Origin of the sequence: Actinoallomurus spadix, assembly GCF_024055725.1 — a bacterium.
GTDB classification, from domain to species: Bacteria; Actinomycetota; Actinomycetes; order Streptosporangiales; family Streptosporangiaceae; genus Actinoallomurus; species Actinoallomurus spadix.
In genome coordinates, this window is record NZ_JAMXMX010000028.1 from 1 (window position 1) to 56508 (window position 56508).

A 56508-nucleotide genomic window follows, 5' to 3' on the forward strand; every position below is an offset into this window, starting at 1 on the left:
CCCCGTCGCAGGTCATCGCCGCTGCGGCTTGACATGGTCACTGAGATTCCTTTCGAGAGACCGGCGGGCGCGCGGCGTGTTCCGCGGGGGCGCTCGTGACTCGGTCGGTCACGCGGGGCGGCGCGTCACCACTTGGTGGAGACCCGGCCCTTCAGGCCGCCGACGACGGGAGCCTGCGAGCCGGTCGGAGCGGGTGCGGGGGCGGTGGTGGGCGGCGTCACGGGAGGCGTGGTGGGCGCCGAGGGGGTGGGGGTGGGGGTCGTCGGCACGACCTTCTGGAGGAAGCGCCACCCCACCACGCCGATCCGGCCGTTGTCGGCGACGACCACGGCCGCGTGGGGCGGGACGACGAGGCGGACCGCGTGGTGTCCCGCCACGGCGACGACGGTGGTCGGGCGGCGCACGGAGACGGTCGCGCCCCGCACCCGCCGGTCGGTGGCGCGCAGGACGCCGACGACGCGCCACCGGTGCCCGGCCCGGCGCAGGACCGCGACGGAGTGTCCCGCCCGTACGTTCCGGACGGTGTAGCGGGTCGTGAGCGGCACGGTCACGGGTCCGGTCCGCCGCCGGGCGGACGCGGAGGAGCGGGCGGAGGCGGAGGGGCGGGCGGAGGTCGAGGGGCGGGCGGCGGTGCGCTCGGTGTGGTCGGTCTGGTCGGAGGCGGTGTAGGCACGGTTCCGGCCGGCATCCCGGGCCACCGTGGTGGACGGGCCGGTCCCGATCGCGGCGATCGCCACGCCGGCCGTGGTCAGCCCGGCCAGGGTGAGGCCGGTGACCTTCGTCGATGTCTTCACGGGGTCGCTCCTTCGTCCGTCGTCCGCGGTCCCGTACGGGACCGTCTGGCGGGACTGCCGTGCGACGTCGCTCCCCGCCTGACTCGCGAGCGCGCACCGGTAGTGCCGCTGAGGAATGTAGGGAGCGGCCACGGCCCGCAGGGCCCGTCGGCGGCCGTGTTCGAATCTCGTAATAATTCGCGGCCGGCCGGGCCGGCGGCGTCATTCCTACTGTGACCTGGGACGTCGCCGCGTGCGCTCACGCGCCGTACGGCGCCGTGGACAGCGGGAGCCGTACCTCGAACCGGCAGCCGTGGTCGGTGTTGCGCACCTCGACCGCGCCGGAGTGCGCCTCCACGATGCCGCGGACGATCGCCAGCCCCAGGCCCGCCCCGGAGTCGGGTTCGGGGGTACGCGCGGCGGTGCCGCGCCAGGCGACGTCGAAGACGCGGTCCAGGTCGCCGGGCGGGATGCCGCCGCACGCGTCGGACACCGCCAGGACGGCATGCTGGGAACGGCGGCCGGCCTCGACCAGGACCGAACCCGCCGACGGCGTGTGCCGGATCGCGTTGACCACCAGGTTGGTCAGCGCCCGTGACAGTTCCCGCACGTCCGCTCGTACGACGACCGGGTCGCCGACCTCAGCGCCGAGCCGGACGCCCTGCGCCCGGGCGAGCGGGTTGGTCCCGGCGACCGCCTGGTCGACCAGGTCGGCCAGCGTGACCCACTCCAGGGAGAGGGCGAGCGCGCCGGCGTGGATGCGGGAAAGCATGAACAGGTCGTCGACCATGCCGGACAGCCGGTCGACGGCGAGCCGCATCTGCGTGTGGTAGCGGGACGGCTCGGGGGCCACGCCGTCCTCCAGCGCCTCGACCATGGCCCGCAGCCCGGCGAGTGGCGTCCGCAGGTCGTGGGAGACCCAGGCGACCAGTTCCCGGCGGGAGCGTTCGAGGCTGCGCTCCCGTTCCCGCGCCCGGGCGAGCCGCGCGCTGGTGAGGCTCAGCTCCCGGCTGAGCTCGCCCATCTCCGCCGTCGACAGGCTCCCGTCCGCCCCCGGCGCGGCCCCGTGCCCGAGGGCGCGTACGGCGCGGCGGAGCGTACGGCTGTCGGCGACCAGAGCGCGCGCCAGCAGCAGGGCCATCGCCGACGTGACGATCCCGGAGGCGATGCAGACGGTCAGGACGACGCCGAAGTCCTCCGGGGAGATGAACATCTCCTGCGCCGCGACGACCGTGCCCGTCACCATGGCCAGCACGCTGGCGACCGCGAGCACGAACAGCGCGAGCCGCAGGGACCGTCCGCGCAGCGCCCGCATGACCGCCAGGCCGACGAGCCCGACCGCCGCCGCGGAGCCCCCGCCGATCACGACGACGCACAGGTCGTCACTCATGGAACGCCGCCTCGCCCCGGTCGTCGCTCATGGCGCCCCCGCGGTGTCCGGTCCCGGGTCGAAGCGGTAGCCGACGCCCCAGACGGTGACGATGAGGCGGGGCCGGTGCGGGTCGTCCTCGACCTTCTCGCGGAGCCGCCGGACGTGCACGGTGACGGTCGACTCGTCGCCGAACTCCCAGCCCCAGACGTGCTGGAGCAGTTCCGTCCTCGTGAAGACCTGCCCGGGATGGTCGGCGAAGAAGGCGAGCAGGTCGAACTCCCGGCTCGTCAGCGTCAGCGGCTCACCCGCCTTGACGGCGCGGCGGCCCGCGGCGTCGAGCGTCAGGTCGCCGATCGTCCGGGGCGCCGGGGCGGGCGGCGCCTCGGCCGGTTCCACCGGGACCGGGTACGCGCGGCGCAGCACCGACCGGGCGCGGAGCACGAGCTCCCGGGGGCTGAACGGCTTGGTCACGTAGTCGTCCGCGCCGAGCTCGAGCCCGCGTACGCGGTCGCCCTCCGTTCCGCGCGCGGTCAGCATGATGACCGGGACCGGCCCGAGTTCGCGGATCCGGCGGTACACCTCGAAGCCGTCCAGGCCGGGCAGCATCAGGTCCAGCACCACCAGGTCGGGAAGGTGCGCCTCGGCCGACGCCACCGCCGACGGGCCGTCGGCCGCGCGGCGTACCCGCAGGCCGGCGCGGGTGAGGTACGCGGTGACCACTTCGGCCACCATCGGATCGTCGTCGACGACCAGCACCTCGGCGGGGGTGTCCACGGTCGGGAGTGTAAGGACGAACCCCTCGAATGGCGGGCGATTCGCCCGATTCGGTGGCGGACCCCCGGCGTGTGTCCCCTCCCCCGCCGCCGGGATCGATATCTTTCCCGTATGTCATCACTCCGGGCGAAGCTCGCCTGCCTCGTCGCGCTGTCGTCCGCCCTGGCCACCGGATGCGGTGGCGGCGGCGGGTCCGGGAAGAACCCGCCCGGCGCCACGTTGATCCAGCAGGCGGCCACCGCGACGCGGGCCGTGACCAGCCTCGCCTTCGCGCTGCGCACCTCGGGCCATCCCGACGTCCGGGTCGACAGCGCCGACGCGAAGCTGCTGCGCAACGGTAACGCCCAGGGGTCGGCCAAGACGACGCAGCTGGGCCTGTCGATCCAGCTCGACTTCGTCGTCCTCGGCAAGACGGTGTACCTGCGCGGCCTGACCGGAGGATGGCAGCAGCAGCCGCTGTCGAAGGTCGCGGGGATCTACGACCCGTCCGCCGTGCTCGACCCGGACCGCGGGCTCGTACCGCTGCTGTCCACCGCCAAGAACGCCGAGACGAAGGGCCGGCAGAAGGTCGCCGGGCAGGACTGCTACCAGGTCGACGCGACGCTCGCCAAGGAGCCGCTGTCCCGGCTCGTCCCGGGGATCTCGGCCGACACGCCCGCGGTGCTGTCGATCGCCAAGGCGGACCACCGCGTGCTGAAGGCCGACGTGAAGGTGCCCGGCAAGAACGGCGGGAAGCCCGGCACGGCGACGGTCACCTTCACCGACTTCAACAAGCCGTTCTCGATCACGGCCCCGGCCCGGTGACCTCTCCCCGGCCGGGCGGGTCCCGGCGGATCGCCCTCGGCGTCGGCGGCGTGGTCGTCCTGCTCGCCGCCATCGACGCGTACGTCGTCGTGACCGTCCTGGTCACGATGGTCGGCGACCTCGGCGTCCCGGTGAACCACATCGAGCACGCGAGCCTGGTCGTCACCGCCTTCCTGCTCGGGTACGTCGCCGGCATGCCGCTGCTCGGCATGCTGTCCGACCGGTTCGGCCGGCAGGTGATGGTGCAGGCGTGCCTGGCCGGATTCGCCGCGGGCTCGGCCGTGACCGCGCTGGCCGGCTCACTGCCGGTGCTCATCGCCGGGCGCGGGCTCCAGGGGCTCGCCGGCGGGGCGCTGCTGCCGATCACGATGGCGCTGGCGGGCGACCTGTGGGACGAGCGCCGCCGGTCCTCGGTGCTCGGCGCGGTCGGCGCGTTGCAGGAGCTGGGCAGCGTCCTCGGCCCGCTGTACGGGGCCGGGGTGGCCGCGCTGGTCGGCTGGCGCGGCATCTTCTGGATCAACATCCCGATCACGCTGCTGGCCATGGCGGCGGTCTGGTGGGCCGTGCCACGGGGCCGCCCGTCCAGTCCCACGCGCGTCGACGTCGTCGGTGGCCTGCTGCTGGCCGCCGGGCTGGGCCTGCTCGTCGCCGGCCTGTACAACCCGGATCCGCAGCGGTCGGCGCTGCCCTCGTGGGGCGTGCCCTGCGTCGCCGCCGGCCTGGTGGTGATCGCCGCGTTCGCCGGCTGGGAGGCGCGGGCCCGGACCCGGCTGCTCGACCTGCGCGGCGCCCGGCGCGGCGGCCTGTTCGCCGTCCTCGGCGTCAGCCTGCTCTCGGGCGCGGCGCTGATGATCACGCTGGTCGACGTGCAACTGATCGCGCAGACGCTGTTCGGCCGGAACTCCACCGGCGGCGCGTTCCTGCTCGCCCGGTTCCTCATCCCCCTCGCCGTCGCCGCGCTGGCCGGAGGGCTGCTCGCCCGGCGGTGCCCCGAACGCTGGATCATCGCCGGCGGCATGCTGGTCGCCGCCATCGGCTACGCCCGGATCGCAGCCTGGCCCGTACGGGCCGAGGGCCTCCACTACGACGCGGGGTTGTTCGCCGTCTCCCGGGTCGGCGCGGACCTCGCCGTCGCCGGGCTCGGGCTGGGCCTCGTCATCGCGCCGCTGTCGTCGGTCGCGCTGCGCTCCGTCCCCGCCGTACGGCACGGGGTCGCCTCGGCCGCCGTCGTGGTCGCCCGGATGATGGGCATGCTGCTCGGCGTGGCGGGCCTGAGCGCCTGGGGGTTCTTCCGGTTCCACGCGCTGACCGCGCACCTCGTGACGCCGCTGCCGATCGGCGTGTCATCGAAAGAGTTCGCCCACCGCATGGCCGCCTACCTGGCCGCGGTGAAGGCCGCCCTGCACACTGAGTACGCCGACGTGTTCTGGGCGACCGCCGGGGTGTGCGCCGTCGCCGCCGTCCTCGGCCTCGCGGTCGGCGGGTCCGCCCCGGCCCTCGTGGGCGAGGAGTCCGGCGGCGAGAAGCCCGCGGCGGACCCGTCCGTCCCCGTACGCGCCGAGCCGCCGTCCGCCTGACCGCGCGCCGCCCGGGTCACCCGGCGGGCCCGGGTCACCCGGCGGACCCGGGTCACTCGACCGGCCCGGGCACGCTGTCGCCACCCTGGTCGTACACCGCCTCGGGCACGGAGTTCACGTCGGTGGCCTTGACCGCGTGTGCGCGGGCGAACACCGCGTCGAAGTTCGCGGCGTACCCGTCATCCAGCGCGCCGTCCGCCATGGTGATCATCGCCTCGTCGTGGGAGTGGAAGCCCACGTCGGTGTAGTTGGGGCTGCCGGTGAGGACGATCTTCTGCCGGGTCCCCTGGTAGTCGCCGTCGATCAGCAGGTACTTCGAGTGCGCGTAGACGCGCGCGTTCTCCGACAGATAGCGGATCTCGGGGTTGCCGTGGCGGCCGCCCGGCTTCGTCAGGCGGCGCGCGGCCCGCCGGCCGACCTGGTCGAAGACGATCTGCACCCGGCAGCCCTCGTCGTCGAGTTTCCAGAGCCGTTTCGCGATCGGCGCCCACGTGAGGTGACCCACGCTCAGGCGCAGGCGCGTGCCGCCCGCGCAGGACACCTTGTCGAGGGCGTCGCTGATCGGATCGCCCTTCGCCCAGGGGAAGAAGTCGATCCGGTACGGCCCGGCCTGGACGGTGCGGTGGTAGTCACCGGTCCGGTGCTGGGCGGCGAGATCCTGGAAGTAGCGCAGGTAGGCGGCGTACACCCCGGCGTCGTGAATGGTGAGCGCGTCGTTCCACTGGGTGTCGCGCGCGCCGTCCGTGGCGTTGGCGGACGTCTGCAGCACGAGGTTCGCGGTGCCCCGCGTCGAGGAGAAGAGGAAGAACTTGTTGTGGTTGAAGCTCGGCCCGATGCAGCCGCGGTCACGGCCGCAGGTGACGACCCACGAGAGCTTCTGCGTGTCCGCGCCGAGGCCGGCCCGCAGCTTCTTGTACGCCGCGTAGGCCGCCGACTCGTGGTCGAGCACCACCTGGACGTGGACCTTGCGCCGGCTCGCGGCGATCAGCTGCCGGGCGGTGTCCAGGCTCGAGAAGTGGTACATCGCGACGGCGATCGTCCCTCCGGCCGGCGTTCCGGCGATCAGCCGGGCGACGTGACCGGAGATCGCCTCCCGCTTGGCGGAGCCGGCCTGGGGCGCGTTGAAGATCGACTGAACGGCCGAGTTCCCCGTCCCGCCCGCGCCGGGGCGTGCGGCGACCGGCCTGGGATCGCCCGCGGGGGGCCGGCCGGCGGCTGCGAGCGCCGCCGTCCCGGGCGGCAGTGTCCCGGCCGCCAGTCCGCACACGGCGAGCACCGCCAGCCTCGCCGTCCACCGCATCGTCACCAGCGCTCCTGTCTCGGGGGGACCGGGCGACGAAACCGCAGGTCAGCGCCCAAGTGCCGGGAATCGTACAGGAGTGGACATCCAGCAATCGAGGCTCCAAACAGGACAAAAAAGTAAAAACTGTCGGGGATGCTCCTTGGACGGAAAGATCCTTCGGCGACCCGGGAAAGAACTTCTCCGCCACCGTGTCGAGAAGCCTCCGGCGGCTCCGACTCCTCTGTGACCGCGCCGAGGGAGGTGCCGCGGTGCGACTCTGCCGGCCCTCGCGGCGGTCACCCACGAATGCCGTGGACCATGACGGTGCGGGTAACAGTGTTCTGCCCTTGTCCGCGGCGGCCGGGGAGCGCACGCTCGGGGCATGAGACGCGGATGTTCATGTGGCCATGGGTCCAGTTGCTCCTGCTCCAAGGGATGCTCCTGCGGCTGCAACGGCTGACCGGCGGCGTATCCGCCGGCGACCGGCGGCCGCGGTCCCGCGCCGGAGCCACACCGGCGATACGCCCGCTCGCGCGGGAGCGCTGATCGCCGGAAATCGCTGGGCCGGGCGCCCCGTCAGGCGATCCAGCCGTTCACGCGGGCGTGGCGGAGGGCCTGGCGGGCCTCGGCGCTGTCGAGCATCTCCAGGCCCCTGACCGCCCAGAACCGTAGCGACTCGTCGTCACTGTCGAGCTGGCCGGCCAGGACCGCGAGGGCACCGGGAGACCGGGCCTCGGCGACGAGTTCGAGGAGCAGGCAGCGCAGTTCGTCGTCCCGCTCCTCGCCGAACGCGTCGGCGAGGTCGCCGACGTACGCGTCCGCGTGCTCGCGCAGGAAGTCGAAGCCCTGCGCCCGGATCGCCGGATCCGGGCTGCGCATCGACTCCAGGGCCCGTGCAACGCGCTGGTTGGCCATCAGTCATCCTCGGCACCGGGTGGTCATGGACGCATCGCATCGTAGAGGCACCCTCTGACGATCATCGTCTCCCCGGCGGTTCGGGCAGGGGCGGCCATCGAGGATGATGGATGAGTGACTGGGGCGGCGAAGCGAGGCGGCCTGTCCGCCGACGGGCAGGGCGGAACGGTGCTTCTCGGAGCGGATGCCACGTTCGACACGGCCTTCGCGATGCTGGTCGACCTGGTCGCCGACGGTGACGTCGTGGTGCTGAGCGGAGCCGGCCTGTCCACCGAGTCCGGCATCCCGGATTACCGCGGCGAGACCGGACGCCGCCGGCCGGCCGATCCGATGACGTACCAGACCTTCGTCGGCAGCGAGGCGGCCCGCCGCCGCTACTGGGCGCGCAGCCACCTCGGGTGGCGGCACGTCGCGCGGGCCGCACCGAACTCCGGCCACCGGGCAGTGGCCGAGCTGCAGCGCCGTGGTGTCGTCGCCGGGATCATCACCCAGAACGTCGACGGCCTGCACCAGGCCGCCGGCGCCCGCGACGTGATCGAACTGCACGGCAGTCTCGACCGAGTCCTCTGCCTCGGATGCGGCCGGCGTACGTCCCGTGAGACGCTCGACGAGCGGCTGCACGCGGCCAACCCCGGCTGGGAGGCCGAGGCCACCGTGATCAATCCGGACGGTGACGCGGCCCTCGACGACGACCGGATCGACTCCTTCACCACCGTTCCCTGTCTGGACTGCGGCGGCGTGCTGAAACCGGACGTCATCTTCTTCGGTGAGAACGTCCCGCGCCCGCGCGTCGACGACTGCTACGCCCTCACCGAGCGCGCCGGGACGCTGCTCGTCCTCGGGTCCTCGCTGACGGTCATGTCGGGATACCGGTTCGTCCGCCGCGCCGCGGAGCGCTCGATCCCCGTCGCGATCGTCAACCACGGCCCCACCCGGGGCGACGCCGAGGCGCTGCTGACCCTGGACGCCCCGCTGGGCGCGACCCTCACCGCCCTCCTGCGCGAACTCGGCCCGCACTGAGGCCGTCGCACCGTATCCGCGAACCCGGGGCGTCCGCGCCGCGTCCTACTCAGGGGGATCGGCGACCCGGGAGGGCCGGATGGACCGAAGGTTCGACATCGTGTGGCGCGGTTACGACCGCCGCCAGGTCGACGCATATCTGCGGCGCCTGGCGCAGGAGCCCGCCGGCAGCCCGGATCCTCCCGTCTTCGACGTGGTGCTCCGCGGTTACGACCACCGCCAGGTGGAGCGGTATCTCGCGGAGTACGCGGCCCCGGCGAATCGCCCGGACGACGACGGCCGGGGGCTCCTCGACGAGTTCTTCGGCTCCTGAGCCGGTCCGGCGCGCGGCTCCCGGCTAGCTCACGCCCGGAGCGGAACCGTCCGCCGCGGAGGTGTGGTCCGCGCCGCCGAGGATGTTCTCGCGGCCCCACGCGCCGAGGGGGGCCAGCGCGGCGTTGAGCGACACGCCCAGACCGGTCAGCGAGTACTCCACCCGAGGCGGCACCTCGTCGTACGCCTCGCGGTGCACGATGCCGTCCTCTTCGAGCTCACGAAGGTGAGAGGCGAGGACCTTCTCGGTGACGCCGGGCAGGTGCCGGCGCAGCTCGCCGAACCGGCAGGGACGCTCTTTGAGCGCCCACAGGATCAGCACCTTCCACTTCCCGCCGATGACGTCCATCGCGGCGTCGATGCCGCAGACGTACGCCCCGGGCCGTCGCGCGGTCGTCAACCGCACTCCTCTCACCTGGTCGCTTACCACGAGGTGACCACCCACTTCGAAGTGCGTACTTGATCACCTTCTGCTGTCCGCACCAGCCTAACCAGCATGAACTCGAACAAGACCTCTCTCACCCTTCTCGGCCTGGGCGCGATGGGCACCGCGCTCGCCCACTCCTGGCTCGCCGCCGGACATCCGCTGACCGTCTGGAACCGGACCGCGGCCCGCGCCGAGCCGCTCGCCGCCAAGGGCGCGACGGTCACCGCGACCGCGGCCGAGGCCGTCGCCGCGAACGGCCTCGTCGTCGTCTGCCTGCTCGACGACGCGTCGACCGCCGAGGTCCTGGCCGGTACGGACCTGGCGGGCCGGGACCTGGTCGACCTCACCACCGGGACGCCTGCCGAGGCCCGCACGCGGGCCGAGTGGGCGCGGTCGCGCGGCGCGCGCTTCCTGAGCGGCGGGATCATGGCCGTCCCGCCGATGATCGGAGCACCCGGCGCCGGAGCCTACGTCCTCTACAGCGGCTCCAGTGCGCTCTTCGACGCGCACCACGACACGCTGGCCGTGCCGGCCGGCACCGAGTACGTCGGAGCGGACCCCGGATCGGCGGCCCTGCACGACGTCGCGCTGCTGAGCGCGATGTACGGGATGTTGGCGGGCGCCGCGCACGCGTTCGCGCTGATCCGGGGGGAGGATGTCGAGCCGAAGAGGTTCGCGGGCCTGCTCGCGGGCTGGCTCACCGCCATGACGGCCTCGGTGCACGGCACGGCCGAACGCCTGGTGAGCGGCGACTACACGGGCAACGTCGTCTCCAACCTCGCCATGCAGGTGGCGGGCACGGCGACGCTGCTGCGCACGGCCGAGGAACAGGGAGTCAGTCCCGAACTGCTCCTTCCGTACGTCGGCCTCATGAAGCGCCGCCTCGCCGACGGGCACGGCGACGAGGACACCACGGGCGTCATCGATCTGCTCACCTCCCGCCGCCCGTCCGCCGGCTGACGCCCACCGGGCGAGGAACCGCCGCCGATTGTCGGCGGGCGCCGATAGGTTCGAGCATGTGATCGAACGGGTGGGGCGGGACCGCACGGACGACGCGCCCGGCCTCCGCACCGCCGGAGACGACCCGCCGGCGACCGCGACGGCGGCGCGGCGCGAGCGGCGGGTCGCCGCCGGGGTCGAAGAGCTCGACCGGTGGCTGTGCGACCAGGTCGCCCAGGGTCTCGCGCACACCCACCACGCGCCACCCTCCATGTGGGAGGACGTCGCCCGCCGTCTCGTCGACGCGCAGGCCGGCGCGCTGGCGTCGCGGGTGCGGGAGCTCGGCTCGCTGCCCGCCGACGGCCGGCCCGAGCGGCTGCTGGAGGAGTACGCCCTGCTACGGCTCCTCGTCACGGCGTTCCGGCGCCTCGACGAGCTGCCCGCGCCGCTGCGGGCCACCGTCCGGTCCCGTGTCGGCTTCACGGTGAGCCAGGAGGAGGTCCTGGCGGGTGACACGGTGCAAGACCACTGGTACGTCGCGGGATGCCGTGACGTGGAGCAGGACCGGCTCATCACCCGCCGTGTCTGGTTGCGCGGACGGGAGACCGGGCGGTCCGCGCTCGTCCTGTCCTTCGCCGCTCCGCGGCGGACGCCGAGGCAGGCGCGGGGCGCACCGGGCCGGACGCCGGTTCCACCGGGCCGGGAACCGGGCGCGCCGGGCCGGGAACCGGGCGCGCCGGAGGGGCCGGGGCGGGCGCTGGACTCGTCGCTCGTCGTAGGGGACACGGTCGACGCCGAGCTGGCCTTCTACCCCGGGGCGCTGCCGCTGCGCGCGCTCGTGGCCGCCCGCCACGCCGCGCCCGTACGCCGGCCGCCGCGCGGCACGACCGTGCCGGGGCTGCTCCGCGAGTACGCCGACGCGCTCGCCCTCGACCCCTGGCTGGAGCGGTGGCCGGCCGTGCTGTCCGGTGTCCGGCCCGCACGGGACGAGGCCGGCCGCCCCTGCCTGGTCGACGCGGACGGCGCCGCGCTGCCGCTCCGCGCGTCCGACGTCTGGCGGCTGTGGGCCGTCTCCGGCGGCCGGCCGCTGACCGTCTCCGGCGAGTGGTCGCCGCGCGGGCTGGTGCCGCTGTCCGCCTGGCAGGCCGAGGAGGGGGCCGTGGCACTGTGAGCGCGTGGGGAGAGCACGTCACCGCCGCCCTACTGGGGACGCGGCGGCGGCCGGTGCCGCCGCTCGAGGAGATCCCGGACGGCCCGGCCGATCCGGCGGCCCGCCTGCTCGACCAGGCCGCGCTGCTGACGGTGCGCAGGCGGGCCGGATGGCGGCCGGTGGGCGCGGAGCCGACCGCCCCCGCGCCGGCGGAGACCGCGCCCCTCGTTCCGGACGCGGCGGCCGAGCGCCTGCGCCGGATCCTCGCGGGTGAGCACGCCCGCGTGCTGCCCGAGTGGCTGGAGGCGGCGGCCCGGAGCGGCCGCCGGGTTCCGCCGCACCTGCTCCCGGACCTGCTGCACAAGGGACGCGCGGACCGGGCGCTGCGTCCGTCGATCGCGCGGGCCGCCGGGCGGCGGGGCGTCTGGCTGGCCATGCAGCACGTCGACTGGGCGTATCTCGTCGTCACCGGCGGCGGTGCGGAGGTCGAGGATCCCGGGGTGTGGTCGACCGGCACCCGGGCCGAGCGTGAGGCGCACCTGCGGTGGTCACGGGCGGCCGACCCGGCCGCGGCCCGGGCGACGCTGTCGTCGACGTGGCCACGCGAGCCGGCGCCGGAGCGGGCACGGTTCCTCACGGCGTTCGAGCGCGGGCTCTCCCTCGCGGACGAGGAGTTCCTCGAGACGGCCCTGGACGACCGCGGCCTGGAGGTCCGGCGCATCGCGGCCGACCTGCTCGCCCGGCTGCCCGGCACGGCGTACGCCCGGCGCATGACCGAACGGGCGCGCGCCTGCCTGCGCGCCGAGACCGGCCCGGCGGGCGGCCCGGAGCGGCTCGTCGCCGCGCCGCCGGAGCGGCACGACGAGGGCATGCTGCGCGACGGCATCCCGTACCACGCGGCCGAGCGCGTCGGGAACCACGCCGGCTGGCTACGGGAGATCCTCGCCCGTACGCCGCTGTCCACCTGGACGGAACGATTCGGCCTGCCACCGGAGCACGTCGTCGCGCTGCCGGTCGGCACCGGCGCCCGGCTCGCGCCGGACGAGCACGCCAGGCGGGACGTCCACCTCGGCTGGGCGCGTGCCGCGGCGCGGCAGCGGGACGCCGCCTGGGCGCGGGCGCTGCTGGCCGGCGACGTCGTCCCCGGCGACGTCAGGACCCTCGCCGACCTCCTGGACGTCCTCCCCGGCGCGGAGCGCGAGGATCAGGCGGCCGAGGCGGTACGCCGAATCGAGGACCCCACCGGCCGGCTCACCGTGCTCGATCGCGTCCCCGGGCCCTGGTCCGGCGCGCTGGCCGACGTCACGATCACGACCCTGGCGGATACCGCCGCCGGGCGGTTCCCCGCCGACCTGTGCCGCCTCGCCGGTGAGCGCCTCGCCCCGGCCACCGCGTCACGCCTGGACGAGCTCGCCCGGCGGCACCCCGGCCACCGGCCGCTCACCGAGCTCGCCGACGTCCTGCGGTTCCGGCACGACATGCTCGAAGAGCTGCGGTGACACCGCCCGCGTGGCGAGCGCGGCCCGGGACGGACGGCGCGTCAGACCGATCGAACGACCCCCGACGAAGGAGCCCTTCCGATGACCGAGGCCGTGCTGCGCCCGCACGCCGAGCACCAGTTCGCCGATGAGCTGGCCCTCCTCGCCGAACGGGACGACCGGCCGCGCCCGCCCGGCTGGCGGCTGTCGCCGTGGGCCGTCACCGTTTACCTCCTGGGCGGGACGCTGCCCGACGGCACGGTCGTCACGCCGAAGTACGTCGGCCCGCGCCGCCTGATCGAGGTGGCCGTCGCCACGCTCGCCACGGACCGGGCGCTGCTGCTCCTCGGCGTGCCCGGCACCGCCAAGACCTGGGTGTCCGAGCACCTGGCGGCCGCGGTCAGCGGTGACTCGACGCTGCTGGTCCAGGGCACGGCCGGCACGGCGGAGGACACCATCCGGTACGGCTGGAACTACGCGCGGCTGCTCGCCGAAGGGCCGTCGGAGCAGGCCCTGGTGCCGAGCCCGGTGATGCGGGCGATGCGGTCCGGGGCCGTCGCCCGGATCGAAGAGCTCACCCGGATGCCGTCCGACGTCCAGGACTCCCTCATCACGATCCTCTCGGAGAAGGCCCTGCCCGTCCCGGAGCTGGGCACCGAGGTGCAGGCGCGCAAGGGCTTCACGGTCATCGCGACCGCCAACGACCGGGACCGCGGCGTGAACGACCTGTCCAGCGCACTGCGCCGGCGGTTCAACACCATCGTGCTGCCGCTGCCCGCGACGACCGAGGAGGAGGTCGACATCGTCGCCCGCAGGGTCGCCCAGATCGGCACGTCGCTGGAGCTGCCGGAGACCGTCGCCGGGATCGAGGAGATCCGCCGGGTCGTGACCGTCTTCCGCGAGCTGCGCTCCGGCCGCACCGCCGACGGCCGTACGCGCCTGAAGTCGCCCACCGGCACGCTGAGCACCGCGGAGGCGATCTCGGTGATCACGAGCGGCCGTGTCCTCGCGACCCACTTCGGCGACGGCGTGCTGCGCCCGGCGGACGTGGCGGGCGGCATCGTCGGCGCGGTCGTGCAGGACCCGGTGTCGGACCGCGTGGTGTGGCAGGAGTACCTCGAGACCGTCGTGCGCGAACGCCCCGAGTGGAGCGACTTCTACCGCGCCTGCCGCGAGGTCCTCTGATCGTGGCCGCCCCCGCCCACGAGCGCGTCCGGATCTTCGGCATCCGGCACCACGGCCCGGGTTCGGCGCGGTCGCTCGTCCGCGCACTTGAGGACCTGCGGCCCGACGTCGTCCTGGTCGAGGGACCACCCGAGGCCGACGCCATCGTCGGCCTCGCCGCCGACCCGGGCATGGTTCCGCCGGTGGCGCTGCTGGCCCACGTGGTGGACGGCGGGGAGGGACGGTCCGCCGCGTTCTGGCCGTTCGCGGAGTTCAGCCCCGAATGGCAGGCGATCCGCCACGCTCTGCGGGCGGGGGTGCCCGTGCGCTTCTGCGACCTGCCCGCCGCCCACCACCTCGCCGAAGCGCCGGACCACGACTCGGTCGCGGAGCCGGACACCGGACCCGCCCCAGAGCCGGACGCAGAACCGGACGACCGGCCGAACGACCGGCCGGACGACGGGCCGGACGACGGGCCGGACAACGGGCCGGACGCGGCGGCGGCCGTACGGCTCGATCCGCTGGCCCGGCTGGCCGAGGCGGCGGGGTACGACGACGCCGAACGCTGGTGGGACGACGTCGTCGAGCACCGTGGCGGCGGCCCCGCGCCCTTCGACGCGGTCGCCGAGGCGATGGCCGCGCTCCGCGACCACGCGCCCGCCCCGCCGGCGGACCACGTACGGCGGGAGAAGCGGCGCGAGGCGTACATGCGCCGCACGGTACGCCGCGCGCTCAAGGACGGGTTCGAGCGGATCGCGGTGGTCTGCGGCGCCTGGCACGTGCCCGCGATCGCCGCCGCGCTCGGTCCCGCCCGCTCGCCCGGCGCGCCCACCGCCGCGGGTGACGACCGGACGCTCCGCGGGCTGCCGGCGGTGAGAGTCGCGCTGACCTGGGTGCCATGGTCGTACGGCCGGCTGGCGGCCCGCTCCGGGTACGGCGCCGGCGTCACGTCCCCGGGGTGGTACCACCACCTGTTCGCCGCGCCCGACCGCCCGATCGAGCGCTGGTTCACCGCGGTCGCGGCCGTACTGCGCGTCGAAGACCTGCCCGTGTCGTCCGCGCACGTCATCGAGGCCGTGCGCCTCGCCGACGCGCTCGCCGCCCTGCGCGGCCGGCCGCTCGCGGGGCTGGCCGAGGTCACCGACGCGACGCTCGCCGTCCTGTGCGAGGGCGCCGACCTCCCCCTGGAGCTGATCCAGCACCGCATGGTCGTCGGCGAACGCCTCGGCGCCGTACCGGACGGCACGCCGATGGTCCCGCTCCAGCGGGACCTGCGGGACGAGCAACGGCGGCTGCGCTTCCACCCGTCGGCCACCGCGAAGGAACTCGACCTGGACCTGCGCAGGCCCGTCGACCTCGACCGCAGCCGGTTGCTGCACCGGCTCCGACTGCTCGGGGTCCCCTGGGGAGAGCCCGGCGGGTCCGGGCGCGGCAAGGGGACCTTCCGGGAGACCTGGACGCTGGCGTGGCGGCCCGAGTTCGACGTCCGGCTCGTCGAGTCCGGCGCCTGGGGCCTGACGGTACGCGACGCGGCGTCGGCGCGGGCACGGGCGCTGGCCGCCGAGGCCGGCGGTCTGACGGAGCTCACCGCGCTGGCCGAGCAGTGCCTGCCCGCCGACCTCGGTGACGCGCTGCCGGCCGTGATGGCCGCGCTCGCCGACCGGGCCGCGGCGGACACCGACGTCGCCCACCTGATGGGGGCGCTGCCCGCGCTGGTCCGCACCCTGCGCTACGGGGACGTGCGGGGCACGTCGGCCGAACCGCTCCGCACCGTGGTCGACGGTCTCGTCGTGCGCGTCTGCGTCGGTCTGCCCGCCGAGGTCATCGGGCTCGACGACGACGCGGCCCGCGCGCTGCTCGGCCGGGTGGACGACGTCCACGGCGCGCTGTCCCTTCTCGGCGACGCCGAGCACACCGCGCGCTGGCACGGGACCCTCACCACCCTGATCGACCGTCCGGGGCTGCACGGCCTGATCGAGGGACGGCTCACCCGGCTGCTGCTGGACGCCGGGCTGCTCGACGATGCCGGCGGCTCCCCGGGTGGAGACGACGGCCGCGCGGACGTCCCCGCCGACGGGGACGACGGCGCGGACCGGCCCGCGGGCGGGGACGACGGCCGCGTGGGCGATTCCGCCGGCGGGAGCCGGCCGGACCGGTTCGCGGGTGGGATCGGCGACCGGATGGCGCGCGCCGTCTCGGCCGGCACGTCACCGGCCCACGCGGCCGCCTGGATCGAGGGATTCCTGTCCGGCGGCGGGCTGATCCTCGTTCACGACGACCGGCTGCTCCGCCTGGTGGACGCCTGGATCGCCGCCCTGCCGCCGGAGTCCTTCGCCGCGGTGCTGCCGCTGCTGCGCCGGACGTTCGGAACCTTCGAGGCACCGGAGCGCCGTGCCATCGGCGAGCGGGTGGCGCGGATCGGGACCGCGTCCGGCCGGGGCTCCGCCGCCGGCGAGTCCCTCGATCTCGAACGCGCCGCCCCGGCCGTACGCACGGTCATCGGCATCCTCGGCGGGCCGCACGGGGACTCCGGCCGTCCCCGCGCGCGTTCCGGCTCGGGAGACCGGTCGGAGCCGGTTCGCCGGGGGGATTCCCGGCGGGACGACGAGAGGGAGCGGACGTGACCGGCGGTGCGGAGGCGAACGAGGAACGACTGCGGCGCTGGCGGATGGTGCTCGGCGGCGAGGCGGCCGAGGCCACCGGCACGGACCTGAGCGGCGACGACGCGAGGATGGACGCCGCGCTCGACGCGGTGTACGGCTCGGGCGGACGGGGTGCCGGGCGGCGGGGACGCGGGGCCGGGCTCGGCGCGTCCGCGCCGCAGGTCGCCCGCTGGCTGGGCGACATCCGGGCGTTCTTCCCGTCGACGGTGGTTCAGATCATGCAGCGGGACGCCGTCGAGCGCCTCGACCTGACCCGTCTGCTCCTCGAACCCGAGATGCTCGACGCGGTCGAGCCGGACGTGCACCTGGTCGGCACCCTGCTGTCGCTGAATCAGGTGCTGCCGGAACGGGCCAGGGAGTCCGCGCGGGCCGTCGTCCGCGCCGTGGTCCGCCGGCTGGAGGACCGCCTCGCGCGGCGCCTGCGGTCGGCGGTCGACGGCGCCCTCGACCGGTCCGCCCGGCGACGCCGCCCCCGGCGTGTCTCCGAGGTCGACTGGGACCGCACCATCCGCCGGAACCTGCGCCACTACGCCCCGGCCCACCGGACCATCGTCCCGGAGCATCTCGTCGGGTACGCGCGGCGGCGCAGGTCCGTCGAGCGCGACATCGTGCTGTGCGTCGATCAGAGCGGGTCCATGGCCGCGTCGGTGGTCCACGCGGGGGTGCTCGGCGCGGTCCTCGCCTCGATGCCCACGCTGCGCACCTCGCTGGTCGCGTTCGACACGTCGGTGGTGGACCTCACCGACCGGCTGCGGGACCCGGTCGAGCTGCTGTTCGGCACGCAGCTCGGCGGGGGCACCGACATCAACCGGGCGCTGGCCTACTGCGAGCGCCTGATCACCCGGCCGCGCGAGACCGTCCTCGTGCTGATCAGCGACCTGTACGAGGGCGGGGAGCGCGCCGAGATGATGAAGCGGGTGGCGGCCATGACCGCGGCGGGCACGCGGGTCGTGGCACTGACGGCCCTCTCGGACGAGGGCGCGCCGGCCTTCGACCACGCGAACGCCGCCGCGCTGACCTCTTTGGGCGTTCCCGTGTTCGCCTGCACGCCCGACGTGTTCCCCGACCTGATGGCCGCAGCGATCGAGGGCCGGGATCTGACCGAGTGGTCCCGGCGATCCGTTCCCGAGGTGTAGCGGCGCGGCGCCGGCGACGCCTCAGCCGCGGGCGCTCCGGCGGCGCCGCAGCTCGTCGAGCCATTCGCGCACCTGGGCGTCGTCGTGCAGGTGGCCGCCGCACCGGTCCTGAGGGAGGTCGCTCCCGAAGTAGGAGGTTCAGCGCCCACCAGGCGACGTCGTCCCAGACCAGATCGTCGTCCATGACCCAGCGGGCGGCCCACCGATCGGCGGCGTCCCGGCTCAGCCGCCCTTCGGCGACGGCCACGAATCGCTCTTCGATCTCATCGAGACCCGGCTGCCGGCTCGCCTCCACGCGCCGATCCTACGCATCCGGTCCCGACCGCCTGGATAGGGTGGGCCGCGTGAATCCCCTGTTCGCGGAGCCGCCCGTGACGGACGGCCATGCCGCGACGGTCCGGGCGCTGACCCGGGTCTCGGCTCCTCCCCTGGTTCCCGAGCTCTCCCTGCACCTCGCCGAGGAGCCGTTCGCGACCTGGGAGGCGACGCGGCACGGACGGGCGGCGTCGGAGGTGCCGCCGCCGTTCTGGGCGTTCGCATGGGCGGGCGGTCAGGCCCTCGCCCGGCACGTCCTCGACCATCCCGAGACGGTGGCCGGGCGACGCGTCCTGGACCTGGCCAGCGGGTCCGGTCTCGTGGCGATCAGTGCGGCCCTGGCGGGCGCCCGATCCGTCACCGCCTGCGACATCGACCCCCTCGCCGTGACCGCCATCGGCCTGAACGCCGCGCTCAACGGCGTCCGCGTCGACGTCCTCTCCGAGGACGTCCTGGGACGGGACCTCGACGGCGTCGACCTGATCCTCGCCGGGGACGTCTGCTATGACGCGGACCTCGCCGGGGCCATGATGGCGTTCCTGCGCGCGCAGCGGCGGCGCGGCCGGGAGGTTCTGCTCGGGGATCCGCTGCGGCCCTATCTGCCGGACGGTCTCACCGCCGTCGCCCGGTACGAGGTCGGCGGCACCGCCAACCTGGAGGAACGCGCGGTCACCGCGGCGGCGGTGTTCGCGATCCCCGGCTGAGCGGCGGGGTCAGGCCGCGTCGTGGAAGACCAGGCCGAGGGCGCGGCGGTGGCCCGACCGTACGGTGCTGACGCCGTGGCGTACGGCGCCCGCCGACCAGCCCCGTTTGCTCCGGACCGGCCGGTCGCGCGTGGTGAAGACGAGGCCGTGGCCCTGCCGCAGCACGGTGGTGGTCCCCCGTGACTGGGCGCGGGGCCGCTGTTCGACCAGCAGGAACTCGCCGCCGGTGTAGTCGGTGCCGTGCTCGTCGAGGCCGATGACGACCTGGAGGGGGAAGACCATGTCGCCGAACACGTCGCGGTGCAGGGCGTTCCAGTCGCCCTCCCGATAGCGCAGCAGGATCTGGGCCGACCGTGCCTGACCGGCGGCGTGGCAAATCGCGAGCCACTCGTCGAGGTCGTCGGGCCACGGCGCGGGCCGGCCGAGCCGGGCCGCCCAGTCGCGGGCGATCGGCAGCAACCGGGGGTAGAAGGCGCGGCGCAGCTCGGCGACCGGCTCGGGCAGGTCGTGCGTGAAGTAGCGGTATTCCCCCGAGCCGAACCGGTGCCGGGCCATGTCGACCGTCGTGCGGAACAGCTCGGCCCGCTCGTACAGCCCGGCGATGGCGTGGCACTCCTCCGGGGCCAGCAGCCGGGGCGTCAGCGCGCAGCCGTACTCGTCCAGCTCCCCGGCGACGGCGGCCCAGTCCGCGGCGTCGACGCGCCGCCTCACCCGCGAAACGGTGTCCTGTGAGGTCATGCCTCCACTCTGTCGCGGGTCCCCGCAACGAACTGGCGGGAATCCGACACGACGTTCGGCGGTCCGCCGGCTACCCGGTCCAGCGGAGTACGGCGGCGGCCCACGTGTAGCCGGTGCCGGCGGCCAGGAGGAGGACGTGATCGCCGGGCGTGAGACGACCGGCCCGTGCCGCGCGGTCGAGGGCGAGGAGGGGGTCGACGCCGCTCATGTGGCCCGTGTCGTCGAGGTACTCCGCGCGGTCCGGCGGCAGGCCGAGCTCCTTGAGCAGGGCGTCGTGCAGGGACCGCTTGACGTGCAGCGCGCAGAGGAGGTCGGCGCGGTCCACGCCGGAGCGCGTCAGCGCGCCGGCCGCCGCCGCGACGAAGTTCGGCAGGCTGACCGGGTCGAGGCGCTCCTTCATCGACCCGGGGTCGGGCACGTCGAGGAAGTGCCGCCGCCCGCGTACCGTCTCGGCGTCGGCGGGGGCGACGCTGCCGCCCGCCGGGACCATGACGTCGCCGGAGAACGATCCGTCGGTGAGCATGTGGCAGCCGAGGACCTGCGCGCCCGCGTCCCGGGTGAACAGGGCGGCCACCGCGCCGTCGCCGAAGTCGTAGGCGAAGCGGGCGCGCGGGTTGGTGTAGTCGATCAGGTACGACTCGCGGGAGGCGCCGACCGCTAGCACGGTGGTGAGGTCCTCCTCGGCGCGCAGGAGGTTCCGGCAGAAGCGGACGGCGACCGGCGATCCGCAGGACACGTACGCCATCTCGAACACCGCCGCCCGGCGCAGGCCCAGCAGGTGGGCGACGCGCGGCGCGGCGTGCCAGACGGCGTAGTCCTTCCAGGTCGAGCCGAAGTAGACCAGGGCGTCGACGTCGTCCGGGCCGAGGTTCCGCTCGTCCATGAGGCGGCGGGCGGCCGTCGCCGCCATGTCGCTGACGTGCTCGTCCGGTGCGGCGATGTGCTTGCCGCGCAGGCCGAACCGCTCGACGAGGATCTCCTCGGGGATGCCGCTGAGCCCGGCGATCTCCGCGGCCGGCATCCAGCGGGACGGCAGGTACGACACCGTGGCGGCCAGGCCGATCATCCGCGCGCTCCGTCCTCATCCCTCGCGCTCGTCCTCATCCGCCGAACTCCGCGCGCAGCTCGTTCTTGAGCGTCTTGCCGACCGCCGAGCGCGGCAGCGCGGGTACCGAGCGCACGTACTTCGGCACCTTGAACGCCGCGAGGCGCTCCCGGCAGTGCGCGAGCAGCTCCTCGACCGGGACGTCCCCGGCGACGTACGCGCAGCCGACCTCGCCCCAGCGCTCGTCGGGCACCCCGACGACCGCGACCTCGGCGACACCGGGGAACGCGGCGAGCACCGACTCGACCTCGGCGGGGTAGACGTTCTCGCCGCCGGAGACGTACATGTCCTTCACCCGGTCGCAGATCCGGTAGAAGCCCTCCGCGTCGCGCTCGGCGACGTCGCCGGTGCGCAGCCAGCCGTCCGGGACGGCCTCCCGCGTCGCGGCGGGGTTCCGCCAGTAGCCGGCGAAGACGTTCGGCCCGCGCACGATGAGTTCGCCGCGGCCCGGCCCGTCCAGGGGCCCGCCGGGGCCGAGGAGCGCGACGTCGACGTGCGGGTACGGCTTACCGGCCCAGCCGACGCGGCGCGCGACCTCCTCCGGCGGCAGGCACAGGACGTTCGGGGCGGCCTCGGTGAGCCCGTAACCCTGGGTGATCCGCACGCCGCGGTCCAGCCAGGCGCGCAGCAGCGGCTCCGGCATCGGCGCGCCGCCGACGACCACGCACCGCAGCGACGACAGGTCGGCCGTCGCGAACTCCGGCCGCGCGGCCATGAACTGGTACGTCGCCGGGACGCCCATCATCGTGGTCACCCGGCGCTCCGTGATGAGCCGCAGCGCGCGAGCGGGGTCGAAGGACGGCTCGAGCACCACGGTGGCGCCCTTCCACCAGGCGAGCAGCGGCTGGACGTTCCACCCGCCGACGTGGAACTGCGGGAGCACCTGCAGGACGACGTCGTCCTCGCGCAGCTCGCAGCCCCGGTCGAGCGACAGGTTGGTCCAGAAGCAGTTCGCGTGGGTGAGCAGCGCCCCTTTGGGCCGGCCGGTGGTGCCGGCGGTGTAGACGATCAGCAGCCCGGCGTCCGGTCCGGCGTCGCCGGGGAGGCCGCCCGCGGCCGGATCGGCCGCGACCGCGTCGAGGCCGTCCCGGGTGAGCTCGACGACCGGCCCGGTGAAGGGCGGCGCGGCGCGTCCGGGGCCGGTGCACAGCATCGCCGGTCCGGCGTCGCCGACCTGGTAGGTCAGCTCCGGGAGGGTCAGCCGGACGTTCAGCGGGACGAGGATCAGGCCGGCCTTGGCGCACGCGAAGAACAGTTCGGCGTGCTCCGGCCGGTTGTCCGTGAGGGTCGCGATCCGGTCCCCCGGCCGCAGGCCGCGCGCGAGCAGCCCGGCCGCCAGCCGCTCCGACCGGGCGTCCAGCTCGGCGTAGGTGATCTCCTCGTCGCCGAACACGATCGCGGTCCGGTGCGGCGTCGTACGCGCCCGGTCGCGGATCCAGCGGCCGAGGTTCATCGGGCACCGAGCCCGCGCCGGACGAAGGCGTACATCTCCTCGAACACGTGCTCCGGCACCTCGCCCGCCTCGGCGTCGTCCCGCCACAGGATCCAGCGCATGCCGATCATCTCGCCGACGCCCATCAGCGCCCAGGCGACGACCTCCGGGTCGGCGGCGGCGATCTCCCCGTCGTCCATCGCGCCGCGCAGCCCGGAGACGTACCCGTCGGCGATCGCCTGGTAGTGCCGGCGGAGCGCGTCCGGCGCGGCGAACTCCGCCTGCCGGATGATGCGGTACAGCGCCGGGTGCTCCGCGGTGAACCGGAAGAACCCGAGGAAGCCGAGCCGTTCGGCCTCCGTGCGGGTGTGGCCCTGCCGGGAGCCTTCGGACATCGCGCGGCGCACCCGCCGGTTCAGGTCGGCGACCAGCTCGTCGAAGATCTGCCGCTTGCTCTCGAAGTAGATGTAGAAGGTGCCCTGCGCGACCTCGGCCGCCTCGGTGATCTTCACGATCGACGCGTCCTGGTAGCCGAGCGCGCCGAAGACCTGCTCGGCGGCGTCCAGCAGGCCGCGCCTGGTCCGCTCCCCCTTCGCCGACAGCGGCCGCCCGCGGGTGCTGGTGGGCGGCGGCTCCTCCTCGATGCGCCAGGCCATCGGCTCAGCCCGCCAGGTGCGCGTGGAACAGCGCCGCGAACTCCTCCGGCCGCTGCGCGTACGGGAAGTGCCCGGTGCCGGCCATGACCTCTTCCCGGTAGGCGCCGTAGCGGTCGAGCACCTGCCGGGTCTGGGCCTCCATGGGCTGGGCGGGGAAGGCGTCCTCGCCCGGCCAGCCGGGGACGTACCCGAGAGCCCCCAGGTGACCGAGGTCGCACATCGAGGTGTCGGAGACGACCGCGTCCTGGTCGCCGTGCACCCACAGCACCGGGGCCCGGCAGCCCGAGTCCGGGAAGCCGCTCCAGTCGAAGTACTTCGGCGACATGGTGTTGAGCACGCCGCGCGTGCCGGGGGCGGTGCCGGGCCAGTGCGGGGACCTGGTCGCGTCACCGGGGTAGTGGTCGTCGCCGACCCGGGTGCGCAGGATGCCGTCGAGCAGCTCCTCCTCGCTCCGTACGGCCTCGGCGCCCGGGAAGTAGAGCGTCCGCACGACGTTGCGCGGCGACACCGGGTACGCGTCGGCCCGGTCGCCCTCCCGCATGAGCTTGACCAGGTCCGGGTTGGCGGTGCCGCCGCCCGACCCGGCGAAGTCCGGCGTGCAGGGCGTGCCGTCGAGGCGGGTGCCGCCGAAGCCGTACGGGCTGACGGGCGCGACGAGCGTGATGGTCCGCGCGCGCCCGGGGTGCCGGGCGGCCAGGTCCATGACGACGCCGCCGCCCATGGAGTGGCCGACGAGGTGGACCGACTCCAGGCCGAGCTCGTCGAGCAGCGCCACGAGGTCGTCGCGGAAGTCGCCGACGCCGCGCGTCGCGTCGATCGGCGCCGGGTCGCTGCGGCCGAAGCCGCGCAGGTCCGGGGCGATGCCCCGGTAGCCGGGCGGCAGCAGGCGGAGCTGCTCGTCCCAGGCCGAGCCGTCGGACAGGTTGCCGTGCACGAACAGCACCGGCTCGCCGTCGCCGGTCTCACGGGTGTAGAGCGCCATGATTCCTCCCGACCGGCTCTTGACGGAGTACGCCGGTACCGCCAAATTAACAGGTGAATCACCTCTCATAAAAGGGGCGGCGGATGCGCAGAATCCTGGTCACTCTGATCCTCCTGTTGATGTTCGCGTCGCCTCTCCCGGCGTACGCGACCTCCTCGGTCACGCTCGAGGCGACCTACACCAGCGGCTTGGAGAACGGCTGGGCCAAGGTCGAGCGGTACCGCGACACCTCCTCCGGGTTCGCCACCGAGGCGTACCCGCCGGGCGGCGTCGGCGACCAGACCGGGCAGACACAGCGGCTGTTCGGCGGGGTGGCCGAGCCGCACTCGTCGCGGTTCCTGCTGTACCAGGCGCCGCACGCCCTCACCGGGTCGAAGCCGGTGCCGGTGCTGCTCGTCCACGGCGCGAACCAGACGGCCGACCAGGCGTGGGCGAACCCGAACGTCCTCGGCGCGAACGGCTGCGGCAGCGCGAGCTGCCCCTCCACCGGCCTCATGCAGTACCTCGACGGGCGCGGCTACAAGGTCTTCGCGATCGGCTTCCCGCACAAGACGGGTGACGGGTACTACTGGAGCGAGCAGATCGGCGACGCGGTCAAGCGCATCAAGGCCGAGACCGGCGCGTCCCAGGTCGACGTCGTCGGCTGGTCGAAGGGCGCGTTCAACGCCCGCATGTACGTCTCGTCGCTGCGTAAGTCGTGGGGCACCGCGTACGCCGGCGACGTGCGCAAGCTGATCCTCGTCGGCGGGCCGAACAAGGGCTTCGACTGGGGCTTCCGGCACGGCTGGAGCCATGACTTCGCGATCTACCCGGAGTGCGGCGGCGCCCTGAACGCGCCCGCGCCGCACACCGCGATGGTCTGCTACGGCCTCTGGTACGACGAGACGCAGCTCAGCTACGAAGGCACGGCGTTCCCCGGCGGGCGGCAGATGCTCTACCGCTGGGACGACGTCTACCCGCTGCCGACGACCGAGCAGGACTGGTACACCACCTACTACGGCGGTCAGGGCTTCTACACGAGCGGCCGCGGCATCCAGTACAGCATCGACCAGGGCTCCCTGGTCCAGCCGCTGATCGACGCCGGAGTCCCGGCGAGCGTCCCGGTGTACGAGCTGTGCGGGAACTCCCCCACCATGCCGCTGCTGCACAATGAGCACACCGGGCCGTCCGACGGCGCGGTGTTCGTCGCGAGCTGCGCGAACACCGCCGGGATCGCGAACCGCGCGGCCTCGGCCACCCTGGCCCTCAACCACCTGCAGCTCGGCTGGAACTCCGGCGCGGAGGCCCAGGTGGCCTCCTGGCTGGGCTGATCGGAAGAGACGGGAGGACGGCGTTGACGACGGGCACCGTGACGGCGGCGGGCGTGCGGATCGCGTACGAGGAGGTGGGCGACGGCCCACCGCTGCTGCTGATCCACGGCCTCGGCTACCCCCGCTGGGGCTGGGCGCCCGTCGTCGAGCCGCTCGCGAAGACCTTCCGGGTCATCACCTTCGACAACCGCGGCATCGGCGGCAGCGACGCGCCGCCGGGGCCGTACGACACCGCGACCCTGGCCGCGGACGCGGTCGCGGTGCTGGACGCGGCCGGCGTGCGCCGGGCGCACGTCATGGGCGCGAGCCTCGGCGGGATGATCGCGCAGATGGTCGCCCTGGAGCACGCACACCGGGTCGACCGGCTGATCCTGGCCTGTACGACGCCGGGCGGTGCGGAGGCGTACCCACTTCCGGAGGCGACGCTCACCCTCATCCGGGAGGCGGCCGGCCTGCCGCCGGAGGAGGCGACGCGGCGCCTGACCGCGAACGCGCTGGCGTCGCGCCACCCTCTGGAGGACCTTCTCGCCCGCCGGCTGGCCGACCCGCAGGACCCCACGGCGTGGCAGGCGCAGTCGGCCGCCTCGCTCGGCCACGACGCGTACGGGCGGCTCGGGGAGATCACGTCGCCGACGCTGGTCCTGCACGGCACCGCCGACCGTGTCGTCGATCCCCGCAACGCGCCCCTGCTGGCCGAGCACATCCCCGGCGCGCGGCTGGAGTGGCTGCCCGGCCAGGGGCACCTGTTCTTCTGGGAGGACCCCGACGGCACGGTCGAACGGGTGCGGCGCTTCCTAGGCTGAGAGCGGGCCACCCCTCGGCCGGGCGGTCTTACTCCAGGCCGCGGTACTCGAACCAGTCGAAGTCGGCGACGTTCGCGCTGTCCGCGCCGGTGCTGCTCGCGTACATCCCGAGGCAGGCCCCGATGAACCCACCGGCGACCTCGGTGCTCAGGACGCTGCCGTCCACCGGTCCGCCGAGCGGCCGCCACGGCGATCCCGGCATCGCGTACCGGAACGCGTACGCCTGGTCGTGCGCCTCGACCGCCAGCCGCACCCGGCCCTCGGGCAGGGGCTCCTCGGCGAGCGTCTCGTCCGCCCCGGCGGCCCTGCGGACGAGCCGGAGCACCCTCCCGCCGTCACCGAGAGTGACCACGCAGCGGATCTGGAAGTCGTCGTTCTGCAGGAGGACCAGGCCCGCGCACTCGTTCGGGCCCGCCGGGACGAAGTCCAGCGCGGTCTGGGCGGCGAAGTGCGCGTGGCGCTGCCGCCGGGCGATCAGGCTCGGGCAGACGTGTTCCGTCACGGTCTCCGGGCGCAGGCGCAGCCGCAGGTGGCCTGGGCGTTCGGTCAGGTTCCAGAATCGTTCGCGCGGCGTGCGGAGCTGGATCCATTCCGGGCCGAGCTCTGGATCCTCGAAGTTGTCGCAGGCCGGCTCGGCGGGCCAGCGGCACTCCGGCAGGTCCGGGCGGGGGCCGGTCGCCTCGACCCTGCCGGCGCCCGGGGCGATGACCGGCCAGCCCTCCTCCCACGTCACCGGGGCGAGGAAGGTCTCCCTGCCGAGGTTGCCGAGATAGCCGCCGGACGGCCGGATGGCGAGCATCACCGCCCACCACTCCCCCGCGGCGGTCTCCACCAGGTCGGCGTGCCCGGTGGCGACGATGGGATGCGCGGTCCCGAGGTTACGGTGAGTCAGGATCGGGTTGCGCGGGTTCCCCTCGTACGGGCCGGTGATCTGGCGGGACCGCGCGACGGTGACGGCGTGGTCGAGTTCGGTGCCGCCCTCGGCGACCATCAGGTGATAGGAGTCCCCCACCCGGTACAGGTGCGGCCCCTCCGCCCACACGGCGCCGTCCAGCGCGCCATGCCACAGCACGTGCTCCGGCCCGGTCAGGGACAGCGTCGCCGGGTCGAACTCCCGCAGCCAGACCTCGGTGTGCCCGTCCTCGTCCACGGGCCGGGTGGCGTGGAACCAGACCCGCCCGTCCTCGTCGAACAGCAGGGACGGGTCGAAGCTGTCCGGCTCGCCCAGCCAGTGGGGCTCGGACCACGGCCCGGCCGGGTCGGTCGCCGTCACGACGAAGTTGCCGGACGGCCCGGTCCCGTACATGAGGGTGCAGACGACGTAGAAGACCCCGTCGGCGTGGCGGATGGTCGGCGCGTACAGCCCTCCCGACGGCTGGACGCCGTCGAGCGGCAACTGCTCCGGCCGGTCCAGGACATGCCCGAGCAGTCGCCAGTTGACGAGGTCGCGGCTGTGGTGGACGGGCAGTCCGGGGAACCATTCGAACGTGGAGCTCACCAGGTAGTAGTCGTCCCCGACCCGGCAGATCGACGGATCGGGGTAGAAGCCCGGCAGGATCGGGTTACGGAACGTACGCGGGGCCGGGGCGGAGTGAATCGTACGGCGGCCGGGCGCCGCGGCCGCGTCGGGCGGGGTGGTCGGAAGTGCGTCGGCCATGTCGAATCGGTCTCCCATCAGGCGGTCGCCGGAGAAGGCGCGGGACGTGCGGAGGCGGTCGGGCGCGAGCTGAACGGTCGGACGCGGTTGAGGGTGGTCAGCGGTCGGACGCGGACGGGGTGCCCCGTGGCCGGACCGGGATCCATGACGGTCGGATCTCGGGGCCGGGTCGGCCGGGTGCGGGCGGCGAGCGGGCTACGGCGAAAGGTGGCGGACGGTGTTCCGGCGGTCTCGGGCGGACGGCGGGGGCAGTGCTCCGGCGGGGAGTCGATCAGGCGGCGGGCGGGGCGGTGGACAGCCGCACGCGCAGCTCGGTGGCGAGCTCGACGCGCGGCGAGACGAGCGTCTCCCCGTCGAGGAGCTGGAACAGCGTCCGGGCGGCGATCCGCCCCATCTCCTCCAGCGGCTGGCGCACGGTCGTCAGCGGCGGCGACAGCCACTGGCACAGCGGCAGGTCGTCGAAGCCGACGACGCTAAGGTCCCCCGGCACGGTGAGCCCCGCGTGACGCGCCGCCTCGTACACGCCCATCGCCTGCTGGTCGCTGCCCGCGAAGATCGCGGTGGGGCGGTCGGGCGACTCGAGCAGCTCGCGCGCCGCCTGGAACCCGCCCTCGTACTGGAAGTCGCCGTACCGGATGAGGGTGCGGTCCAGCTCGATGCCCGCGCGCTCCAGAGCGGCCCGGTATCCGTCGATGCGGGCCTGGGTGCAGAGCATCTCCTGCGGGCCGCCGATCGCGGCGATCCGCCGGTGCCCGAGGGAGATGAGGTGCTCGGTGGCCGAGAGACCGCCCGACCAGTTGGTCGCGCCGACGCTGACCAGATCGGTGTCGGGCAGGTCCACCGGGTCGATGACGACGAGCCCGACCCCCGCCCGCTCGATCTGCGCGCGCTGCGCCGCGGTGATCCGCGAGGTGACCAGGATCACGCCGTCGCTGTGGTGCTGCACGCTGAGCGAGGCCCAGCTCGGCGGCCGGGCGTCGTCCCCGCGCACGAGCGACACGACGGTGCCGGTGCCGCGCTCGGCGCACTCCGCCTCGACGCCGCGCAGGATCTCCACCGCCCAGGGACTGTCGAGCCCGCTGATCACCACGTCGACCAGCCCGGATCGGCGCGCCCGTCGCACGCCCGGCGGGAGGTAGCTGTGCGCCTTGAGCAGCCGGGTGACCCGCTCCCGGGTGGCCGCGGCGACGTCGGTCCGGCCGTTGAGCACCTTGGACACCGTCGCCGTGGAGACGCCGGCCTCCACGGCGATGTCGGCCAAGGTGGGCCGGGAGCGCCGACCGGTCGTCGGCTCCGATCCCGTTTCGGCTGGACGTGCCACGCACCCCTCCACATCGTCGACCATGCGTTTCGAAGATTAGCGCAATCTTTCGACATCCTCCTAGGAGCAGGTCGCCGGGTCAACGCCGGGCAGTGTCGACGCGCCACGAGGCGAGCCGCGCCGACGACGCGCCCGCGAGCGAGCGCAATGGTTTTCGAAAACTATCGACCGCCCCTGTGCCCCACGCCCCGTCCTCTGCGAAGATAGCCGACGTGACCAGCGATGAGCGGAGCCCGGGCCCCCGGCCGGTGTTCGACGCGCACCTCCACATCATCGACCCGCGGTACCCGCTCATCGAGAACAACGGCTACCTGCCGCCGGCCTTCACCGTCCCGGACTACCGCGCGCGTACGGAGCCGCTGGGCGTCGTGGGCGGCGCCGTCGTCTCCGGCTCCTTCCAGGGGTTCGACCAGACGTACCTGCTGGACGCCCTGCGGCGGCTGGGCCCGCGGTTCGTCGGCGTCACGCAGCTGCCCGCGTCGGTGACCGATGAGGACATCACCCGGCTGGACTCCTGCGGCGTCCGGGCCGTGCGGTTCAACGTACGCCGCGGCGGCTCGGAGACCCTCGACCACCTCCGCACACTGGCCCACCGCGTACACGAGATCGCCGGCTGGCACGTCGAGCTCTACATCGACGCGCGCGAGCTGCCCGAGCTGACGCCCGTCCTGCACACCCTGCCCGCGGTGAGCGTCGACCACCTCGGCCTGTCCGAAGAGGGGCTGCCGGCCCTGCTGTCCCTGGTCGAACGCGGCGCCCGGGTCAAGGCCACCGGGTTCGGCCGCGTCGACCTCGACGTGGCCAAGGCGGTCCGCGCGGTGCTCGACGTGAACCCGCGCGCGCTCCTCTTCGGCACCGACCTGCCGTCCACGCGGGCCCGGCGGCCCTTCCAGGACGACGACCTGCGGCTCCTCGCCGACCTGGCCGGACCGGAGCACGTCGCGGCGGTGCTGCACGACAACGCCGCCGCCTTCTACCGGGTGTGACGCGCCGGCGGCCGCTGAGAGACCCTGAGACCGTCCGCCCCCTCAGGAGAGGAACGCCATGCTGCTCGGCGAGGTCCGGGAAGAGATCGTCGACACCTGCCGGCGCCTGTCCGCGGCCGGTCTCCTGCCCGGCACGTCCGGCAACGTCAGCGTACGGGCCGGCGACCGCGTCGCGGTGACCCCGAGCGGCGTCGACTACTCCGAGCTGACCGCGGAGCTCGTCGGCGTGCACGCCCTGGACGGAACCCCGGTCGACGCTCCGCTGAAGCCCACGTCAGAGCTGCCACTGCACCTGGCCGTGTACGCGGCGAAGGAGACCGCGGCCATCGTCCACACGCACTCGACCGCCGCCACGGTGCTGTCGACCCTCGTCGACGAACTCCCGCCGATCCACTACATGATCGCCCTGTTCGGCGGCCGGGTCCCCGTGACCCCGTACGCGACGTACGGCACGCGGGAACTGGCCGACGCCACCGTCCGGGCGCTGCGCGAGTCCACGGCCTGCATCCTCGGCAACCACGGCACGGTGGCGACCGGCCACGATCTGAGCACGGCCCGGACCGGCGCGGAGTACCTCGAATGGCTCAGCGAGCTCTACCTGCGCGCGACGAGCGCCGGCACGCCGCGCCTGCTCGACGCGGAGGAGATCGCGCGCGTGGCCGAGAAGCTCTCCGGCTACGGCCAGCGGCCGCCACGCTGACCGCCTCGCCGGATGTGACGATCGCCGCAGGTCCCGGCCGGTGGTGTCGGCGCCTCCGGGACGGGTAGCCGACCGATCAGAGGCGGGCACAGCGCCGCCGCCCTGACGGAAGGAGTACGCCATGGCCGAGTACGAGCGGTCCCGCGCCTTCGCCGCACCCGCGGAGCTGGTGTTCGACGAGGCGTCCGACCCGGACACGATGGACCAGTGGCTGCCCGGAGAGGTGCACCTTGAGTCGGCCGACCTGCACGAGGTCACGGTCGAGCACGGCTCCCAGCACGAACGCGCCCTGATGCGCACCGAACCCGACCAGCTCCGGGTGGAGTGGGGCACCCGCGACACGGGTGAGTACGCCGGCTGGCTCCAGGTCACCGGCATCGATCCGGACCGCAGCGAGGCGGTCGTCCACCTGTCCTTCTTCGATGAGGAGCACGCGCCGCCCGGCTCCCGCATCGAGCAGGAACTCAGCGAGAGCCTGGACCGCCTGACCGAGAAGGTCCGGCACCGCAGCGAGCACTCCGGCGGATAGCCACCCCGCCCGGTGACCGGCCCGATCACGCCGGTCACCGGCGGCCGGCCCGCGCTACGAGGGCTTCGAGCCCTGCGGCTGCGGCCAGGACCCGAAGTACCGGCCGCGTACGGGCCCGGAGGTCCGTGCCCGCCACCGAGCGGGTGCCCGCGCGGGCCTCACCGACGCCCAGTCCCTGTCCCTTCCCGACCTTCCGGACGCCCCCGCTCCACCATCGCCGAGCCGGCTGCCCCTTGCTCACTCACGTTCCGCCTCGTGAGCGGCTGTCCGGGCGTCGCGTGCTCAGCGGAGCAGCGCCGCCAGGCCGATGCCGGCCGCACCGAGGATCGCCAGTGACATGGACCACTGAAGAAAGACGTGCTTGCGCCACACGATCTTCGAGAGCGCCACGATCTGCGTGCTCATGACGAGAGGATCCCGTACGAGTCCGTTGGCTTGTACTACCGTGATGAGGTCATCCGGTGCCCACCATCTCAGGTGTCCGAAGTAGACGTAGTTGCTCCTCCAGTTCCTCCGTGCATCACGCCGGTTCAGCTGCGGGAAGACGGCCGCTCCGGCGAACAGGATCCCGCCGATCAGGAGAGAGATCCCGAAGCGGTAGAACCAGACTTCGGAGCCATGGAGATGGCCGAGCGGCTTGCTCGCAGAGGAGAAGGCCAGGACCGCGCCGAACGCGGCGGTCTCCAGCGAGAGGACGACCGACGCCTTGGTGTCGACCTTCGCGGTCCACTCGTGCAGCGCCTGATGCACTTGGAGGCTGTACTGGTGGAAGTGAGTAGACGCGTCACCGGGTGTGGTGGGAACGCTGCGGAGTCTCTGCCGGCCACGCGACACTTCTGCCTCCCTCGGTCAGGCCCGTCTTGAAGGTTCGACGCGTTACAGCGAGAGACGGTTGCCTACTGTCGGCAATTGCCGACGCCCTGAGGCCCGACCGATCGCCCGAGCGCCGTTCCCTGCCGCATCCCGCTCGCCTCACTGCCGCCGCGAGGAGCCGGTCCCCCTTATGACGGCCGGGGTCGCGTCTGTGGACCCGAGGACGGTCGGCGGTGTTCCTACAGGTGGGCGACCAGGAGTTCTGGGTGTTCGACGCAGTCGGCGACGAAGCGGAGGAAGCCGCCGGCCACGCCGCCGTCGCAGACCCGGTGGTCGAAGGTGAAGGACAGCTGCGTCACCTTGCGCAGCCGGATCTCCCCCTCGAACCCCCAGGGCCGGTCGGCGATCCGGCCGACGCCGAGCATCGCGGCCTCCGGGTGGTTGATGATCGGGGTGGATCCGTCCACGCCGAACACGCCGTAGTTGTTCAGCGTGAACGTCCCACCGGTGAGGTCGCGCGGGTCGAGCCGGCCGGCGCGGGCGGCCTCGGTGCGCTCGCGGATCCGGGCGGCGAGCTCGGCGAGCGTGAGCCGGTGCGCGTCGCGGATGACCGGCACGACGAGGCCGCGGTCGGTCTGCGCGGCAAAGCCGAGATGCACCTGCGGGACCTGGACGATCTCCTGGCGTTCGGTGTCGACGTAGGAGTTCAGCTCGGGGAATCTCCGCAGCCCGGCGACGCAGATCCGGGCGAACAGCGCGAGCATCCCGATGCGGGCGTCGGGGAGCGTACGGGCGAGCCCCTCCTTGAGCTCGACCAGGGGCGTGGCGTCGGCGTCGACCCACGTGGTCGCGTCCGGGATCTCGCGCCTGCTGCGCGCGAGCTTCTCCGCGATCGTCCGCCGTACGCCACGGAGCGGGATCCGGACGGAGGCCTGGTCGTCCGTCGGCTCCACCGGCTCGGGGGCCACGGTGAGACCGGGGGCCGCCGCCCGAGCCGGGACGGCGGTCTCCGGCGCCTGGGCCGTGGCGGTTCCGGGCCGGGTGGCCGCGGCGATGGCGGCGTCGACGTCGCGGCGGAGGACGACGCCGCCGGGTCCGCTGGGGGTGAGGGCGGCCACCTCGATGGCGTGCGTGCGGGCGAGCTGGCGGACCACGGGCGAGATGACGCGCGGGGCCTCGGCCCGTACGGCGGCCGTGGTGGCCGGAGCCGGGGCGGGGTCGCGGCGGGGCGGCATGGGGATGGTGCGCCCGGCGCGGCGGCGGCGCGCACGGTGGGCCGCGCCCGTGCCGTAGCCGACGAGAACGTTGCCCGATCCGGCGCGTTCCTCCTCGCGGTAGCGCTCGGCCGCGTGGCCGTCCTCGTCGACGGCCGGTGCGCCCTCCCCCGCCGCGTCGCCCGGTCCGGCCGCCACGGTGACCGCGATGAGGGGCTCGCCGACGGCGATGACGGAGCCGACCTCGCCGTACAGCCTCGCGACGGTTCCGGCCATGGGGATCGGAACGTCGACGGCGGCCTTGGCGGTCTCGACCTCGACGACGTTCTGGTCGACGGTGACGGTGTCCCCCGGGGAGACGCGCCACTCGGTGATCTCGGCCTCGGTCAGGCCCTCGCCGAGGTCGGGGAGGCGGAAGATCACTTCGGTCGCGGTCGCGGTCGCGGTCGCGGTCGCGGTCATGCCGCACCGCCCAGGGACAGGAAGCGCGGGTCGGGGCGGTCGTCGCGCTGGAGCCGGTCGAGGGCGTCGAGGATCCGGTCGACGTTCGGAAGGTGATGCTGTTCGAGCATCGGCGGCGGATACGGGATGTCGTAGCCGGTCACGCGGAGCACGGGGGCGTGCAGGCTGTGGAAGCAGCGTTCCTGGACTCTGGCGGCGATCTCAGCACCGACTCCGGCGAAGCCGGCGGCCTCGCTGACGATCACGCACCGGCCCGTCCGGCGCACCGACGCGGTGACGGTCTCGTCGTCGAAGGGCACGAGGGTGCGCAGGTCGACGACCTCCAGGTCCCAGCCCTCCTCGACGGCGGCCTCGGCGGCCTCCAGGGCGACGGGCACGGTCGGGCCGTAGGCGACGAGCGTCGCGTCGGCGCCCCGCCGGCGGATCGCGGCGCGGCCGAACGGCTCGGTGCGCGCGGGCAGGGCGACCTGCGACTTCGACCAGTACAGCTTCTTGGGCTCCAGGAAGATCACCGGGTCCGGGTCCTCGATCGCCTCCCGCAGGAGCGAGTACGCGTCGCCGGCCGTGGCGGGCGTGACGACCTTCAGGCCCGGCGTGTGCGCGTAGTAGGCCTCGCTGGAGTCGCAGTGGTGCTCGACTCCCCCGATCCCGCCGGCGTACGGGATCCTGATGACCATCGGGAGGGCGACGCGGCCCCGGGTGCGGTTGCGCATCTTCGCGACGTGCGAGGCGATCTGCTCGAACGCCGGGTAGGCGAAGGCGTCGAACTGCAGCTCGATGACGGGCCGGAAGCCGCCCATGGCCATCCCGACGGCGAATCCGACGATGCCGGCCTCGGCGAGCGGCGTGTCGAAGCAGCGGTCCTCGCCGAACTCCGCGGTGAGGCCGTCGGTGATGCGGAAGACGCCGCCGAGCCGGCCCACGTCCTCGCCGAACACCACGACGCGTTCGTCGTCGGCGAGGGCGTCGCGGAGCGCGGAGTTCAGGGCCTGCGCCATGGTGGTGGACGGAGTGGTCACGCCAGCGCCTCCTCGGCCTCGAGTTCGGAGCGGAGCGACGCCCGCTGTTCGTCCAGTTGCGGGGTCGGGACGTCGTAGACGTGGTCGAACATCCCGAGCGGGGCGAGCTCGGGGTCGGCGTTCATCGCGGTGCGCAGCCGGGCGGCGAAGTCCTCGGCGGCCGTCGCCGCCTCCGCGGTGTCCTCGTCGGTGAGGTGGCCGCGGCGGCGCAGGTACGCCTCCAGCCGGGCGATGGGGTCGCGGCGGCGCCACTCCTCGGCCTCCGCGTCGGTGCGGTAGCGGGTCGCGTCGTCGGCGTTGGTGTGCGACTCGAGGCGGTACGTGTGCGCCTCGATCAGGAACGGGCCGTGGCCGGAGCGGGCGTGCTCGGCGGCGGCGGTCAGGACCGCGAGCACGGCGACCGGGTCGTTCCCGTCGACGCGCTCGGAGCGGATGCCGTAGCCGACGCCCTTGTGCGCCAGGGAGGGCGCGGCGGTCTGCCGGTCCAGGGGGACCGAGATGGCGTACTGGTTGTTCTGCACCAGGAAGATCACGGGCGCCTTGAACACGGCGGCGAAGTTGAGCGCCTCGTGGAAGTCGCCCTCGCTGGTCGCGCCGTCGCCGACGCAGGCGAGGGCGATCCGGCCGCTGCCCTTGCGCCGTTCGGCGTAGGCGAGGCCGGCGGCGTGGACGGTCTGGGTCGCCAGCGGCGTGCACTGCGGCGCCACGTGGTGGCGGTGCGGGTCGTAGCCGCAGTGGGCGTCGCCGCGCAGCAGGGCGAGGACCTCCGTCGGCTCGATGCCGCGCGTCACCAGCGCCATGGACTCCCGGTACGTGGGGAAGAACCAGTCGCCGTCCTGGAGTGCGAGGACGGCCCCGACCTGGCAGGCCTCCTGGCCGTGGCTCGACGGGTAGACGGCGAGGCGTCCCTGCTTGGTCAGCGCCGTCGCCTGGGCGTCGAACCGGCGCCCCACGACCATCGCGCGGTACGCCCGGCGGAGCAGCTCCGGGCTGGGCAGGGGGTAGCGGGACCGGCCCCGCACCGCCGCTCCGGTGTCGGTGAGGAAGCGGACCGGCCGCTCCGCGGGGAGCAGCTCCTCCGGGCCGCCGCCGTGCTGTCGATTCGCCATCCGGCCCCGCCTTCCTTGCTCGACCAGTGCTAGGAATATCGGTGGAAACCGGCCAAAAGACCAGTAGGCAGCCGGAAACGCGGACGAACTGCTCAACTAGGGGCGACTCATGGATCATCTGTCCTTCGAGGCGGCGGCGCACCCTGCCTCCGCCGGACGATCGGCGGCTCCACTCGACGACGTGGACCACGCGATCCTCCGCGAGCTGGAGAGTGACGGCCGCATGTCCATGCGCACCCTGGCCGAACGGGTGAACGTCTCCCGTTCGAACGTCTACGCGCGCGTGGAACGGCTGGTCGCCGACGGGGTCATCACCGGGTTCACCGCACGGATCGATCCCGTACGGACGGGGCTGGGCACCGCGGCGTACGTGCTCCTCACGATCGAGCAGCACTCCTGGCGAGAGGTCACCGCGCGGCTGCGTGAGGTGCCGTACATCGAGCATCTGGCGTTCGTCGGCGGCGACGTGGACCTGGTGATGCTGGTGCGCACGCCCGACAACGTCACCCTGCGCGACGTCGTCCTCGCCCGGATCCACGCGCTCTCCGGCATCCGGTCGACGCGCACCTGGCTCATCTTCGACGAGGCGGCCGGCAGCCGCCGCCTCCACTGACCCGGCCAGGAGAGCGCCAGTATGGTCTCCTGGCCGTCGACGTTGACGACCGGATGCCCGGTTCGCCGAGCTCGTGACGTCGACACCGGCGTCACCGTGACAGATCGGCCCGCCTCGGCCTGGTCCAGGGTGCAGATGCCGGGCACCCCGGCGGGCGATCCGGAGCGGACCGGAACGGCGGAGCGTTCTCCCGCTCCGCCGTGGCGGTCGAGCCCGATGTCGCCGGCGCCGCTCAGCTGCCCGCCCTCGTCACGGACTTGCACGAGAAGTGGCTGACGTCGCTGCCGGACGCCGCCCCGGGAATCGACTTCTTGTAGTAGCTGAGATAGGTCTTCTTGCCGTAGAACTTGTTCCCCTTACCGCATTTTTTGGCACGGCTGAAGACCCAGTAGGTGAAGGTCCCGTAGTGGCCGGACCCCACGGTCTTCTTCTGGTAGCTCTTGCCGGTGGTGAAGGTGTTGTTCCGGGCGATGTTGTAGCTGCTGCCGTCGGCGGCCCGGATCGGGTCACCGGAGATCACGCTGAAGGTGTTCCCCTCGACGAGATTGTGGTTGCTGCCGGCAGTGTCGTCATGGTCGTTGAAGGCGAAGTAGACACCGTGAATGGCACCCGGGTTCGAATCCTTGGATTTCGACCCTTTCTTTTTCTGCTTGTTCTCGAGGTTGCTGAACTTGTTGTTCTGGATCTTCGCGCCCTCCACGTAACCGAGGTGAAGAGCCGCGTATCCCTTGCCGTGCTTGATCCAGGCGTTGCCCATGTGGGTGAAGGTGATCCCCTTCACCACGAGTCCGCGGACCGGGCCGTCGCTCGCGTTCCCCACCGCCCTGATGCCGCCCGCGCCGTAGTATTTGACGGTCATCGGCCCCTTGAAGACCAGCTTGGCCGACCTCGGCGTGACGATCGTCCAGTATCCGCTGTTCTTGATCTTCCGGCCGTCGAAGACGACCTCGCCCGTTCCCGCCTGAGGGGCCACCGTGATCGTGTCGGCCGGGGTTCCCGCCGTCCAGCGCATGTCCGCGTCGTGGTACGTGCCGCCGTGCAGAAGGACGGTGACGTTCTTCGCCCGCCTCGCCGCGATCACCGCCTGCGCGTCGGCCAGAGAGCCGACCGCCGTCTGCGCGGTGACGCCGAGACGGGTCGCCGAGTCGGCGCGCACCTGCGCCGAGCCGCCGGCGGCCGATGCTCCGCCCGGCCGTACGTAGACGGTGAGCGTGCCGCTTTCGGCGGCCACTTTCACCATCGGTGCCGGAGACGCGCACGCGGTGATGACGAGAAGGCCGGAGACGCCGATCACGAGAGGCGCTGTCCGCATACCACTCCTTATGCCTGCATGTGAATGTTTCGGTCAGGGGGTCATCGAAGCGCACCGGAAGACTCTCTCGCCGCGCTTTCGACCTGGTTCGAAAACCACCGCGCGCACCGAAAGGCCGATGCGGCATACCAGGCCGGCACCGCGGGGACGGCACGCCGGGGGAAGGCATTCGCCGACCGTTTCCCGGAGCGCGTCGAGGGCTCTCACGGAGCCCGCCCGGAGGATCCGCTCGGTGTGGGCGGTCGCGCGGCGACGCCCGGCCGGAGGAGCGCAGGTCTCGTGGACCGCCTCGGATGAGGTCTTGACGGGCCCGCGACAGCAGGGGCATCATCACCCCCAATCTGAGAACGTTCTCACATTGGAGACCGCGTTGAGCCTGGTGCGCCAGCCCGTCCGTCCGCTCGAACCGATTCCCGACACCCTCCGTGGTGATGTCGACGTCGCCGTGACGCCCGAGATCGAGGCCCAGGTGACCGCCTTCGTCGAGAAGGCCCTGAAACCGACGACCCGGGTCATCTACCTCGTAGGCTGCGGCGGCTCGCTGTTCATGTTCGGGGCGATGCGCTTCATCCTGGAACGCTCCCCCATCCCCGCGGTGGCGCTGAACGCGGACGAGTTCATGCTGCGCGGGCCGTCCGCCCTCGGTCCCGACTCGATCGTGATCGCCAGCAGCACGAACGGCGGCACCGCCGAGACGGCGCGGGCCGTACGGTTCGCCCGGGAGGCGGGCGCGCCGGTGCTGCTCGTCACCAAGGACCCGGAGAGCGTCGTCGCCAAGGAGGCGGCGGACATCGTCCTGCACCGCAGCGTCGAGGCCAAACAGGTTCTCCAGGGCCTCATCGCGTACGCCCTGCTCAGGGCGCAGGGCGTCGCCGAGGACTACGACGAGGCCGTGGCCGTCTTCCGCGGCTGCTCGGCGGCGTTCGAGACGTCCGTGCTGGAGCTGGACGATCACCTCCGCGACATCGCGGCGGCGTGCGTGGACGAGCCGTGCGTGTACGTCCTCGGCTCCGGCCCCCTGGAGGGCGCCGCCCAGACGTTCGCGGCCTGCTACCTGCAGGAGATGCAGACCAAGCACGCGGTCGCCACGGGCTCGGGCGAGTTCCTGCACGGCGCGTTCGAGGTCGTCGACGGCGAGGTGCCCGTGATCCTGCTGCTCGGCGAGGACTCCACGCGCCCGATGGGACAGCGGACGCTGACCTTCCTGGAGCGTTACAACCACCGCAACCACGTCATCGACGGCGCGTCCCTGTCGCTGCCGGGCGTACCGGCGGACCTGCGCGCCACCGTCGGGGCGTTCGTCATGGCGAGCGCGGTCACGGCCCGGCTGGCGCAGCACTTCGAGGCGTTCTCGGGCCGCCCGCTGACCGACCGCCGCTACATGTGGAAGGTCGAGTACTGATGCGGCTCGCCGCCGTCGGTGACAACATCATCGACTGCTATCCGGAGACCGGGCACATGTACCCCGGCGGCAACTGCGTGAACGTCGCCGTTCACGCGGCGCGCGCCGGCGCCCGGTCCTCCTACGTCGGTTCCGCCGGGCAGGACGAGCGGGGCGACCAGCTCGCCACCGCCCTGCGCGCCGAAGGGGTCGACGTCTCACGCCTGCGGCGGCCGGCCGGGCCGACCGGCTACGCCACGGTGGTCAACGTCGGCGGCGAGCGCACCTTCGGGCCGTTCGACCGGGGCGTGGCGGGGTTCCGGCTCGACAAGGCGGACCTGGAGTTCATCGCGGGCCACGACCTGGCGCACTCCAGCTACTCGGCGCAGCTGGAGGACCAGTTGCCGGCCGTCGCGGAACGCGTGCCCCTGTCGTTCGACTTCGACGCGCACACCGGCGACGGGTACGCCGCCGGGCTGCTCCCCCACGTCACGTACGCATTCTTCTCGGCCTCCCATCTCACCGAGACCGAGACCGGCGACCTGCTGCGCTGGGCCTGCGCCCAGGGCGCGCGCGTCGCCCTCGCCACCCGGGGAGCGGCGGGCGCGCAGCTCTTCGACGGCCACGAGCTCGTCGCGGAACCGGCCGCGCAGGTCGACGTGGTCGACACCCTGGGGGCCGGAGACACGTTCATCGCCCATATGCTGACCGGCCTGACCTCGGGTTTCGGGAAGCAGGAGACCCTGCGGCGGGCCTGCGCGCACGCCGCCCGGGTCTGTACGTCCCTCGGTGCCTTCGGGCACGCCAGACCGATCACCTCCGACCTGACACGGCACCTTTCCGCCACAGCAGCAAAGGAATCATGATGACCGGTACCCGTGGTGGTCGCGCGAGCGCGGCCCTGGCCGCGCTCACGGCGTGCGCGGCGCTCGTCCTGTCCGCCTGCGGCGGCAACGACGCGAAGAGCTCCTCAGGGGACGCCCCGGCCGAGCAGGCGGCGGACCCCGCCGTCGCCAAGCTCGTGCCGGCGAATCTCAAGAGCGCCAAGGTCGCCGTCTTCGGGGACTGGGCGCCGGAGGAGTACGTCGAGAACGGCCAGATCAAGGGCTGGAGCGTCGACCTGGCCAAGGCGATGGCGGCCAAGATGGGGATGACCTTCACCTACCAGGCCACCGGCTTCGACGTCATCATCCCCGGCCTGAACAACGGCCGCTACGACGTGGCGGTCGCCTCCCTCGGCGTGACCCCCGACCGGCTGGCGAGCCTGGACTTCGTCCCCCTGCAGAAGGAGGGCACCGCCTTCGGCTGGAAGAAGGGCGCGAACCTCGACATCGCCAAGGTCGAGGACGTGTGCGGCAAGTCCGTCGCGGTGCTCACCGGGGCCTGGGAGTACAAGTACCTCACCGAGAACAACGCCAAGATCTGCGGCTCGAACCCGATGAGGATCGAGCAGTTCAAGGACCAGCCCTCCGCCGAACTGGCCGTCTCGTCGGGCCGCGTCCAGGTGGTCGCCGCCGGATCCGGCAAGCTGAAGTACAGCGCGAAGCAGAGCGGCCGGCTCGACACCTCCAACCTGCTCGTCAACGCCGTCTACAACGGCCTGGGCGTGAAGCAGGGCAGCCCTCTCGGGCCGGCGCTCAAGGCGGCCCTCCAGGCGGTCATCGCCGACGGAACGTACGCCAAGATCCGCTCCAAGTGGGGCGTCACCAGCCAGGGCGACCTCACGTCGGCCGTCCTCATCACCAAGGCCCACCCCGAGGGCTGAGCCGCCCGGGACCCCTCTGACCCCAAGGAGGTCGATGATGACGATCGCGGGCAGCCCCGCCGACCAGGCCGCGCAGGACGGCGGGTTCCGCAGCGCCGAGGGCGTGCGGAAGGTGCCGCTCCGGCATCCGTGGTGGTGGGTCGGAGGGGCCCTGCTCATCCTGATCATCGGGATGTTCGCGCAGCTCCTCGTCACCAACCGGAACATGGACTGGTCGACGGTCCTGGAGTATCTCTTCAACGGTGAAATCCTCAAGGGGCTGCTGAGGACCCTGGAGCTGACCGTCCTGGCCATGGTGATCGGGCTGGCCCTCGGCATCCTGCTCGCGGTGATGCGGCTGTCGGCCAACCCGCTGTTCCGCGCGGTGAGCTGGCTGTGGCTGTGGTTCTTCCGCGGCGTCCCACCGCTGGTGCAGATGGTGTTCTGGTTCAACCTCGCGACGCTGCTCCCCAAGCTCAAGCTCGGCGTCCCGTACGGGCCCGTCTTCGCGTCGTGGGACACCAATACGGTCATCTCGGCGTTCACGGCGGCCATCCTCGGCCTCTCCCTGACCGAGAGCGCGTACGCCGCGGAGATGATCCGCGCCGGCATCCAGGCGGTGTCGAAGGGGCAGACCGAGGCGGCGCTGTCCATCGGGATGTCACGGTTCCAGGTGATGCGGCGGGTCGTGCTGCCCCAGGCCCTGCGCATCGTCGTGCCGCCCATCGGCAACGACCTCATCTCGATGCTGAAGTTCACCTCGCTGGTGAGCGTCCTGGCCACCCCGGACCTGCTCTACAGCGCCCAGATGATCTACTCCCGCAACTACAAGACCATCCCGCTGCTGCTCGTGGCCACCATCTGGTACCTCGTGCTGACCACGCTGCTCACCGTGGCCCAGCAGCAGGTCGAGAAGCGGCTGAAGACGACGCACCCCCAGACCGGCGCGATGAAGAACGTCAAGCGGCTGCGGTTCCTCCCCTCCTTCGGAAAGGCGTGAGCCGGTCATGGTCCCTCTCCTGCGCGTCGAGAAGGTCAACAAGGCGTTCGGCACGAACCACGTGCTCCGCGACGTGTCGCTGGACGTCCACGCCGGCCAGGTCCAGTGCGTCATCGGCCCGTCCGGTTCCGGCAAGAGCACGCTGCTGCGCTGCGTCAACCGCCTCGAAGTCCCCGACAGCGGGCACGTCTACCTCGACGGGCAGCCGATGGGCTACCGATGGAAGGGCGACACGCTCCGCGAGATGACCTCGTCCCAGCTCGCGGTGCAGCGCCGTCAGATGGGCATGGTCTTCCAGGGCTTCCACCTGTTCCCGCACCGCCGGGTCATCGAGAACGTCATCGAGGGCCCGGTCGTCGTGGGCGGCGTGGGCCGGGCGACCGCGCGCGAGCGGGCGATGGAGCTGCTGTCCAAGGTCGGCCTGGCCGACAAGGCCGAGGCGTACCCCGACTCGCTGTCGGGCGGGCAGCAGCAGCGCGTCGCGATCGCCCGTTCCCTGGCCATGCGGCCGAAGCTCATGCTGTTCGACGAGCCCACCTCCGCGCTCGACCCCGAACTCGTCGGTGACGTGCTCGCCGTCATGCGGGACCTCGCGGACGAGGGGATGACGATGGTCGTGGTCACCCACGAGATGGGCTTCGCCCGCGACGTCGCCGACCACGTGGTCTTCATGGACGGCGGCTGCGTCGTGGAGGCCGGCCCGCCAGGACACATATTCGGCGCCCCCGAGCACGAGCGCACCCGCTCGTTCCTGGCCCGGGTGCTCTGACGTGGAGACCCTGATCCTGTCGGACGCGCAGATCCGGGCCGCCGTCGGCGCCGCCGACGTGGTGGACTCCCAGGACCGCGCCTTCGTCCTCGCCGCCGAGAACGACCGCGTACGGTCCGCGCAGACGCACTACACGACGTTCGCGCCGGACGGCATGGCGTTCGTGCACAGCGCCGCCGCCGACGGGGAGACTGGCGTCGTCTTCAAGACCGGCACACAGCACCCCCGCAACGGGGAGCGGGGGCTGCCGGCCGTGCACGCGACCGTGACCCTGCACGACCCGGACTCCGGCCGGACCGTCGCCGTGCTGAACGGCACGACGATCACCGCGCTGCGCACCGCGGGCGGCCTGGTCGCGGCGGCGCGGGCCCTCTCCATATCCCGGCCGCACACCGTCGGCGTGCTGGGCGCCGGCGCGCAGGCCACCGAGTTCGCCCTCCTGGCGCACGCGCTGCTCCCGGTCGACCGGTTCCTGATGTGGAGCCCCCGCCTGCGCACCCTCGGCCGGGCACACCTCGACCCGCGCCTGGCGGACCTCCCGGTCGAGGTCGCGGCCTCGCCCCGGGACCTGTGCGAACGCAGCCGTACGATCGCCGCCTGCACCCTCAGCCGTACGCCGGTGGTCGAGGGACCATGGCTCGGCGCGGGTACGACCGTCCTGACGATGGGCTCGTACGCCCCCGACCGGTGCGAGATCGACGTCGCCTGCTCCGCGAAGGCCGACCTGACCTTCACTGACCTGCCCGGGCAGGCCCTGCGCTCGACCGGGCCGGTCCTGGCGGCCGTACGGGCGGGCGTGCTGAAGGAGGAGGCGGTGCGCCCGCTCGCCGAGGTGCTGCGCGGTGATCATCCGGGACGCGCCGGCGAAGCGGAAACTGTAGTGTTCCACAGCAACGGCCTGGGGGTTCAGGACGCCGTGCTGGCGTGGCGCGCGTACGCCGCCGCCCGCGCGAACGGCATCGGCACCCGGGTCGACCTGTGAGCACGCCGCCTCCGCACGACACAGAAGGAACTCAACGTGGCGACTGAACCCGGATCCCGGGAACGCCCCAAGCGGTCGCGGCCCAACATCAACGACGTCGCGAAACGCGCCGGCGTCTCACGGGCGACCGCCTCCCGCGTGCTCGGCGGGTACGGCTACTCCAGCCAGGAGGTCATCGAGCGGGTGAATCAGGCGGTCCGCGAACTCGGCTACGAGCCGGACCGCATCGCCCGGACGATGCGCAGCGGCAAGTCCGACGTCATCGGCTTCGTCTGCGCCGACATCTCCGACGCCTTCTTCTCCGCCGCCATGCGCGGCATCTGCGACGTGGCGCTGCGCGAGGGCTCCCAGGTCATCGTCATGAACACCGACGACCGGGGGAGCCAGGAACGGCAGGCCACGAAGGTCCTGCTGTCGCACAAGGTCGACGGCATCATCATCACGCCCGTCTCGGTGCGCGAGCACGGCCACATCGACGCCGTCACCCGCGCCGGAGTCCCCGTCGTCTCCCTCGACCGGCAGCTCAGCGACAGCGGCATCGACAGCGTCGTCGCCGACAACGAGGCCGCGACGGCCGCCGCGATCGACCACCTCATCGGCCTCGGCCACCGCCGCGTCGCCTTCCTCGGCTCGGTCCAGCCCGAGGAGCCGCCCGCGCTGCGGATCGGCAAGGTACGGGCCAGCGTCGCCGGCCCGTCCCGGCCCTCCCACGACCGGGTACGGGGCTACCTGCGGGCGCTGTCCGCGGCGGGCCTCCACCCCGACCGCGACCTCATCGCCCTCGTCCCGCACGACGAGCCGAAGCGCCGCATGCACGCCGTGCAGACGATGCTCGAACTCGAGGACCCGCCGACCGCGCTGTTCACCGCCGACAGCTACATGACCAAGAGCGCGTTCTCCCTGCTCTCCGAGCGGGGCATCGCCATCCCCGGCGACATCTCACTGCTCGGCTTCGACGACCTGGAGTGGACCACCCTGGTCCGCCCCCGCATCTCGGTGGTGGTCCAGCCGTCGTACGAGATGGGCCGCGCCGCCGCCGAGCAGCTGTTCGCCCAGATCGGCCGGAACGCCGCCCCGGACACCGACCCTCGCGGCCGCCGCACCGTCGTCCCCGCCCGCTTCCTGGAACGCGACAGCGTCGCCCCGTCCCCCTGAGACCCGCCCCATCCGTGCCGCCGGCGTGGTCATGGTGCGGCCGTGGTCCGGCCCGCCGGGTCGCGGCGGGCCGGACGAGCTCGTCAGACGGTGAACTCGACGCCCTGGGCCAAGGGGAGCTCGCCGGAGTAGTTGATGGTGTTCGTGGCGCGGCGCATGTAGCCGCGCCAGGCGTCGGAGCCGGACTCGCGGCCGCCGCCGGTCTCCTTCTCGCCGCCGAAGGCGCCGCCGATCTCGGCCCCGGACGTGCCGATGTTGACGTTGACGATGCCGCAGTCGGAGCCCTCGGGTGAGACGAACAGCTCCGCCTCGGCCTGGTCCCGGGTGAAGATGCTGGACGACAGGCCTTGGGGAACCGCGTTGTTGAGCGCGATCGCCTCCTCCAGGCTCTCGTACGGCATGACGTACAGGATCGGGGCGAACGTCTCCTGGGTGACGATCTCGGTCTGCTCCGGCATTCGTACGAGCGCGGGCTCGGCGTAGTACGCGCCCGGCGCCTGGTCCTCGAACCGGCGCCCGCCGCCGGCCACCAGCGTGCCGCCCTGGGCGACGGCCGCGTCCAGCGCGCCGCGCATCGCCTCGTACGCGCGCTCGCCGATGAGCGGCCCGACCAGGGTGCCGGCCGTGAGCGGGTTGCCGATCGGGAGCCGGCCGTACGCGTCGGCGAGGCGGCGGACGAGCTCGCCGACGATGTCGGTGTGGGCGATGACGCGGCGCATGGTCGTGCAGCGCTGGCCCGCGGTGCCGGCGGCGGAGAACACGATGCCGCGCACGGTGAGGTCCAGGTCGGCCGACGGGCAGACGACGGCCGCGTTGTTGCCGCCGAGTTCGAGCAGGGAGCGGCCGAAGCGCGCCGCGACGCGCGGGCCGACCGCGCGGCCCATGCGGGTCGAGCCGGTCGCGCTGACCAGGGCGATCCCCGGGTGGTCGACGAGGGCCTCGCCGACCTCGGGGCCGCCGATGAGGACCTGGCTCAGGTTCTCCGGAGCCCCCTCCTCGGCCGCGGCGCGGTCCAGGATCGCCGCGCACGCCAGGGCGGTGAGCGGGGCGAGCTCGGACGGCTTCCAGATGACCGGGTCGCCGCAGACGAGGGCGATCGCGGTGTTCCAGGACCAGACCGCCGCCGGGAAGTTGAACGCGCTGATCACGCCGACGACGCCGAGCGGGTGCCAGGTCTCCATGAGCCGGTGGCCCGGCCGCTCGGAGCCGATCGTGCGCCCGTACAGCTGGCGGGACAGGCCGAGCGCGTAGTCGCAGATGTCGATCATCTCCTGGACCTCGCCGAGCGCCTCGGAGGTGATCTTCCCGACCTCGAGGCTGATCAGGGTGGCGAGGTCCTCCTTGTGCTCGGTGAGCAGCCGGCCGAACCGCTTGACCAGCGCGCCCCGGACCGGCGCGGGGACCCGGCGCCAGGCGAGGAACGCCTCCCGGGCCCGTGCGACGGCGTCGTCGACGGCGCCGGCGTCGACCCACCGGACGGCGGCCAGGCGCTCACCGTTGACCGGCGAGGTGGTCGTCACTCCGGTGCCGAGCGCGTCCACGTCCACACCGCAGCGCTTCGCGGTCTCTCGCGCCAGCGCGGCCAGCTCGTCGGCGCCGGGCAGCGTGGTCACCATCAGGGTTCTCCCTCGGGTAGTCGGTCATCTCAGACGATATTCAGCTCGGGGCGTGCCCCGGCCAGGTCGAAACGGCGGGCGTTGAAGCCGCTGACGTCGACGAACGGCGTACGGCCGAGGTAGAGGTCGCGGACGACCTCCCCGACGGCCGGGCTCATCAGGAAGCCGTGGCCGGAGAAGCCGGTGGCGTAGATGAACCGGTCGACGCCCTCCGCGGTCCCGATCAGCGCGTTGTGGTCGGGCGTCACCTCGTACAGGCCGGCCCAGCCGGTGCCGAACCCGACGTCCAGCAGGCCGGGCGCGCGGCGGGCCATGGCCTCGCCCAGGCGGGGCAGCCAGGCGTCGGACCGGTCCAGCTTGAAACCGGGCGTCTCCTCGGGGTCGGACATGCCGATCAGGAGTCCGCGGCCTTCCCGGTGGAAGTAGAACGAGGTGGCGAAGTCGATCGTGAACGCCGTCGGCGGCAGGTCGGGGATCGGCTCGGTGACCAGGATCTGCCGGCGCAGCGGGGTGACCGGCAGGTCGACGCCGGCCCATGCGCCGACCTCCCGCGACCAGGCGCCGGCCGCGCAGATCACGGTGTCGGTCTCGATGCGGCCGCCCTCGGTCTCCACCGCGACGATGCGGCCGCCGGCCGTCTCGACGCCGGTCGCGGCACAGTTCGGGAGCAGCGTCGCGCCGTGCCGGCGGGCCGCGCCCGCGTAGCCGAGGACCACGGACTCGGGCGTGCAGTGGCCGTCGGTGGGCGAGTACGCCGCGGCGAGCAGCCCGTCGGTGTCGATCAGCGGGGACAGCTCCGCCGCCTCACGCGGGGTGATGATCCGGCTGGGCACGCCGAGGTCGTTCTGGACGGCGACGTTCCGCTCGAACTCCGCGACGGCCTCGGGCGTGTCGAGCAGGAAGAGGTACCCGGGACGGTGCAGGTCGATCTCCTGCCCGAACCGCTCGGCGAACGTCTCGAACGTCTGCAGGCTGCGGATGGCGAGCTCGATGTTGACGCGGTCGGAGAACTGCGCGCGCACTCCCCCGGCGGCCTTGGAGGTCGAACCGGAGCCGAGCGGCCCCTGGTCGATCAGGACCACGTCGGGCACGCCCGCCGCGGCCAGCTCGTACGCCGCGGCGACGCCCACGCAACCGCCACCGATGATGACCGCCGACGCGCGGGCGGGCAGCTGACGACTCATCGAGGATTCCTCTCAGACGTGCTCGGGCACGCGCCGGCGCAGGACCATGGCCTCGCGGACGCGGCTCTGGGCCAGCGCGTACGCCGCCTCGTGGGGGGTGGTCTCGGCGCGGCGCGACTCCTGGAGCACGGCCACCGCGTTGGCGCGCAGCTTGGTGGAGATCATGGAGAAGACGTCGCCGGGGTCCACCTGGAACGGCGAGTAGCGGGCGTCCATCGAGTGCGCGGCGGCGACGATGCCGCCGGCGTTGGCGATGAAGTCGGGCACCACCGCGACTCCCCGCTTGTGGAGGATCGCGCGGGCGTCGGGGGTCGCCGGGAGGTTCGCGCCCTCGACCACCAGCTTCGCGGTGGTCGCTGCGGCGACGCCGGCGTCGATGACGTCCTCGCGGGCGGCGGGCACGAGGATGTCGGTCTCCACCGACAGGGCACGCTCGGGCGGCGCCGGCGGGCCGTACTCACGGACGCAGTCGTCGCCGAGCTCCGCGCTGAGCGCCAGGAGCCGGTCCACGTCGAGGCCGTCGGGGTCGTGCGCGCAGCCCGTCACCGTGGACGCGGCCACGATGACGGCGCCGAGCTCGGCCAGCCTGCGGACGGCGGCCCGGCCCACCGCGCCGAGTCCCTGGACGGCGACGCGGGCGCCGCGCAGCTCCAGGCCGAGCTCGGCGGCGGCCGCGTCGGCCGCCTCGGCGACGCCGTACCCGGTGACGCCGAGCTGGTCGTACGGGAAGCCGCCGAGGGCGCCGGGCAGGCCGACGGCCGCGCCGCGGTCGCCGAGCTCGTCGAGCAGGATCGCGGCGTCGTTCTCGGTCAAGCCCATGTCGAGGCCGAACACGTACTCCCTCGGCACCTCGTTCGCCAGCGCCCGGGCGAACGCGCGGAGGATCTCCTCCTTGTCCGGCGCGGCGGGATCGGCGACGATCCCGGCCTTGGCGCCGCCGTGGAACAGGTCGACGGCGGCCCATTTCCAGGTCATCGTGCGGGCGAGCCGCGCGATCTGCCCGACGGTCACGCCGGGGCTCATCCGGGTGCCGCCCTTGCCCATGCCGCGCGCGGTGTTGTCCAGGACGAGGACACCCCGCATCCCGGTCCGGCGGTCGGACACACAGACGACCTTCTCGGGTCCCCACTCGTCCATGAGTGCGAAGACGTCATCGCTCACGACAGCGCTGCCCACCTCTCGGTTCGCTCGGTGGGTCCAGCATCGGGGAGTGCGCGTCACCGGAGGAAGCGGCCGAGCCCCGCCATCTCTGGGCATGGCCGAAGAACTTCTTATGCTGCTCACGCAGCTCACGCTGCGCCGATCACGCTGCGGCGACGGCGCCGGGCAGGTCGCCCGCGAGCCGGGCCGCGGCCTGGCGCAGGGTGTCCACCGCGCCGGTCACCGCCGGGTTCCCGGCGGCCGGGCGGTGCGCGGCGAGGACGTGCCTGCGGGCGGTCACGCCGTCGAGCCGGGTCGCGACGACGCCCTCGCCGGGCAGGTGCGCGAGGGCCGGCACGCGCGCGACGCCGAGGCCCGACCGCACGAAGCCGTGGATCACGCCGTAGTCGTTGCTGCGGTAGTCCAGCTGGGGTTCGAAGCCCGCCTCGGCGCAGAGCCGGCGCAGGCAGGACGCCCCGGCGGTGCCCTCGCGGGCGGCCACCCACGTCTCGTGTGCCAGGTCGCCGAGCGCGACCGGCCCGGCGATGGCGAGCGGGTGGCGTTCGGGGAGCAGGAGCAGCAGCTCCTCCGCCAGCAGCGGGGTCTCCTCCAGGTCGCCCGGCCAGGCCCGGGGCACCAGGTCGTACCGGTAGACGAGCGCCAGGTCGAGCTCCCCGGCCCGGACGAGCGGGATCAGCTCGTCCGGTTCGCCCTCGTCGAGGAGGATCTCCACCGACGGGTACGCACGGGCGTAGGAGGCCAGGCCGATGGGCAAGAGCCGCTGGCTGGCCGTGGGGAAGCTGCCGAGCCGGAGCCGCCCGATCCGCCCCTCCGCCATGCCGCGGGCGTCCTCTTCGAGGGCGTCCAGCGCGGACAGCGCGTCGGCGGCGCGCCGTACGAGGTAGAGCGCCGCCGGGGTGGGCCTGATCGCCTGGGCGCCGCGCTCGAACAGCGGCATCCGCACCGCGCGCTCCAGCGCCGCGACCTGCTGGGAGACCGCCGAGGCGGTGTAGCCGAGCCGCCGCGCCGCGTCGGCGAACGACCCGGCGTCCACGACGGCGGTCAGTGTCCTCAGGTGAACCGGGTTGAGCATTCGCGGGTCACGGGTCGAGGCGCTCGGCGAGGAACTGGGCCAGGTGGACGCCCTGGCGGGGCGACAGGTCGGCGATCTGGGTGCGGCAGGAGAACCCGTCGGCGAGGACGACGGTCTCCGCGTCCGCGTCGCGCAGCGCGGGCAGCAGCTGGTGCTCGGCGATGGCGACGGACACATCGTAGTGCCCCTTCTCCACGCCGAAGTTGCCCGCCAGGCCGCAGCAGCCGCCCAGTCGCCGGACGTCCGCGCCCGCCTCCTTGAGCATCTCGGCGTCCTTGCCCCAGCCCATGACGGCGTGGTGGTGGCAGTGCGGCTGGGCCACCACGGTCGTGCCGTCGAACGACGGCGGCCGCCAGTCCGGGGTGTCGGCGAGCAGCTCGGCGAGCGTGCGGGTCCGCTCGGCGACCGGCGCCGCGACCTCCTCGTCCAGCAGCTCCAGCGCGTCCGAGCGCAGGACGGCGGTGCAGGACGGCTCCATGCCCACGATCGGGACGCCCGCCTCCGTGGCCTCGGCGAGCTCGGCGACCGTACGGCCGAGGATCTTCTTGGCGGCGTCGAGCTGGCCGGTGGAGATCCAGGTCAGCGCGCAGCACTGGCGGTTCTCGCTGATCTGCGGGCGGTAGCCCGCGGCCTCCAGCACCGCCACCGTCGCCCGGCCGACCTCGGGCGCGAAGTGGTCGGTGAAGGTGTCGACGAAGAGCATGACCGGCCGGCCCTCCGCCGGGCGCTCGTCGCGGGTCCGCTCGAACCACTCGCGGAACGTCCGCGGCGCGAACTCCGGAAGGTTCCGCCGCCGGTCCACGCCGGCGACCGCCAGCGCCGCCCGCCGTAGCCCCGGCACCCGCAGGGCCGCGTTGACGAGGCGCGGCATGCGGCCGGCGAGCCGTGCCCACAGCGGCAGCCGGCCCAGCGAGTAGTGCGCGGCCGGGCGCAGCCGCCCGCGGTAGCTCTGGTGGAGCACCTCGGACTTGTACGCGGCCATGTCGATACCGGTCGGGCAGTCCGACGCGCAGCCCTTGCAGGACAGGCACAGGTCGAGGGCCTCGTGGACCTCGGGCGAGCGCCACCCGCCGGAGACGAGGGAGCCGTTCACCATCTCCTGCAGGACGCGGGCCCGCCCTCGGGTCGAGTCCTTCTCCTCGCGGGTCGCGAGGTAGGACGGGCACATCACGCCGCCGGACGCGGTGTTGTCGGCGCGGCACTTGCCCACGCCGGTGCAGCGGTGCACCGACTGATTGAAGTCGCCGCCGTCGTGGCGGTACGCCAGCGCGAGGTTCTTCCGCACCGGCCGGGCGGCCGGGACCCGCAGGTCGGCGTCGACCGGCCGGGGCCGCACCAGCACGCCGGGGTTGAGCACGTCATTCGGGTCGAAGATGCCCTTGACCTGCTCGAACAGGCCGATCGCCGACTCGGAGTACATCCGCGGCAGCAGCTCGCTGCGGGCCCGGCCGTCGCCGTGCTCGCCGGACAGCGAGCCGCCGTACCCGGCGACCAGCGTGGCCGCGGACTCCAGGAAGCCGCGGAACCGCTCCGGCCCGCCGGGGCGGTCCAGCGGCCAGTCGATGCGGATGTGCAGGCAGCCGTCGCCGAAGTGCCCGTACGGCAGGCCGGTCACGTCGAACTCGCCCATCAGCGCCTCGAAGTCGCGCAGGTAGCGGCCCAGCATCGCCGGGGGCACGGCGGCGTCCTCCCAGCCGCCGTGGGCGGGCAGCCCGGCGGGGCTGCGGCCGGCCAGGCCCGCGCCGTCCTCGCGGATGCGCCACAGCGACGCCGCCCGCGCCGGGTCGGTGACGATCAGCGCGTCCTCGCAGCCGGCGGCGACCCGCCGGGCCCGGTCGAGGACCTCGGTCTCGTCCTCCCCGGCGACCTCGACGAACAGCCACGCGGCCCCGCTCGGCAGCGGCGGCACCGCGTCCGGGCCCTTCCGCGTGCGCACGACGTCGACGATGCGCGCGTCGATGCCCTCGCAGGCGGTGGGCAGGTGCTCCAGCAGGGCGGGCGCGGCGTCCCCCGCCGCGGCGATGTCCTCGTAGCCGAGCACGATGAGGACCCGGTGTGCCGGGTCGGTGACCAGGTTCACGGTCGCCTCGGTCAGCACCGCGAGGGTGCCCTCGCTGCCGACCAGCAGGCGGACGACGTCGAACCGGCGTTCCGGCAGCAGGTGCTCCAGCGCGTATCCGGACACCTGGCGGCCGAACCGGGCGAACTCCGTCCTGATCGTGGCGAGGTTCGCGGCGGCGAGCTCGTGCAGCGCGGTCACCTCGGCGGGGCCGCCGGACGCCGGCGCGCCCAGCGGGGACGTCAGGTCCAGCGCGGTGCCGTTGCCGGTGACGGCCTTGAGGCCGGCCACGTTGTCGCTGGTACGGCCATAGCCGAGGGTCCGGGACCCGCACGCGTTGTTCCCGATCATGCCGCCGATCGTGCAGCGCGTGTGCGTGGAGGGATCGGGGCCGAACCTGAGCCCGTGCGGGGCCGCCGCCCGCTGCAGTTCGGCCTGGACGACGCCGGGCTGGACCACGGCGGTCCGGGTCCCGGGGTCGACGCTCAGGACCTTCCGCATGTGGCGGCTGAAGTCGAGGACGAGGCCGGGGCCGACCGCGTTGCCGGCGACGGACGTGCCGGCGCCGCGCGCGGTGAGCGGGATCTCGTGGCGCGCGCACAGCTCGACCGCGGTGGCCACGTCGTCGGCGGACCGGGGCCGCGCCACGAGGAGCGGCGGCACACGGTACAGGGAGGCGTCGGAGGAGAACAACGACCGCGACATCGAGTCGGTGAGCAGGTCGGTGACTCCGCGTCGGCGCAGGTCGTTGGCGAGGTCGGCAGCCCGGTCCATGAGTAGCATGTTACATGCGACCCCTGGCGCTCCGCCCACATTTTCCGTACCCTTCCGTGACACAAGCGACGAATCGGCAGCAAGGAGAGGGGCAGATGGTCGACTCGACCGCACTCCGGGCGGCTTTCGCCCGACGGCTGTCAGCGATGTACGGCACGGAGGTGCCCGCGTACAACACGCTGGTCGACGTCGCGCAGGAGGTCAACCGCGAGGTGCTGGAGCGGATGGGCGCCGACGCCGAACGGCTCGGTTCCATCGACCGTGTCACCGCCGAGCGACACGGCGCGATCCGCGTCGGCACGCCCGCCGAGATGGCGCAGGTCGCCCGGATCTTCGGCGCGATGGGCATGTACCCCGTCGGCTACTACGACCTGCGCGAGGCCGCGAGCAGTTCGGTGCCGGTCGTCTCTACGGCCTTCCGCCCCGTCGACGAGGCGGAGCTGGCCGCCAACCCCTTCCGGGTCTTCACCTCGATGCTGGTGGCGGGCGACCGGCGGTTCTTCGACGAGGACCTGGAGCGCAGGCTCGGCGAGTTCCTCGGCGCGCGCCGGCTGTTCCCGCCGCGGCTGCTGGAGCTGGCCGACCGGGCCGAGGCCGAGGGCGGCCTGGACGACCAGGCGGCCGAGGAGTTCCTCACCCTCGCGACGCGGGCGTTCGAGCTGTCCCGCGAGCCGGTCTCCCGCAGCTGGTACACCGAACTGGAGCGGATCTCCTCGGTCGCCGCCGACATCGGCGGGGTGCCGAGCACGCACGTCAACCACCTGACCCCGCGCGTCCTCGACATCGACGCCCTCTACACGCGGATGAGCGAGCGCGGCATCGCCATGATCGACGCCATCCAGGGGCCGCCGCGCTGGAACGGTCCCGACCTGCTGCTGCGCCAGACCTCCTTCCGCGCACTGGCCGAGCCCCGGGTCTTCCGGGAGGACGACGGCCGCGTCGTGGAGGACGACCTGCGCGTACGGTTCGGCGAGGTCGAGGCCCGCGGCATCGCCGTGACACCGGCGGGCCGCGCGCTGTACGACGAACTGACCGCGGAACTGGACGCCGCGCTCGCCGGGCAGCGGGTCACCGCCGAGGAGCGCAACACCGTCGCGGCCGGGCTCTGGGAGGGCCGGGTGCCGTCCACCGAGGCCGAACTCGTGACCGGCGACCTCGCCTACTTCACCTTCCACACCACCGGCCACGGCACGGGCACGCGGCCCGCGTCCGCTCCCCCCGCCGACCTCGCCGCGCTCCTGGCGGAGGGCCGGGTCACGGCGCGGCCGATCGTCTACGAGGACTTCCTGCCCCGCTCCGCCGCCGGGATCTTCCAGTCGAACCTGACCTCCGACGGATCCAAGGACGTCACCCGCGCCGGCGCGGAGTTCGGCCCCGAGGCCCTGGCCGGGGTGCTCGGCCGAACGCTGCACGACCCGTACGAGCTGTACGCCTCGATCCGCGCCGCGTCGCTGGCCCGCGTGCGCGACGAGCTCGGCCTCGGCCGGGAGATCACCCTGCCCGCGGCCCGCTAGGACCTAACCCTCGGCGACGATGGACGCCCACAGGGCGTCCACGTCGACCGGCTCGCCCTGGGCCCGCGCGGCCTGCCTCGCCAGGATCAGGCCGGTGTTGGTCAGGTGCGCCCGCATCGCCCGTACGGCGCCCTCGGCGTCCGCGGCGGCGACCGCGGCCACGATCGGCTCGTGCTCCTCGTGCACCTGCCGGAGGGTGCGGGACCGGTCGTCGGTCGACGTGCCGAGGATGCGCATGGTGTCACGCAGGCCGCCGACGATCGTCCGCGCCCGGCCGTTGCCCGCCGCGACCAGGATGTGGTCGTGCAGGGCCTGGTCCAGGTGGAAGAAGAGCGTCTCATCGCCGGCCTCGACCGCCGCCGCCATCTGCTCCATGGTCTCCCGCAGAGCCTCGCCCAGCTCGGTGGACTCCTCGTCGGCCACGCGCCGTACGGCGGGGAGCTCCAGCGCCAGCCGCACGCCGAAGATCTCGACGATCTCCCTCGGGTGCGGCAACACGACGCGGAAGCCCCGGTTGCGCTCGACCTGCACCAGGCCCGCGTCCGCGAGCCGCAGCAGCGCCTCACGCACCGGGCTGCGGGACACGTTGAGCTGCTCGGCCACCTGGTAGACCGAGTAGAGGCGGCCCGGGACCATCACGCCCGTGTGCACCGCCCGCCGCACCTCCGAGATCACCTGCTCGGCCAGCGACCGCGACGGGTGCGTCAGCGGCTGCAGCTTCAGCTCGGTGTCCTGGCGGGTGGGCGGCATGGTGGCATGCTACCCAGCCTCGCCGCCCGTCACGTGGGCTTCGTCGGCCGGGTGGCGGTGAGGGCGATCTGGGCCTTGAGCATCCGGCCGCCACCGACGGCGACACCGGCACCCGTTGCACCGACTCTCCAAAGCAGAGTACTTATCGTACCTTTTCACCGCGAAAGCCAGCACCGTCTCGCAAAGTTTAGGGTACGGCGTGTACCGTAAGATCCACACACAAGGCGAACGAGGAGAACACGTGATCACAGATGTCGTCATCGCCGGCGGCGGCCCGAACGGACTGATGCTGGCCTGCGAACTGAGCCTGGCAGGGGTCCGGCCGGTGGTGCTGGAGCGGCTACCGGAGCCAAGTGAGGAACCGAAGGCCAACGGATTTCTCGGCCAGGTCGTGAAGATGCTCGACCACCGGGGGCTGTACGAACGTCTCAACGGCAGTCCGGAACCGCCGCAACCGAACTCCGGGTACTTCATGTTCGGTGCGATGAGCCTGGATCTGAGCCTGCTGGAGGACAGCCCCGTCTACGCCCTGCCGGTGCCGCAGCGACGCCTGGTGCAGGTCCTGCAGGAGCGCGCCGTCGAGCTGGGCGTGGAGATCCGACGGGGACACGAGGTCGTCGGCCTGTCGCAGGACGACGACGCGGTCACGATCGACGTCGCAGGTCCGGGCGGAGCATACGATCTACGCGCTCGGTACCTCGTCGGCGCGGATGGAGCACACAGCACCACGCGGAAACTCTGCGGCATCGGATTCCCCGGCATCACCTATGACCGAATGACCGTCCGCACAGCGCACGCGACGGTCCCGGCCGACTGGGTCGATCCCGCGACCGGTGCGCTGAACGTGCCCGGCCACGGCGCTGTTCTGCCGTTCCTGCCCCACCGCACCGAGCGCGGCGGGTTCTCCTACGCGCCGATACCCGGCCACCCGCCGTTGGTCAGCGCCACAGAGTGGGACCGGCCCGGGACCGACGCTCCGATGAGCCTTGACGAGTTGCGGGACGGCATCCGCCGCGTGCTGGGCGTCGACGTGCCACTCGGCCCGCCCGATGGCGAAGGGCCGCACGTGCTGCGCCGGCTTACGGGCGGTAACACCCGAGTCGCCGAACGGTTCTCCGACGGCCGAGTGTTCCTGATCGGTGATGCCGCCCATGTGTACGCCGCCACGGGGGGAGGACCCGGGCTCAACCTCGGCCTGCAGGATGCGGTCAATCTCGGCTGGAAACTCGCCCTCGTGATCCGCGGTGGCGCCCCGCCCGGGCTGCTGAACAGCTACGAGACGGAGCGGCGACCGGCCGCCCACCGCATGATAGTGAACGCGCAGGCACAGTCGGCCCTGATAGCCCCCGGTGACGACGTCACCGGACTGCGCGAGTTGTTCGCCGAACTGCTCCGCGACCGGAGCACCGTGCAGCGCCTCGCCGAACTCATCGCAGGCGCCGACGTCCACTACGACATGGGCGAACGCGAGGCGCACCCGCTGATCGGCCGGTTCGCCCCGGACCTGGAGGTGCACACGCCGACCGGGCCGGTTCGGCTCGCCGAGCTGACCAGAGCCGCACGTCCCCTGCTGCTCGACCTGACCGAAGACGCATCCCTGGCGGAGACGCTCGGCCTGCGGCACGACCAGGCCGATATCGTCACCGCGCGCCCTCAGCCCTCGGCGCCCACCGCCCTGCTCCTTCGACCGGACTGCTATGTGGCCTGGGCATCCGCGTCACCCCGACCGGATGCCGCGGAAACGGAAGAGCTCCGGGCGGCCGTGGAGCGGTGGTTCGGTG

At 73.3% G+C, this 56508-nt stretch carries 51 protein-coding genes (1 of these 51 only partly in view); 27 read left to right on the plus strand and 24 right to left on the minus strand.

All coding sequences use genetic code 11. The features are described 5' to 3' along the window. Nucleotides 1-125: 125 nt before the first annotated feature. The 3 genes from NE235_RS30890 to NE235_RS30900 all read right to left on the minus strand — a co-directional run bounded on the left by NE235_RS30890 (nt 126) and on the right by NE235_RS30900 (nt 2919). Nucleotides 126-794: a hypothetical protein gene (locus NE235_RS30890; protein ID WP_252809171.1), complete on the minus strand. Its 669-nt coding sequence runs from the start codon at nt 792-794 to the stop codon at nt 126-128. 238 nt (nt 795-1032) lie between these two features. Continuing rightward, entirely contained in the window at nt 1033-2163 is a 1131-nt protein-coding gene (locus NE235_RS30895) for a sensor histidine kinase (protein WP_252809173.1), read from the minus strand. Nucleotides 2164-2190: 27 nt separating this feature from the next. After that, complete coding sequence (locus NE235_RS30900; protein WP_308206178.1) at nt 2191-2919, minus strand: response regulator transcription factor; 729 nt, start codon at nt 2917-2919, stop codon at nt 2191-2193. A gap of 111 nt (nt 2920-3030) precedes the next feature. Here NE235_RS30900 and NE235_RS30905 point away from each other — a divergent pair, with 111 nt between their 5' ends. Together NE235_RS30905 and NE235_RS30910 are read left to right on the plus strand one after the other, a co-directional pair. Continuing rightward, complete coding sequence (locus tag NE235_RS30905) at nt 3031-3723, plus strand: LppX_LprAFG lipoprotein (protein ID WP_252809183.1); 693 nt, start codon at nt 3031-3033, stop codon at nt 3721-3723. Next, nucleotides 3720-5300, plus strand: a complete 1581-nt coding sequence (locus NE235_RS30910; RefSeq protein ID WP_252809185.1) for an MFS transporter — start codon at nt 3720-3722, stop codon at nt 5298-5300. The genes NE235_RS30905 and NE235_RS30910 overlap by 4 nt, the downstream gene beginning before the upstream one ends. A gap of 52 nt (nt 5301-5352) precedes the next feature. On the opposite strand, the gene NE235_RS30915 is transcribed toward NE235_RS30910, so the two are convergent. Then, the gene (locus NE235_RS30915; RefSeq protein ID WP_252809342.1) at nt 5353-6600 is read right to left on the minus strand and encodes a phospholipase D-like domain-containing protein; all 1248 of its coding nucleotides are present in this window, start codon (nt 6598-6600) and stop codon (nt 5353-5355) included. 375 nt (nt 6601-6975) lie between these two features. On the opposite strand from NE235_RS30915, the gene NE235_RS30920 reads away from it, so the two are divergent. Further along, complete coding sequence (locus NE235_RS30920) at nt 6976-7128, plus strand: hypothetical protein (protein WP_252809188.1); 153 nt, start codon at nt 6976-6978, stop codon at nt 7126-7128. Between the two features lie 30 nt (nt 7129-7158). Here the strand turns inward: NE235_RS30920 and NE235_RS30925 are convergent, their stop codons facing one another. Next, on the minus strand, nt 7159-7497 hold the full coding sequence (locus NE235_RS30925) for a HEAT repeat domain-containing protein (RefSeq protein WP_252809190.1): 339 nt from the start codon (nt 7495-7497) through the stop codon (nt 7159-7161). A gap of 114 nt (nt 7498-7611) precedes the next feature. Here NE235_RS30925 and NE235_RS30930 point away from each other — a divergent pair, with 114 nt between their 5' ends. Then, complete coding sequence (locus tag NE235_RS30930) at nt 7612-8517, plus strand: NAD-dependent protein deacetylase (RefSeq protein ID WP_425542395.1); 906 nt, start codon at nt 7612-7614, stop codon at nt 8515-8517. A gap of 79 nt (nt 8518-8596) precedes the next feature. After that, nucleotides 8597-8830, plus strand: coding sequence for a DivIVA domain-containing protein (locus NE235_RS30935; RefSeq protein ID WP_252809192.1), 234 nt, complete (start codon nt 8597-8599; stop codon nt 8828-8830). 24 nt (nt 8831-8854) lie between these two features. Here NE235_RS30935 and NE235_RS30940 read toward each other — a convergent pair whose 3' ends face one another. After that, nucleotides 8855-9229 carry a winged helix-turn-helix transcriptional regulator gene (locus tag NE235_RS30940; RefSeq protein WP_289849450.1) on the minus strand — a complete coding sequence of 125 codons (375 nt, stop codon included), beginning with the start codon at nt 9227-9229 and terminating at the stop codon, nt 8855-8857. Between the two features lie 96 nt (nt 9230-9325). Between NE235_RS30940 and NE235_RS30945 the strand changes: the two genes are divergently transcribed. From NE235_RS30945 to NE235_RS30975, 7 genes are all read left to right on the plus strand, one after another. Next, nucleotides 9326-10216 (plus strand): NAD(P)-dependent oxidoreductase, encoded by an 891-nt coding sequence (locus NE235_RS30945; protein WP_252809194.1) that lies wholly within the window; start codon nt 9326-9328, stop codon nt 10214-10216. Nucleotides 10217-10274: 58 nt separating this feature from the next. Next, nucleotides 10275-11366, plus strand: a complete 1092-nt coding sequence (locus NE235_RS30950) for an SWIM zinc finger family protein (RefSeq protein ID WP_252809196.1) — start codon at nt 10275-10277, stop codon at nt 11364-11366. Then, complete coding sequence (locus NE235_RS30955) at nt 11363-12844, plus strand: DUF5691 domain-containing protein (RefSeq protein ID WP_252809198.1); 1482 nt, start codon at nt 11363-11365, stop codon at nt 12842-12844. Before NE235_RS30950 ends, NE235_RS30955 begins: the two co-directional genes overlap by 4 nt. An 81-nt stretch (nt 12845-12925) precedes the next feature. Continuing rightward, nucleotides 12926-14008 (plus strand): ATP-binding protein, encoded by a 1083-nt coding sequence (locus tag NE235_RS30960; protein WP_252809200.1) that lies wholly within the window; start codon nt 12926-12928, stop codon nt 14006-14008. A 2-nt stretch (nt 14009-14010) separates the two neighbouring features. Then, the gene (locus NE235_RS30965) at nt 14011-16611 is read left to right on the plus strand and encodes a DUF5682 family protein (protein WP_252809202.1); all 2601 of its coding nucleotides are present in this window, start codon (nt 14011-14013) and stop codon (nt 16609-16611) included. A gap of 44 nt (nt 16612-16655) precedes the next feature. Continuing rightward, on the plus strand, nt 16656-17786 hold the full coding sequence (locus NE235_RS30970) for a VWA domain-containing protein (RefSeq protein WP_252809348.1): 1131 nt from the start codon (nt 16656-16658) through the stop codon (nt 17784-17786). A gap of 344 nt (nt 17787-18130) precedes the next feature. Beyond that, nucleotides 18131-18805: a class I SAM-dependent methyltransferase gene (locus NE235_RS30975; protein ID WP_252809204.1), complete on the plus strand. Its 675-nt coding sequence runs from the start codon at nt 18131-18133 to the stop codon at nt 18803-18805. A gap of 9 nt (nt 18806-18814) precedes the next feature. On the opposite strand, the gene NE235_RS30980 is transcribed toward NE235_RS30975, so the two are convergent. From NE235_RS30980 to NE235_RS31000, 5 genes are all read right to left on the minus strand, one after another. Then, nucleotides 18815-19543: a 2OG-Fe(II) oxygenase gene (locus NE235_RS30980; RefSeq protein WP_252809206.1), complete on the minus strand. Its 729-nt coding sequence runs from the start codon at nt 19541-19543 to the stop codon at nt 18815-18817. Nucleotides 19544-19613: 70 nt separating this feature from the next. Then, nucleotides 19614-20609, minus strand: a complete 996-nt coding sequence (locus NE235_RS30985) for a 3-oxoacyl-ACP synthase (RefSeq protein ID WP_252809208.1) — start codon at nt 20607-20609, stop codon at nt 19614-19616. Nucleotides 20610-20643: 34 nt separating this feature from the next. Next, nucleotides 20644-22101 carry an AMP-binding protein gene (locus NE235_RS30990; protein ID WP_252809210.1) on the minus strand — a complete coding sequence of 486 codons (1458 nt, stop codon included), beginning with the start codon at nt 22099-22101 and terminating at the stop codon, nt 20644-20646. Next, nucleotides 22098-22736, minus strand: coding sequence for a TetR/AcrR family transcriptional regulator (locus NE235_RS30995; RefSeq protein WP_252809212.1), 639 nt, complete (start codon nt 22734-22736; stop codon nt 22098-22100). The genes NE235_RS30990 and NE235_RS30995 overlap by 4 nt, the downstream gene beginning before the upstream one ends. A 4-nt stretch (nt 22737-22740) precedes the next feature. Continuing rightward, a complete protein-coding gene (locus NE235_RS31000; RefSeq protein ID WP_252809214.1) occupies nt 22741-23718 on the minus strand; it encodes an alpha/beta fold hydrolase in 978 nt (325 codons plus the stop codon). Between the two features lie 83 nt (nt 23719-23801). On the opposite strand from NE235_RS31000, the gene NE235_RS31005 reads away from it, so the two are divergent. Both NE235_RS31005 and NE235_RS31010 read left to right on the plus strand, forming a co-directional pair. Next, the gene (locus NE235_RS31005; protein ID WP_252809216.1) at nt 23802-25028 is read left to right on the plus strand and encodes an esterase/lipase family protein; all 1227 of its coding nucleotides are present in this window, start codon (nt 23802-23804) and stop codon (nt 25026-25028) included. A gap of 23 nt (nt 25029-25051) precedes the next feature. Beyond that, complete coding sequence (locus NE235_RS31010) at nt 25052-25831, plus strand: alpha/beta fold hydrolase (protein WP_252809218.1); 780 nt, start codon at nt 25052-25054, stop codon at nt 25829-25831. Between the two features lie 28 nt (nt 25832-25859). Here NE235_RS31010 and NE235_RS31015 read toward each other — a convergent pair whose 3' ends face one another. Further along, the gene (locus NE235_RS31015) at nt 25860-27488 is read right to left on the minus strand and encodes a glycoside hydrolase family 43 protein (RefSeq protein ID WP_252809220.1); all 1629 of its coding nucleotides are present in this window, start codon (nt 27486-27488) and stop codon (nt 25860-25862) included. A 271-nt stretch (nt 27489-27759) separates the two neighbouring features. Further along, nucleotides 27760-28809 carry a LacI family DNA-binding transcriptional regulator gene (locus NE235_RS31020; protein ID WP_252809222.1) on the minus strand — a complete coding sequence of 350 codons (1050 nt, stop codon included), beginning with the start codon at nt 28807-28809 and terminating at the stop codon, nt 27760-27762. Between the two features lie 212 nt (nt 28810-29021). Here NE235_RS31020 and NE235_RS31025 point away from each other — a divergent pair, with 212 nt between their 5' ends. The 3 genes from NE235_RS31025 to NE235_RS31035 all read left to right on the plus strand — a co-directional run bounded on the left by NE235_RS31025 (nt 29022) and on the right by NE235_RS31035 (nt 31024). Beyond that, nucleotides 29022-29795: an amidohydrolase family protein gene (locus tag NE235_RS31025; protein WP_252809224.1), complete on the plus strand. Its 774-nt coding sequence runs from the start codon at nt 29022-29024 to the stop codon at nt 29793-29795. Between the two features lie 58 nt (nt 29796-29853). Then, nucleotides 29854-30495 carry a class II aldolase/adducin family protein gene (locus NE235_RS31030; RefSeq protein WP_252809226.1) on the plus strand — a complete coding sequence of 214 codons (642 nt, stop codon included), beginning with the start codon at nt 29854-29856 and terminating at the stop codon, nt 30493-30495. A gap of 121 nt (nt 30496-30616) precedes the next feature. Further along, on the plus strand, nt 30617-31024 hold the full coding sequence (locus tag NE235_RS31035) for an SRPBCC family protein (protein ID WP_252809228.1): 408 nt from the start codon (nt 30617-30619) through the stop codon (nt 31022-31024). A 282-nt stretch (nt 31025-31306) separates the two neighbouring features. Here NE235_RS31035 and NE235_RS31040 read toward each other — a convergent pair whose 3' ends face one another. The 4 genes from NE235_RS31040 to pdhA all read right to left on the minus strand — a co-directional run bounded on the left by NE235_RS31040 (nt 31307) and on the right by pdhA (nt 35641). Next, nucleotides 31307-31774, minus strand: coding sequence for a Pycsar system effector family protein (locus NE235_RS31040; RefSeq protein ID WP_252809229.1), 468 nt, complete (start codon nt 31772-31774; stop codon nt 31307-31309). Nucleotides 31775-32076: 302 nt separating this feature from the next. Continuing rightward, the gene (locus NE235_RS31045) at nt 32077-33513 is read right to left on the minus strand and encodes a dihydrolipoamide acetyltransferase family protein (RefSeq protein ID WP_252809231.1); all 1437 of its coding nucleotides are present in this window, start codon (nt 33511-33513) and stop codon (nt 32077-32079) included. After that, a complete protein-coding gene (locus NE235_RS31050) occupies nt 33510-34511 on the minus strand; it encodes an alpha-ketoacid dehydrogenase subunit beta (protein ID WP_252809350.1) in 1002 nt (333 codons plus the stop codon). The genes NE235_RS31045 and NE235_RS31050 overlap by 4 nt, the downstream gene beginning before the upstream one ends. Before the next feature lie 17 nt (nt 34512-34528). Then, entirely contained in the window at nt 34529-35641 is a 1113-nt protein-coding gene (gene pdhA, locus NE235_RS31055; protein ID WP_252809233.1) for a pyruvate dehydrogenase (acetyl-transferring) E1 component subunit alpha, read from the minus strand. Between the two features lie 109 nt (nt 35642-35750). On the opposite strand from pdhA, the gene NE235_RS31060 reads away from it, so the two are divergent. Continuing rightward, the gene (locus NE235_RS31060) at nt 35751-36254 is read left to right on the plus strand and encodes an Lrp/AsnC family transcriptional regulator (RefSeq protein WP_252809235.1); all 504 of its coding nucleotides are present in this window, start codon (nt 35751-35753) and stop codon (nt 36252-36254) included. A 232-nt stretch (nt 36255-36486) separates the two neighbouring features. On the opposite strand, the gene NE235_RS31065 is transcribed toward NE235_RS31060, so the two are convergent. Beyond that, nucleotides 36487-37566, minus strand: coding sequence for a hypothetical protein (locus NE235_RS31065; protein ID WP_252809237.1), 1080 nt, complete (start codon nt 37564-37566; stop codon nt 36487-36489). A 358-nt stretch (nt 37567-37924) separates the two neighbouring features. On the opposite strand from NE235_RS31065, the gene NE235_RS31070 reads away from it, so the two are divergent. From NE235_RS31070 to NE235_RS31100, 7 genes are read left to right on the plus strand one after another with little or no spacing between them, the layout of a single operon-like run. After that, on the plus strand, nt 37925-38968 hold the full coding sequence (locus NE235_RS31070; RefSeq protein WP_252809239.1) for an SIS domain-containing protein: 1044 nt from the start codon (nt 37925-37927) through the stop codon (nt 38966-38968). Then, the gene (locus NE235_RS31075) at nt 38968-39813 is read left to right on the plus strand and encodes a PfkB family carbohydrate kinase (protein WP_252809241.1); all 846 of its coding nucleotides are present in this window, start codon (nt 38968-38970) and stop codon (nt 39811-39813) included. The genes NE235_RS31070 and NE235_RS31075 overlap by 1 nt, the downstream gene beginning before the upstream one ends. Continuing rightward, nucleotides 39813-40712, plus strand: a complete 900-nt coding sequence (locus NE235_RS31080) for a transporter substrate-binding domain-containing protein (RefSeq protein WP_252809243.1) — start codon at nt 39813-39815, stop codon at nt 40710-40712. The genes NE235_RS31075 and NE235_RS31080 overlap by 1 nt, the downstream gene beginning before the upstream one ends. Nucleotides 40713-40746: 34 nt before the next feature. After that, on the plus strand, nt 40747-41691 hold the full coding sequence (locus tag NE235_RS31085; protein WP_252809245.1) for an amino acid ABC transporter permease: 945 nt from the start codon (nt 40747-40749) through the stop codon (nt 41689-41691). A 7-nt stretch (nt 41692-41698) separates the two neighbouring features. Further along, nucleotides 41699-42460, plus strand: a complete 762-nt coding sequence (locus NE235_RS31090) for an amino acid ABC transporter ATP-binding protein (RefSeq protein ID WP_252809248.1) — start codon at nt 41699-41701, stop codon at nt 42458-42460. A gap of 1 nt (nt 42461) precedes the next feature. Further along, on the plus strand, nt 42462-43442 hold the full coding sequence (locus NE235_RS31095) for an ornithine cyclodeaminase family protein (RefSeq protein WP_252809249.1): 981 nt from the start codon (nt 42462-42464) through the stop codon (nt 43440-43442). Between the two features lie 36 nt (nt 43443-43478). Further along, the gene (locus NE235_RS31100) at nt 43479-44597 is read left to right on the plus strand and encodes a LacI family DNA-binding transcriptional regulator (RefSeq protein ID WP_252809251.1); all 1119 of its coding nucleotides are present in this window, start codon (nt 43479-43481) and stop codon (nt 44595-44597) included. A gap of 83 nt (nt 44598-44680) precedes the next feature. Here the strand turns inward: NE235_RS31100 and amaB are convergent, their stop codons facing one another. From amaB to NE235_RS31125, 5 genes are all read right to left on the minus strand, one after another. Next, entirely contained in the window at nt 44681-46213 is a 1533-nt protein-coding gene (amaB, locus tag NE235_RS31105; protein WP_252809254.1) for an L-piperidine-6-carboxylate dehydrogenase, read from the minus strand. A gap of 29 nt (nt 46214-46242) precedes the next feature. After that, nucleotides 46243-47397: an NAD(P)/FAD-dependent oxidoreductase gene (locus NE235_RS31110; RefSeq protein WP_252809256.1), complete on the minus strand. Its 1155-nt coding sequence runs from the start codon at nt 47395-47397 to the stop codon at nt 46243-46245. Between the two features lie 12 nt (nt 47398-47409). Further along, the gene (locus NE235_RS31115; protein WP_252809258.1) at nt 47410-48558 is read right to left on the minus strand and encodes a Glu/Leu/Phe/Val family dehydrogenase; all 1149 of its coding nucleotides are present in this window, start codon (nt 48556-48558) and stop codon (nt 47410-47412) included. Nucleotides 48559-48700: 142 nt separating this feature from the next. Continuing rightward, entirely contained in the window at nt 48701-49630 is a 930-nt protein-coding gene (locus NE235_RS31120; protein WP_252809260.1) for a LysR family transcriptional regulator, read from the minus strand. 7 nt (nt 49631-49637) lie between these two features. Continuing rightward, nucleotides 49638-52463 carry an FAD-binding and (Fe-S)-binding domain-containing protein gene (locus NE235_RS31125; protein ID WP_252809263.1) on the minus strand — a complete coding sequence of 942 codons (2826 nt, stop codon included), beginning with the start codon at nt 52461-52463 and terminating at the stop codon, nt 49638-49640. Nucleotides 52464-52558: 95 nt separating this feature from the next. On the opposite strand from NE235_RS31125, the gene hglS reads away from it, so the two are divergent. Continuing rightward, entirely contained in the window at nt 52559-53977 is a 1419-nt protein-coding gene (gene hglS, locus NE235_RS31130; protein ID WP_252809265.1) for a 2-oxoadipate dioxygenase/decarboxylase, read from the plus strand. 3 nt (nt 53978-53980) lie between these two features. On the opposite strand, the gene NE235_RS31135 is transcribed toward hglS, so the two are convergent. Further along, nucleotides 53981-54727, minus strand: coding sequence for a GntR family transcriptional regulator (locus tag NE235_RS31135; RefSeq protein WP_252809266.1), 747 nt, complete (start codon nt 54725-54727; stop codon nt 53981-53983). 115 nt (nt 54728-54842) lie between these two features. Here NE235_RS31135 and NE235_RS31140 point away from each other — a divergent pair, with 115 nt between their 5' ends. After that, nucleotides 54843-56508, plus strand: partial view of an FAD-dependent oxidoreductase gene (locus NE235_RS31140; RefSeq protein WP_252809268.1) — the 5' portion only. It continues 23 nt past the right edge of the window; only the first 1666 of its 1689 coding nucleotides appear in the window; its start codon is at nt 54843-54845; its stop codon lies beyond the right edge, outside the window.

Excerpts from the sequence above, each read along its gene's own strand:
- NE235_RS30960 (WP_252809200.1), top strand. The coding sequence starts at position 12,926 with ATGACCGAGGCCGTGCTGCGCCCGCACGCCGAGCACCAGTTCGCCGAT.
- NE235_RS31000 (WP_252809214.1), bottom strand. The coding sequence starts at position 23,718 with ATGGCGCTCTACACCCGTGAGACCGGCGACGGCGAGCCGGTGCTGTTC.
- amaB (WP_252809254.1), bottom strand. The coding sequence starts at position 46,213 with ATGGTGACCACGCTGCCCGGCGCCGACGAGCTGGCCGCGCTGGCGCGA.
- NE235_RS31125 (WP_252809263.1), bottom strand. The coding sequence starts at position 52,463 with ATGGACCGGGCTGCCGACCTCGCCAACGACCTGCGCCGACGCGGAGTC.
- NE235_RS31060 (WP_252809235.1), top strand. The coding sequence starts at position 35,751 with ATGGATCATCTGTCCTTCGAGGCGGCGGCGCACCCTGCCTCCGCCGGA.
- NE235_RS31120 (WP_252809260.1), bottom strand. The coding sequence starts at position 49,630 with ATGCTCAACCCGGTTCACCTGAGGACACTGACCGCCGTCGTGGACGCC.
- NE235_RS31090 (WP_252809248.1), top strand. The coding sequence starts at position 41,699 with ATGGTCCCTCTCCTGCGCGTCGAGAAGGTCAACAAGGCGTTCGGCACG.
- NE235_RS31065 (WP_252809237.1), bottom strand. The coding sequence starts at position 37,566 with ATGCGGACAGCGCCTCTCGTGATCGGCGTCTCCGGCCTTCTCGTCATC.
- NE235_RS31110 (WP_252809256.1), bottom strand. The coding sequence starts at position 47,397 with ATGAGTCGTCAGCTGCCCGCCCGCGCGTCGGCGGTCATCATCGGTGGC.
- NE235_RS31030 (WP_252809226.1), top strand. The coding sequence starts at position 29,854 with ATGCTGCTCGGCGAGGTCCGGGAAGAGATCGTCGACACCTGCCGGCGC.
- pdhA (WP_252809233.1), bottom strand. The coding sequence starts at position 35,641 with ATGGCGAATCGACAGCACGGCGGCGGCCCGGAGGAGCTGCTCCCCGCG.
- NE235_RS30905 (WP_252809183.1), top strand. The coding sequence starts at position 3,031 with ATGTCATCACTCCGGGCGAAGCTCGCCTGCCTCGTCGCGCTGTCGTCC.
- NE235_RS30925 (WP_252809190.1), bottom strand. The coding sequence starts at position 7,497 with ATGGCCAACCAGCGCGTTGCACGGGCCCTGGAGTCGATGCGCAGCCCG.
- NE235_RS31085 (WP_252809245.1), top strand. The coding sequence starts at position 40,747 with ATGATGACGATCGCGGGCAGCCCCGCCGACCAGGCCGCGCAGGACGGC.
- NE235_RS30995 (WP_252809212.1), bottom strand. The coding sequence starts at position 22,736 with ATGGCCTGGCGCATCGAGGAGGAGCCGCCGCCCACCAGCACCCGCGGG.
- NE235_RS31050 (WP_252809350.1), bottom strand. The coding sequence starts at position 34,511 with ATGGCGCAGGCCCTGAACTCCGCGCTCCGCGACGCCCTCGCCGACGAC.
- NE235_RS30985 (WP_252809208.1), bottom strand. The coding sequence starts at position 20,609 with ATGATCGGCCTGGCCGCCACGGTGTCGTACCTGCCGTCCCGCTGGATG.
- NE235_RS30915 (WP_252809342.1), bottom strand. The coding sequence starts at position 6,600 with ATGCGGTGGACGGCGAGGCTGGCGGTGCTCGCCGTGTGCGGACTGGCG.
- NE235_RS31075 (WP_252809241.1), top strand. The coding sequence starts at position 38,968 with ATGCGGCTCGCCGCCGTCGGTGACAACATCATCGACTGCTATCCGGAG.
- NE235_RS30895 (WP_252809173.1), bottom strand. The coding sequence starts at position 2,163 with ATGAGTGACGACCTGTGCGTCGTCGTGATCGGCGGGGGCTCCGCGGCG.
- NE235_RS30980 (WP_252809206.1), bottom strand. The coding sequence starts at position 19,543 with ATGACCTCACAGGACACCGTTTCGCGGGTGAGGCGGCGCGTCGACGCC.
- NE235_RS31035 (WP_252809228.1), top strand. The coding sequence starts at position 30,617 with ATGGCCGAGTACGAGCGGTCCCGCGCCTTCGCCGCACCCGCGGAGCTG.
- NE235_RS30945 (WP_252809194.1), top strand. The coding sequence starts at position 9,326 with ATGAACTCGAACAAGACCTCTCTCACCCTTCTCGGCCTGGGCGCGATG.
- NE235_RS31135 (WP_252809266.1), bottom strand. The coding sequence starts at position 54,727 with ATGCCGCCCACCCGCCAGGACACCGAGCTGAAGCTGCAGCCGCTGACG.
- NE235_RS31015 (WP_252809220.1), bottom strand. The coding sequence starts at position 27,488 with ATGGCCGACGCACTTCCGACCACCCCGCCCGACGCGGCCGCGGCGCCC.
- NE235_RS30970 (WP_252809348.1), top strand. The coding sequence starts at position 16,656 with ATGGTGCTCGGCGGCGAGGCGGCCGAGGCCACCGGCACGGACCTGAGC.
- hglS (WP_252809265.1), top strand. The coding sequence starts at position 52,559 with ATGGTCGACTCGACCGCACTCCGGGCGGCTTTCGCCCGACGGCTGTCA.
- NE235_RS30935 (WP_252809192.1), top strand. The coding sequence starts at position 8,597 with ATGGACCGAAGGTTCGACATCGTGTGGCGCGGTTACGACCGCCGCCAG.
- NE235_RS30990 (WP_252809210.1), bottom strand. The coding sequence starts at position 22,101 with ATGAACCTCGGCCGCTGGATCCGCGACCGGGCGCGTACGACGCCGCAC.
- NE235_RS31045 (WP_252809231.1), bottom strand. The coding sequence starts at position 33,513 with ATGACCGCGACCGCGACCGCGACCGCGACCGCGACCGAAGTGATCTTC.
- NE235_RS31005 (WP_252809216.1), top strand. The coding sequence starts at position 23,802 with ATGCGCAGAATCCTGGTCACTCTGATCCTCCTGTTGATGTTCGCGTCG.
- NE235_RS31080 (WP_252809243.1), top strand. The coding sequence starts at position 39,813 with ATGACCGGTACCCGTGGTGGTCGCGCGAGCGCGGCCCTGGCCGCGCTC.
- NE235_RS30920 (WP_252809188.1), top strand. The coding sequence starts at position 6,976 with ATGTTCATGTGGCCATGGGTCCAGTTGCTCCTGCTCCAAGGGATGCTC.